Annotated in this window: 49 protein-coding genes and 1 rRNA gene (1 of these 50 running past the window's edge); 12 read left to right on the plus strand and 38 right to left on the minus strand. The window is 65.1% G+C overall.

What is annotated here, in order from left to right:
• Positions 1-374: 374 nt before the first annotated feature.
• The 3 genes from AC3WJM_RS03645 to AC3WJM_RS03655 all read right to left on the minus strand — a co-directional run bounded on the left by AC3WJM_RS03645 (position 375) and on the right by AC3WJM_RS03655 (position 6029).
• Positions 375-1897: ribosomal RNA gene (locus AC3WJM_RS03645) — 16S ribosomal RNA — on the minus strand.
• Between the two features lie 548 nt (positions 1898-2445).
• Positions 2446-3756 (minus strand): tyrosine--tRNA ligase, encoded by a 1311-nt coding sequence (gene tyrS / locus AC3WJM_RS03650; protein ID WP_307053474.1) that lies wholly within the window; start codon positions 3754-3756, stop codon positions 2446-2448.
• A gap of 44 nt (positions 3757-3800) precedes the next feature.
• Positions 3801-6029 (minus strand): helicase domain-containing protein, encoded by a 2229-nt coding sequence (locus tag AC3WJM_RS03655; protein WP_059387784.1) that lies wholly within the window; start codon positions 6027-6029, stop codon positions 3801-3803.
• Positions 6030-6187: 158 nt separating this feature from the next.
• Here AC3WJM_RS03655 and AC3WJM_RS03660 point away from each other — a divergent pair, with 158 nt between their 5' ends.
• Entirely contained in the window at positions 6188-6823 is a 636-nt protein-coding gene (locus AC3WJM_RS03660) for a GNAT family N-acetyltransferase (protein ID WP_084784356.1), read from the plus strand.
• A gap of 19 nt (positions 6824-6842) precedes the next feature.
• On the opposite strand, the gene AC3WJM_RS03665 is transcribed toward AC3WJM_RS03660, so the two are convergent.
• Positions 6843-7505 (minus strand): DNA-3-methyladenine glycosylase, encoded by a 663-nt coding sequence (locus AC3WJM_RS03665; RefSeq protein WP_284989295.1) that lies wholly within the window; start codon positions 7503-7505, stop codon positions 6843-6845.
• Between the two features lie 94 nt (positions 7506-7599).
• Here AC3WJM_RS03665 and AC3WJM_RS03670 point away from each other — a divergent pair, with 94 nt between their 5' ends.
• Positions 7600-9165, plus strand: a complete 1566-nt coding sequence (locus tag AC3WJM_RS03670) for an AlkA N-terminal domain-containing protein (RefSeq protein ID WP_306962910.1) — start codon at positions 7600-7602, stop codon at positions 9163-9165.
• On the opposite strand, the gene AC3WJM_RS03675 is transcribed toward AC3WJM_RS03670, so the two are convergent.
• The 9 genes from AC3WJM_RS03675 to argC all read right to left on the minus strand — a co-directional run bounded on the left by AC3WJM_RS03675 (position 9071) and on the right by argC (position 18683).
• Positions 9071-9808, minus strand: a complete 738-nt coding sequence (locus tag AC3WJM_RS03675) for a maleylpyruvate isomerase family mycothiol-dependent enzyme (RefSeq protein WP_059387785.1) — start codon at positions 9806-9808, stop codon at positions 9071-9073. The genes AC3WJM_RS03670 and AC3WJM_RS03675 overlap by 95 nt on opposite strands.
• Positions 9809-9934: 126 nt before the next feature.
• Positions 9935-11407: an argininosuccinate lyase gene (argH, locus tag AC3WJM_RS03680; RefSeq protein WP_492271216.1), complete on the minus strand. Its 1473-nt coding sequence runs from the start codon at positions 11405-11407 to the stop codon at positions 9935-9937.
• Complete coding sequence (locus tag AC3WJM_RS03685) at positions 11404-12609, minus strand: argininosuccinate synthase (RefSeq protein ID WP_236816785.1); 1206 nt, start codon at positions 12607-12609, stop codon at positions 11404-11406. The genes argH and AC3WJM_RS03685 overlap by 4 nt, the downstream gene beginning before the upstream one ends.
• Before the next feature lie 103 nt (positions 12610-12712).
• On the minus strand, positions 12713-13249 hold the full coding sequence (locus AC3WJM_RS03690; RefSeq protein ID WP_284989299.1) for an arginine repressor: 537 nt from the start codon (positions 13247-13249) through the stop codon (positions 12713-12715).
• Positions 13249-14247, minus strand: coding sequence for an ornithine carbamoyltransferase (gene argF, locus AC3WJM_RS03695; RefSeq protein ID WP_284989300.1), 999 nt, complete (start codon positions 14245-14247; stop codon positions 13249-13251). The genes AC3WJM_RS03690 and argF overlap by 1 nt, the downstream gene beginning before the upstream one ends.
• The gene (locus tag AC3WJM_RS03700) at positions 14244-15536 is read right to left on the minus strand and encodes an acetylornithine transaminase (protein WP_307053480.1); all 1293 of its coding nucleotides are present in this window, start codon (positions 15534-15536) and stop codon (positions 14244-14246) included. The genes argF and AC3WJM_RS03700 overlap by 4 nt, the downstream gene beginning before the upstream one ends.
• Positions 15533-16477 (minus strand): acetylglutamate kinase, encoded by a 945-nt coding sequence (argB, locus tag AC3WJM_RS03705; RefSeq protein ID WP_059387787.1) that lies wholly within the window; start codon positions 16475-16477, stop codon positions 15533-15535. The genes AC3WJM_RS03700 and argB overlap by 4 nt, the downstream gene beginning before the upstream one ends.
• Positions 16478-16488: 11 nt before the next feature.
• Positions 16489-17655 carry a bifunctional glutamate N-acetyltransferase/amino-acid acetyltransferase ArgJ gene (gene argJ, locus AC3WJM_RS03710; protein ID WP_284989303.1) on the minus strand — a complete coding sequence of 389 codons (1167 nt, stop codon included), beginning with the start codon at positions 17653-17655 and terminating at the stop codon, positions 16489-16491.
• Positions 17652-18683 carry an N-acetyl-gamma-glutamyl-phosphate reductase gene (gene argC / locus AC3WJM_RS03715; RefSeq protein ID WP_307053481.1) on the minus strand — a complete coding sequence of 344 codons (1032 nt, stop codon included), beginning with the start codon at positions 18681-18683 and terminating at the stop codon, positions 17652-17654. Before argC ends, argJ begins: the two co-directional genes overlap by 4 nt.
• Positions 18684-18868: 185 nt before the next feature.
• On the opposite strand from argC, the gene AC3WJM_RS03720 reads away from it, so the two are divergent.
• The 4 genes from AC3WJM_RS03720 (at position 18869) to AC3WJM_RS03735 (ending at position 26535) form a co-directional block, all read left to right on the plus strand.
• On the plus strand, positions 18869-19957 hold the full coding sequence (locus AC3WJM_RS03720; protein WP_059387786.1) for a fatty acid desaturase family protein: 1089 nt from the start codon (positions 18869-18871) through the stop codon (positions 19955-19957).
• 135 nt (positions 19958-20092) lie between these two features.
• Positions 20093-21058: a quinone oxidoreductase family protein gene (locus tag AC3WJM_RS03725; protein WP_284989305.1), complete on the plus strand. Its 966-nt coding sequence runs from the start codon at positions 20093-20095 to the stop codon at positions 21056-21058.
• Positions 21059-21123: 65 nt separating this feature from the next.
• The gene (locus AC3WJM_RS03730) at positions 21124-25056 is read left to right on the plus strand and encodes a Pls/PosA family non-ribosomal peptide synthetase (protein ID WP_492271217.1); all 3933 of its coding nucleotides are present in this window, start codon (positions 21124-21126) and stop codon (positions 25054-25056) included.
• Between the two features lie 81 nt (positions 25057-25137).
• Positions 25138-26535: a M1 family metallopeptidase gene (locus tag AC3WJM_RS03735; RefSeq protein ID WP_492271218.1), complete on the plus strand. Its 1398-nt coding sequence runs from the start codon at positions 25138-25140 to the stop codon at positions 26533-26535.
• Between the two features lie 26 nt (positions 26536-26561).
• Here the strand turns inward: AC3WJM_RS03735 and AC3WJM_RS03740 are convergent, their stop codons facing one another.
• From AC3WJM_RS03740 to pheS, 3 genes are all read right to left on the minus strand, one after another.
• Complete coding sequence (locus tag AC3WJM_RS03740) at positions 26562-27128, minus strand: 4'-phosphopantetheinyl transferase family protein (RefSeq protein WP_492271219.1); 567 nt, start codon at positions 27126-27128, stop codon at positions 26562-26564.
• A 128-nt stretch (positions 27129-27256) separates the two neighbouring features.
• A complete protein-coding gene (gene pheT / locus AC3WJM_RS03745) occupies positions 27257-29806 on the minus strand; it encodes a phenylalanine--tRNA ligase subunit beta (protein WP_306962888.1) in 2550 nt (849 codons plus the stop codon).
• Between the two features lie 2 nt (positions 29807-29808).
• The gene (gene pheS / locus AC3WJM_RS03750) at positions 29809-30870 is read right to left on the minus strand and encodes a phenylalanine--tRNA ligase subunit alpha (protein ID WP_078105647.1); all 1062 of its coding nucleotides are present in this window, start codon (positions 30868-30870) and stop codon (positions 29809-29811) included.
• A gap of 186 nt (positions 30871-31056) precedes the next feature.
• Here pheS and AC3WJM_RS03755 point away from each other — a divergent pair, with 186 nt between their 5' ends.
• Positions 31057-31707: an SIMPL domain-containing protein gene (locus AC3WJM_RS03755; protein WP_492271220.1), complete on the plus strand. Its 651-nt coding sequence runs from the start codon at positions 31057-31059 to the stop codon at positions 31705-31707.
• Between the two features lie 32 nt (positions 31708-31739).
• On the opposite strand, the gene pcp is transcribed toward AC3WJM_RS03755, so the two are convergent.
• A complete protein-coding gene (gene pcp, locus AC3WJM_RS03760; RefSeq protein ID WP_492271221.1) occupies positions 31740-32387 on the minus strand; it encodes a pyroglutamyl-peptidase I in 648 nt (215 codons plus the stop codon).
• Positions 32388-32498: 111 nt separating this feature from the next.
• On the opposite strand from pcp, the gene AC3WJM_RS03765 reads away from it, so the two are divergent.
• A complete protein-coding gene (locus AC3WJM_RS03765; protein ID WP_492271222.1) occupies positions 32499-33593 on the plus strand; it encodes an Rv2578c family radical SAM protein in 1095 nt (364 codons plus the stop codon).
• On the opposite strand, the gene AC3WJM_RS03770 is transcribed toward AC3WJM_RS03765, so the two are convergent.
• Entirely contained in the window at positions 33590-34030 is a 441-nt protein-coding gene (locus tag AC3WJM_RS03770) for a (deoxy)nucleoside triphosphate pyrophosphohydrolase (protein WP_059387790.1), read from the minus strand. The two genes, AC3WJM_RS03765 and AC3WJM_RS03770, sit on opposite strands and share 4 nt — an antisense overlap.
• A gap of 144 nt (positions 34031-34174) precedes the next feature.
• Here AC3WJM_RS03770 and AC3WJM_RS03775 point away from each other — a divergent pair, with 144 nt between their 5' ends.
• Entirely contained in the window at positions 34175-35383 is a 1209-nt protein-coding gene (locus AC3WJM_RS03775) for an MFS transporter (RefSeq protein ID WP_059387791.1), read from the plus strand.
• Here the strand turns inward: AC3WJM_RS03775 and AC3WJM_RS03780 are convergent.
• The 5 genes from AC3WJM_RS03780 to infC all read right to left on the minus strand — a co-directional run bounded on the left by AC3WJM_RS03780 (position 35380) and on the right by infC (position 39452).
• A complete protein-coding gene (locus tag AC3WJM_RS03780) occupies positions 35380-36297 on the minus strand; it encodes a cation diffusion facilitator family transporter (RefSeq protein ID WP_492271223.1) in 918 nt (305 codons plus the stop codon). The genes AC3WJM_RS03775 and AC3WJM_RS03780 overlap by 4 nt on opposite strands.
• 102 nt (positions 36298-36399) lie before the next feature.
• Complete coding sequence (locus tag AC3WJM_RS03785) at positions 36400-37296, minus strand: TrmH family RNA methyltransferase (protein ID WP_492271224.1); 897 nt, start codon at positions 37294-37296, stop codon at positions 36400-36402.
• A gap of 26 nt (positions 37297-37322) precedes the next feature.
• A complete protein-coding gene (gene rplT, locus AC3WJM_RS03790) occupies positions 37323-38003 on the minus strand; it encodes a 50S ribosomal protein L20, sunset domain variant (protein ID WP_284989316.1) in 681 nt (226 codons plus the stop codon).
• A gap of 117 nt (positions 38004-38120) precedes the next feature.
• On the minus strand, positions 38121-38315 hold the full coding sequence (rpmI, locus tag AC3WJM_RS03795) for a 50S ribosomal protein L35 (RefSeq protein WP_059387794.1): 195 nt from the start codon (positions 38313-38315) through the stop codon (positions 38121-38123).
• 117 nt (positions 38316-38432) lie between these two features.
• A complete protein-coding gene (gene infC, locus AC3WJM_RS03800) occupies positions 38433-39452 on the minus strand; it encodes a translation initiation factor IF-3 (protein WP_492271225.1) in 1020 nt (339 codons plus the stop codon).
• A gap of 378 nt (positions 39453-39830) precedes the next feature.
• On the opposite strand from infC, the gene AC3WJM_RS03805 reads away from it, so the two are divergent.
• Positions 39831-40217, plus strand: a complete 387-nt coding sequence (locus AC3WJM_RS03805) for a DUF1844 domain-containing protein (protein WP_284989317.1) — start codon at positions 39831-39833, stop codon at positions 40215-40217.
• Between the two features lie 81 nt (positions 40218-40298).
• Here AC3WJM_RS03805 and AC3WJM_RS03810 read toward each other — a convergent pair whose 3' ends face one another.
• The 8 genes from AC3WJM_RS03810 to AC3WJM_RS03845 form a co-directional block, all read right to left on the minus strand.
• The gene (locus tag AC3WJM_RS03810; RefSeq protein ID WP_492271226.1) at positions 40299-41633 is read right to left on the minus strand and encodes an MFS transporter; all 1335 of its coding nucleotides are present in this window, start codon (positions 41631-41633) and stop codon (positions 40299-40301) included.
• A 57-nt stretch (positions 41634-41690) separates the two neighbouring features.
• On the minus strand, positions 41691-42593 hold the full coding sequence (locus tag AC3WJM_RS03815; RefSeq protein WP_492271227.1) for an SseB family protein: 903 nt from the start codon (positions 42591-42593) through the stop codon (positions 41691-41693).
• Positions 42593-43339 (minus strand): bifunctional 1-(5-phosphoribosyl)-5-((5-phosphoribosylamino)methylideneamino)imidazole-4-carboxamide isomerase/phosphoribosylanthranilate isomerase PriA, encoded by a 747-nt coding sequence (gene priA, locus AC3WJM_RS03820; RefSeq protein ID WP_492271228.1) that lies wholly within the window; start codon positions 43337-43339, stop codon positions 42593-42595. Before priA ends, AC3WJM_RS03815 begins: the two co-directional genes overlap by 1 nt.
• Before the next feature lie 45 nt (positions 43340-43384).
• Positions 43385-43543: a hypothetical protein gene (locus AC3WJM_RS03825; protein WP_492271229.1), complete on the minus strand. Its 159-nt coding sequence runs from the start codon at positions 43541-43543 to the stop codon at positions 43385-43387.
• Between the two features lies 1 nt (position 43544).
• Complete coding sequence (gene hisH, locus AC3WJM_RS03830; RefSeq protein WP_492271230.1) at positions 43545-44300, minus strand: imidazole glycerol phosphate synthase subunit HisH; 756 nt, start codon at positions 44298-44300, stop codon at positions 43545-43547.
• Positions 44297-44923, minus strand: a complete 627-nt coding sequence (gene hisB, locus AC3WJM_RS03835; protein ID WP_492271231.1) for an imidazoleglycerol-phosphate dehydratase HisB — start codon at positions 44921-44923, stop codon at positions 44297-44299. The genes hisH and hisB overlap by 4 nt, the downstream gene beginning before the upstream one ends.
• 43 nt (positions 44924-44966) lie before the next feature.
• Positions 44967-46085 (minus strand): histidinol-phosphate transaminase, encoded by a 1119-nt coding sequence (locus tag AC3WJM_RS03840; protein WP_284989322.1) that lies wholly within the window; start codon positions 46083-46085, stop codon positions 44967-44969.
• Between the two features lie 90 nt (positions 46086-46175).
• On the minus strand, positions 46176-46535 hold the full coding sequence (locus tag AC3WJM_RS03845) for a LysM peptidoglycan-binding domain-containing protein (RefSeq protein ID WP_492271232.1): 360 nt from the start codon (positions 46533-46535) through the stop codon (positions 46176-46178).
• 367 nt (positions 46536-46902) lie between these two features.
• Between AC3WJM_RS03845 and lexA the strand changes: the two genes are divergently transcribed.
• On the plus strand, positions 46903-47652 hold the full coding sequence (gene lexA, locus AC3WJM_RS03850; protein WP_492271233.1) for a transcriptional repressor LexA: 750 nt from the start codon (positions 46903-46905) through the stop codon (positions 47650-47652).
• A gap of 41 nt (positions 47653-47693) precedes the next feature.
• Here the strand turns inward: lexA and AC3WJM_RS03855 are convergent, their stop codons facing one another.
• Both AC3WJM_RS03855 and hflX read right to left on the minus strand, forming a co-directional pair.
• Positions 47694-49757, minus strand: coding sequence for an ATP-dependent DNA helicase (locus AC3WJM_RS03855; RefSeq protein WP_476910571.1), 2064 nt, complete (start codon positions 49755-49757; stop codon positions 47694-47696).
• Entirely contained in the window at positions 49750-51312 is a 1563-nt protein-coding gene (hflX, locus tag AC3WJM_RS03860; RefSeq protein ID WP_492271234.1) for a GTPase HflX, read from the minus strand. Before hflX ends, AC3WJM_RS03855 begins: the two co-directional genes overlap by 8 nt.
• 402 nt (positions 51313-51714) lie before the next feature.
• Between hflX and AC3WJM_RS03865 the strand changes: the two genes are divergently transcribed.
• Entirely contained in the window at positions 51715-52329 is a 615-nt protein-coding gene (locus tag AC3WJM_RS03865; protein ID WP_059387802.1) for a class I SAM-dependent methyltransferase, read from the plus strand.
• Here the strand turns inward: AC3WJM_RS03865 and dapF are convergent.
• The 5 genes from dapF to AC3WJM_RS03890 all read right to left on the minus strand — a co-directional run.
• Entirely contained in the window at positions 52310-53278 is a 969-nt protein-coding gene (gene dapF / locus AC3WJM_RS03870) for a diaminopimelate epimerase (RefSeq protein ID WP_492271235.1), read from the minus strand. The two genes, AC3WJM_RS03865 and dapF, sit on opposite strands and share 20 nt — an antisense overlap.
• 31 nt (positions 53279-53309) lie before the next feature.
• Positions 53310-54251: a tRNA (adenosine(37)-N6)-dimethylallyltransferase MiaA gene (gene miaA / locus AC3WJM_RS03875; protein ID WP_492271236.1), complete on the minus strand. Its 942-nt coding sequence runs from the start codon at positions 54249-54251 to the stop codon at positions 53310-53312.
• 6 nt (positions 54252-54257) lie between these two features.
• Positions 54258-55853 carry a tRNA (N6-isopentenyl adenosine(37)-C2)-methylthiotransferase MiaB gene (gene miaB, locus AC3WJM_RS03880; protein WP_492271237.1) on the minus strand — a complete coding sequence of 532 codons (1596 nt, stop codon included), beginning with the start codon at positions 55851-55853 and terminating at the stop codon, positions 54258-54260.
• 22 nt (positions 55854-55875) lie between these two features.
• Complete coding sequence (locus AC3WJM_RS03885) at positions 55876-57117, minus strand: aggregation-promoting factor C-terminal-like domain-containing protein (RefSeq protein ID WP_306962858.1); 1242 nt, start codon at positions 57115-57117, stop codon at positions 55876-55878.
• 128 nt (positions 57118-57245) lie between these two features.
• On the minus strand, positions 57246-57671 hold the 3' portion of the coding sequence (locus AC3WJM_RS03890; protein ID WP_492271238.1) for a regulatory protein RecX. Its footprint extends 165 nt past the window's final position; 426 of the gene's 591 nt are visible here — the last part of the coding sequence; its start codon lies off the right edge, out of view — the gene reads right to left on this strand; it ends in the stop codon at positions 57246-57248.

The raw sequence follows: 57671 nt of genomic DNA on the forward strand, positions 1-57671 counted from the left end.
CCCAACAAAAGGAAAGGACAACCGGGAACACACGAAGAAATGCAGCCAGGAAACCAGAAACACACAAACCCGCCCGGAACCACGCAACCCACACAGGCCACGCACCCCCCGACGGCCCTGTTGCCTCAGGACCCAACAGTGTGCCAAACACGAAAACCGGACAACCCCCCACCCGCACCGTTCCACAACACCCCACCACAAAAATGACAGGACATCCGTACTGAACGCGGGAAAGAAACCACCCGGCCGCTATCTGCTGATATTCCACCCATGAGCACCCACCGCAGAACAGACGCCTGCGCAATGGGCTTTGCTTCCACACACCCCCCCACCAACCATGCGGAAGGAAGAAGGGCGATAATGGTGCTCCTTAGAAAGGAGGTGATCCAGCCGCACCTTCCGGTACGGCTACCTTGTTACGACTTAGTCCCAATCGCCGGTCCCACCTTCGACGGCTCCCCCCACAAGGGTTAGGCCACCGGCTTCGGGTGTTACCAACTTTCGTGACTTGACGGGCGGTGTGTACAAGGCCCGGGAACGTATTCACCGCAGCGTTGCTGATCTGCGATTACTAGCGACTCCGACTTCATGGGGTCGAGTTGCAGACCCCAATCCGAACTGAGACCGGCTTTTTGGGATTAGCTCCACCTCACAGTATCGCAACCCTTTGTACCGGCCATTGTAGCATGCGTGAAGCCCAAGACATAAGGGGCATGATGATTTGACGTCGTCCCCACCTTCCTCCGAGTTGACCCCGGCAGTCTCCCATGAGTCCCCACCACTACGTGCTGGCAACATGGAACGAGGGTTGCGCTCGTTGCGGGACTTAACCCAACATCTCACGACACGAGCTGACGACAACCATGCACCACCTGTAAACCGACCGCAAGCGGGGCACCTGTTTCCAGGCGTTACCGGTTCATGTCAAGCCTTGGTAAGGTTCTTCGCGTTGCATCGAATTAATCCGCATGCTCCGCCGCTTGTGCGGGCCCCCGTCAATTCCTTTGAGTTTTAGCCTTGCGGCCGTACTCCCCAGGCGGGGCACTTAATGCGTTAGCTACGGCGCGGAAAACGTGGAATGTCCCCCACACCTAGTGCCCAACGTTTACGGCATGGACTACCAGGGTATCTAATCCTGTTCGCTCCCCATGCTTTCGCTCCTCAGCGTCAGTTAATGCCCAGAGACCTGCCTTCGCCATCGGTGTTCCTCCTGATATCTGCGCATTTCACCGCTACACCAGGAATTCCAGTCTCCCCTACATCACTCTAGTCTGCCCGTACCCACTGCAGAACCGGAGTTGAGCCCCGGTCTTTCACAGCAGACGCGACAAACCGCCTACGAGCTCTTTACGCCCAATAATTCCGGATAACGCTTGCGCCCTACGTATTACCGCGGCTGCTGGCACGTAGTTAGCCGGCGCTTCTTCTGCAGGTACCGTCACTTACGCTTCTTCCCTACTGAAAGAGGTTTACAACCCGAAGGCCGTCATCCCTCACGCGGCGTCGCTGCATCAGGCTTCCGCCCATTGTGCAATATTCCCCACTGCTGCCTCCCGTAGGAGTCTGGGCCGTGTCTCAGTCCCAGTGTGGCCGGTCACCCTCTCAGGCCGGCTACCCGTCGTCGCCTTGGTAGGCCATTACCCCACCAACAAGCTGATAGGCCGCGAGTCCATCCAAAACCGCAAAAGCTTTCCACCACCACCACATGCGTGGAGCGGTCGTATCCGGTATTAGACCCAGTTTCCCAGGCTTATCCCAGAGTCAAGGGCAGGTTACTCACGTGTTACTCACCCGTTCGCCACTAATCCCCCCAGCAAGCTGGAGATCATCGTTCGACTTGCATGTGTTAAGCACGCCGCCAGCGTTCATCCTGAGCCAGGATCAAACTCTCCGTTGAAGTAAAACAAAAACAGACACAACCACAACCACCGGAAATAACGGCGACCAGGCTGCACAAAATTTGAAACCAGCTGAAAACCAGACCCCACCCACAGGGGCGGACAAGGCCCGGCAAAATCAACCAATTCATAAAACAAATCGGTATCAACAAACTTGGCACACTATTGAGTTCTCAAACAACAGACACAATCCGAATACTCCTCGGAACAAATTCGATGTTCCGCATTTCCTCGCTGCGATGTTTCTACTTTATTTCATTCATTTCAACTTTGCAAATCCAGGATTTCTCCAGAAATTTACCCAAGTGAATCGAATTTTCCCCACAGAGTCGATAAATTATCCGATTTCCAGACTTTTGGTCTAAACCGAATTATTCACATTCAATGGGATTTTGTTCGCAATTTATCCGCTTCAGCGGCAGCGACTCAGAAAACGATACACGCTCCCCCGGAGCCGCGCAAGTCGGCTTGGAGGAGCGTGCAATAGAACATGGAACAGCCCGTCTGGCGCGCCCACACAAGAACACACCGTGGAGCTAAGTAGGCGTCAGACGGTCACTTCGACGGTGGCCAGATTCTTCTTGCCGCGGCGCAGCAAAAGGTACCGGCCGTGTAGCAGTTCCGCCTGGTCGATGACGGCGTCGGGGTCGGTCACCTTGCTGTTGTTCACGTAGGCGCCGCCCTCCCCCACCGTGCGGCGGGCAGCGGACTTGCTCTCGGACAATCCAGACGCAACCAAGAGGTCGATGATCCCGAGGCCATCCGCGCCGATCGAGGCAGACGGCAGCTCTGCAGTTGCCGACGCCAAGGTCACTTCGTCCAGAACCGAGAGATCGCCATTTCCGAACAGTGCAGCCGAAGCAGCGATCACTTTCTCCGTCGCGTCCACTCCGTGCACCAGTGAAGTGACCTCGAAAGCGAGCCTGCGCTGGCCTTCGCGGGCGAACGGGCGCTCGGCAACAGCGGCTGCGAGTTCCTCAATCTCGGCGCGGCTAAGGAACGTGAAGACCTTGAGGCGGTCAACGACGTCGGCATCCGCAGTGTTGAGCCAGAACTGGTAGAAGGCGTACGGGCTGCACATGTGGGCGTCGAGCCAAATGGCGTTGCCTTCGCTCTTACCGAACTTGGTGCCGTCCGAGTTGGTGATGAGGGGCGTGCCCAGGGCGTGGACAATCTTGCCGTCGACCTTGCGGATGAGCTCCGTGCCACTCGTGAGGTTGCCCCACTGGTCCGAGCCACCCGTCTGCAGCACGCAACCGTAGTCGCGGTTGAGCTGGAGGTAGTCCATGCCCTGCAGGATCTGGTAGCTGAATTCGGTGTAGCTGATGCCCTCGTCGGAACTGAGACGGGAGGCAACTGCATCCTTGCGGAGCATGGTGCCCACGCGGAAGTGCTTGCCGATTTCGCGCAGGAAATCGATGGCGCTCAGGGGCGCGGTCCAGTCAAGGTTGTTCACCATGCGTGCGGCATTGTCGCCCTCGAAGCTGAGGAAGCGTCGGACCTGGGCCTGAAGGTAGCCGACCCACTCCGACACGGTGTCCTTGGTGTTCAAGGTGCGTTCCGCCGTCGGGCGCGGATCGCCGATCAGTCCGGTGGAGCCGCCCACCAGGCCGAGCGGCTTGTGGCCGGCCAACTGCAGGCGGCGCATGAGCAGGAGCTGGACAAGGTTGCCAAGGTGCAGTGACGGAGCCGTGGGGTCGAAGCCACAGTAATACGTGATCGGGTCCCCGGCGAGCAGCTTTTCCAGTTCCGTTTCATCAGTGGAAACGTGGATCAGGCCGCGCCATTTGAGCTCTTGCCAGATATTGGCAAAGCCCGGGTCGTTGTGCTGGGACTCGAGGTTGTTTACGTGTGACACGAGTTCTAAGTTAGCAGGATTGCCGTTCGGCTTGCTCGCATGGCTCAGCGCTCGATACCCGCCGGCAGTGGCGCCGCGGTAATGAGGCGCAGCCGCTGCGTCGGACGGGTCATGGCAACGTAGAGATCGCCCACCTTGCCATGCTCGTGATTGAGCATCGCGGCTGGCTCAAGAACAACCACGCCGTCGAACTCCAGGCCCTTGGCTTCCTTGGGGCTGATGACCACGATGTCCTGGGAGTAGCTGCCCGCTCCGGTGCCCACACGGTGACCGTAGACCCCACGGAGGGCGGCTGCAGCCCGAGGCAGGAGGGCGCCGTCGGCAATCACGGCCAGGAGGCCGCCGTCGATCGCTTCCAGTTCCTCCGGAAGGATTTCGACGAGCCGGTCTACCATCCCCGCTTCGTCGACGCGGTCCACGATCGGTGACCATTTGCCTTCGCGAACGGCCTTGGGAGCAGAAACAACCAGCCCAGCGCGGTTCGCCATGCGGACTGCCGCTTCGGCGATCTGCGAGGGAGTCCGGTAGTTGACGGTGAGTTCTTCGAGCTGCCAGCGGTCCCCGAACGACGGCGCGAGGGCACTTTGCCAGGAATTCGCACCGGCGGAGGAACTCGTCTGGGCGATGTCGCCGACGATCGTGAAGGACTTCAGCGGGCAGCGGCGGACCAAAAGCCGCCACTGCATGGGCGAGAGCTCCTGCGCTTCGTCAACCACGATGTGTCCGAACGCCCACGAACGGTCGCTCGTGGCCCGTTCTGCGGCGGTCAGCCGTGTTTCGCGTTCCTGGTTCTGGTCTGCCAGTTCTTCGGCCGTCATCAACACGTCGACGCCCATGGCCTCCATGTTGACCAGTGTCTGCTTGGCGTTGGCGATGTCGCGGGCACGGTCGTGTTCTTGCTGGGCCAGTCCCCTGCCCGCGGCAGGATCGAGCTCGCCGAGGAGTTCAGCGGCCTCGTCGAGCAGCGGAACATCGGCTTCCGTCCACGGTGCATCCGCGGGGCGAAGCAGGAGGGCACGCTGCGCCGGCGTGAGGTGCGGGGTGCAGGCCTCCAGGATGGCTGGCTTGCTGAAGAGCTCGGAAACGAGCTTCTCGGGAGTCATGGGCATCCAGCACAAGTTCAGGACGATCCTGACGTCGCGTGCCGAGCGGACGTCCTCAGCGAGGTAGGAACGGTCGGCATTGTTGCCGATGTTCGATTCCTCGACGATCTCCGTCAGCTGCTCCGTGAGTTCGCGCAGCAGGATCTTGACGAACGTCACGCGCGCTTCATTGTGCGGCTTGCCGGTGGCGCGTGCCCTGTCCCGGGCGCGGCGGACTTGCCGCACGGACAGCGTGAGCTTGCGCGAGTCAACCTCGAGGATGCGGTCCTCGGCGGGAGTCCGCTGGCGGTTGGCCACGGCATTCGCAATCACGTCGGCCATGTTCAGCTTGCCCTTGAGGGCTGCGACGTCGGGATCCTGTTCCGGGACGGCGTGGATACCGGGCATGAGGCGGCCCAGGCTCGCCATGACGACTCCGGTCTCGCCGAGGGACGGCAGGACCCGCTCGATGTAGTGCATGAACGACGACGAAGGTCCAACAAGCAGCACACCTGCCGACTTCAGGCGGTCACGGTGGGTGTACAACAGGTAGGCGGCGCGGTGGAGCGCGACCGCCGTCTTGCCGGTACCGGGGCCGCCTTGGACAACCAAGGCACCCGACATGGACGAACGGATAATCCGGTCCTGCTCGGACTGGATGGTGCCGACGATGTCCGACATGCGGCCGGTGCGCTTGGAATTCAGGGCGGCAAGGAGTGCGCCCTCGCCCTGGAGCGAGGCGTTGTCCGCCAGCATGCTGGCATCCAGGACATCGTCCTCGATCGCTTTGACCTCCCGGCCCTGCAGGATCAGGTGACGACGACGGCGGACGCCCTGCCGGTCGAAAGCGGTCGCCTGGTAGAAGTGGCCGGCTTCGGGGGCGCGCCAGTCGACCATAAGCCGCTGGAGATCCGCCGTGGACAGTCCGATGCGGCCGATGTACTGCGCCTCGCCGCTGTCCAGGTCAAGGCGTCCGAACACGAGACGGTCGTCGACGGCGTCCAGCTGGGCGAGCCGGTCCTCGTACAGTGCCGCGAAGGCGTCCCTTTCGGAAACGTTCTGCATGGTGCCCACCGCTCCGGCGCGCCGGACCTGCGCCAGCTGTTGGCGCTTTTCCTCCCGCAGCTCATCCAGGCGCGAGTAGAGACCGGCCACGTACTCCCGCTCGTGGATCAAATCAGCGTCGTGCATCGAAACGTTCCCCTATCGAAAAAGACGGACCGTCCATTCTACAGCGGTTTTGCTTGACGTGGGTGAAACTGCCCGCACGCCGGTGCGTCACACAATGTTCACCCGGCGCTAACCTCCTGAGCTTTTCCATCCGCACCAAGTGGTGCTTCAATGCTGCAATGCAGCACGACGTTGCCCTGACCCGACACGGCATCAGCCTGGTCCCGCTCTCCCCCGCACATGCCGGTCCGCTCTTCGATTTTGTGGACTCCGGGATGTGGTCCGGCATGGCCGCTGAGCAGCCCTTGAGTGCCGCGGAACTGGCCGAACTCTTCGCGGCCCGCCTCGAAGATCCGGCGACCATGCCGTTCGCCGTCGTCGAACAGCGGACGGGAGCGCTGCTCGGAACCACATCCCTGTGCGAGTACAGTCCGCGCCAGCAGCGCTTGGAAATCGGCGGCACTTTTTACGGGCGCCCATTCTGGGGCAGCCACGTCAATCCGGCCGCGAAGCAACTGCTGTTGGCGTACTCCTTCGATGTGCTGGACGTCCACCGGGTGGCCTTCCGCTGCGATGCCCGCAATACGCGCAGCGCCTCGGCCATTCAGCGGCTTGGTGCCAGCTACGAGGGCACGCTGCGGGGGCACCGCTTCGCTCCCGACGGGAGCCGTTGCGACACCGCCGTGTTCTCGATCCTGCGCGAAGAATGGCCCCACGTGCGCGAGTCCCTGCTTGGCCGCCTCGCGCCGTTCGAGCTGGCCGACAACCAGTGTGCATATGTCGCGGAGCCTGCCCGGACCGAACACGCCGCTTGAAGAATTCCTCCGTGGGCCCCTACAAACGCTTCCCGACGGTGCGGCTGCGGCCCGGCTTGTAGCGGGACACCGTGGGATCCCCGGAGAGCCAAAAGCGCCACGGGTAGTCGGCGGAACCGCCGTCGCCCGATACTCCGACCCGGAGCCCGCTCGCGACTGCCGATGGCGCCGCCGGAGTGACCGGAAGTTCGAGGCCGAAGGGCTCGGCCAAGGCATCCCGGCCGCTGTCCGCCGTCGTCAGCCCCATGGCGGACGCCAGCCGGGCGGGCCCGCTGGCAAGATCGGTCGGCGATTTCGACGCCGGACGGCGGGACTGTGCCAAGGCTTGGCCGGCCACCACCTCCCCTGCCCGCAACAGCAGCGCGGACGCAACGCCGTCGGGACCGCAGACAATGTTGGCGCAATAGTGCATGCCATACGTGAAGTAGACATAGAGGTGGCCTGCCGGACCGAACATGGGAGCGTTCCGGGCGGTGGGGCCGCCGAAGGTATGGGATCCAGGGTCGGGTTGGGCCGATCCCCGCGGGCCCAGATACGCTTCCACTTCGCTGAGCCGGACGGACACCGTGCCCTCGGGAGTCCGGTGGCTCAGCACGGCACCGAGGAGCAAGGGGGCAACGTGCCGCGGATCACCGGAAAGAATGGCCCTGATGGCCTCCGGTGACGCACCCTGCGTTGTCATGCCCAGACCCTAGCAAAAATCCGCCAACCGGGCCGTGGCCGGCAATGTCCGATTTCCGCTAGGACGCGCCTGCCGATGCTGAAAGGATGGAGTCATGGACTTTTGGCAACGCTACCGTGCGATCGATGCGCGGGATCCCCGGTTCGACGGCCAGTTCTTCACCGCCGTCCGCTCGACGGGCATCTATTGCCGGCCGTCGTGCCCGGCACGGACACCCAAGGCAGAAAACGTGACGTTCTACGAAACCTCGGCCGCCGCCCACGAGGCCGGGTACAGGGCCTGCAAACGCTGCCTGCCGGAGGCGGTTCCGGGCACGCCTGCGTGGAACCTGCGCTCGGACGTCGCCGGCAGGGCGATGCGGCTCATCAACGACGGCGCGATCTCCCGGGTGGGCGTCGAAGGACTCGCCGCCAGGCTGGGCTACTCCTCCCGCCAGCTCAACAGGATCCTCAGCCACGAACTCGGGGCCGGGCCGCTGTCCTTGGCGCGGGCCAGCCGGGCGCAGACGGCCAGGACGCTCCTGGTCTCCACCTCGATGAAACTTTCGGACGTGGCGTTCGCCGCCGGGTTCAACAGTGTCCGCCAGTTCAACGACACCATCAACGAAGTCTTCGCCCTGACTCCCACGGCACTCCGGGCCACCGCCAAGCCCCTAGGCCATCACGGCAAGCAGGGTGAGGCCACTTCCTTGACCCTCAAGCTCCCGTACCGGGAGCCTTTCGACACGGGGATTTTCGATTTCCTCGCGGCCCGTGCGATTCCCGGCGTCGAACTGGCGGGCCCCACCAGCTATACGCGGACCCTCCGCTTGCCCCTCGGCAACGCAGTGTTCGCAGTGGAGTACGACGCCGGGGCGCGCGGCGGCGCGCTGACCCTCGCCGTCAGCACCTTGGATCTCCACGATCTTCCCGTGCTCCTTAGCCGGGTGCGGCGATTGTTCGATCTCGACGCCGATCCCGTGGCCGTCGACGAGGCGTTGGCCTCCGATGCCAGGCTCTGCCCGTCAGTTCGCGATACGCCCGGGATCAGGGTTCCGGGTGCCGTGGATCCCCAGGAACTGCTGATCCGGGCGATGATCGGCCAGCAAATCACCGTAGCCGCCGCACGCACCGCTTTGAGCCAACTGTCCGACGCCGGGACCCGCTTGCCGGAAGGGCACCCGGGACACGCGCTGGGCCTGGACCGTCTCTTCCCCACGGCCGGGGAAATCGCCCGCTCGGGCCGGGAACTACTGAAAGGCCCCCAGCGCCGCATAGATTCCGTGCTTGCCGCGGCAGCAGCCATGGCCAGCGGGGAACTCGACTTCGACTACGGCGACGACCCCCAAACGCTCGCGGACAAACTATTGCCGTTGCCCGGCGTCGGACCATGGACCGTGGGCTACGTGGCGATGAGGGTCATCGGCGACCCGGACGTCTTCCTCGCCAACGACGCAGCCGTCCGGAACGGCCTCAAGAACCTGGCCGCCTCGGAGGGCCTGCCTACAGACTTCCGCAACGTGAGCCCGTGGCGTTCCTACGCCACGATGCATCTGTGGAGGGCAGCGGCAAGCAAACGCGGCAGCGCTATCGTGTCGCGGGAACGCTCGATGGCCACGGGAGAAGCTCCGGCAAGTCAACACCGTCCGCGTCGGCAGAGGCACGCAGGCTCCCCAGGGTAGGCGTGCGGCCGGCGAGCCAGGCGGCAATATCCGTGATCATGCCGTTGATGGCAACGGACTGCCGCCCCGAGCCGATGACCACCTGCGGCAGGCCCAGGGGCTGAAGCACGAATTTCTGGTCTGCGGGCACGCGGGCCGAGAGGAAATCGAAAAGGTGCTCGCAGAATTGCCGGCTCCAGGCTTCCGGTCCGCGACCGATTCCCAGGTCCGTGACGTGGATGACCAGTTCGCGCCAGAGCGCCAGGCCGCCGTCGAGCACTGTTCCGTTCCGGAAGCTGATCCGGGTGTTCCAGCCGGACTCCACAAGCCCATCGAAGGCCCGCAGGGCCCGCGAGAGGGCCGCTTCGGTGGCGTCACGGTGTTCGGCAAGGCTATGGCTAGCCGCCAGCTCAATCGCCTTCGTACGGCCCTCGTAGCCGCCGTCGTAGATGTCGATGGTCTCGCCGCGTGCGGCGTATTCCAGTTGCCTGGCCATGGCGTTCGAGATACCGGCAATGTGAGCCAGTACGTGGCCGCGGGTCCACCCGGGCAGCTCGGAGGGAGCTGCAACATCGGCGTCGTCGAGTTTGGCGACAACGTCGGTGACAGTGCCGGCTGCTTTGTGGAGCTCGGCAAGAAGCGCTGAGGTAGTGATCTCGGTCATAGCGCCATAGTATCCGACAGGGTTAATGACTGTTAACGAGGATTAACTGGCAGCGGCGGGCATTTCGCTGCAGCCTTTGCGAAAAAGACTGCCTCGAAATACCCGCCGGCGTTGGCCTTCTTTTCGTTACTCCGCGTACTTCCGCACCGCCGCGAGATCCGCTTCGAGGGCAAGCAGTTGGCGCTCGACGGCGGCCGGGGCCGTTCCGCCTTGGGAGTTGCGGCTGTTGAGTGAACCTTCGGTACTGAGCACGGTGCGGACCTCGGGAGTCAAGTGCTCCGAAATGCCCGCGTACTCTTCGTCCGTCAGGTCCCACAGCTCGACGCTGCGCCCTTCAGCCAGCTTCACCGCCGCACCGGAGAGCTCGTGCGCCTCGCGGAACGGCACTCCCTGGCGGACAAGCCACTCGGCGATGTCCGTGGCAAGCGCGAAGCCCTGCGGTGCCAGCGATGCCATGCGCTCGGTGTTGAAAGTGAGCGTGGCGATCATGCCGGAGACGGCCGGGAGCAGCACCTCCAAGGTGTCCGCGGCGTCGAATACCGGTTCCTTGTCTTCCTGCAGATCGCGGTTGTACGCGAGCGGCAGGCCCTTGAGCGTTGCCAACAGCCCGGTCAGGTTGCCGATGAGGCGCCCTGCCTTGCCGCGGGCGAGCTCGGCGACATCCGGGTTCTTCTTCTGCGGCATGATCGACGACCCCGTGGAGTAAGAATCATGGAGCGTGACGAAGGAGAACTCCTTGGTGGCCCACAGGATGACTTCCTCGGAGACCCGCGACAGGTCCACGCCGATCATCGAGCAGATCCACGCGAACTCGGCGAAGACATCGCGCGAGGCAGTGCCGTCGATCGAGTTGTGGACCGCCGAGAAGAAGCCGAGGTCCGCGGCGACGGCCTCGGGATCCAGGCCGAGCGAGGAGCCCGCCAATGCTCCGGAGCCGTAGGGCGAGACACCGGCGCGCTTGTCCCAGTCCTGGAACCGCTGCACGTCGCGCAACAGTGCCCAGGCGTGGGCCAGCAGGTGGTGGCTCAGCAGGACAGGCTGGGCATGCTGCAGGTGCGTCCGGCCGGGCATGGCAACGCCCTGGTGGGCCTTGGCCTGACCAACGAGGGCGTCGATCGTGGCGAGCACGCCGCGGGCGATGATGCGGGCGTGGTCGCGCAGGAACATGCGGCCCAACGTGGCCACCTGGTCGTTGCGCGAACGGCCTGCCCGGAGCTTGCCGCCCAGGTGGGTTCCCGCGCGCTCAATGAGCCCGCGTTCGAGGGAACCGTGGACGTCCTCATCGCTCTCGGCCGGCTGGTAGGCGCCGCTCGCGACGTCGTCATCCAGCTGGGTGAGCGCCGCGAGCATGCCTTCTAGTTCGGCGTCGTCCAGCAGCCCGGCCTTGTGCAGCACGCGGGCATGGGCCTTGGAGCCGGCGATGTCGTAGCGGGCCAGCCGCCAGTCGAAATGCGTGGACTTGCTCAGCGCCGCAAGCGCGTCCGCGGGACCGCCGGCGAACCGGCCGCCCCACAGCGCGCCTTCATTCGTCCCCGAACGCTCCCCAACCTCGCTGCGCTCGGCCGGGGACCCCGGCGTCCGTGGGCCCACCGACGTCATTTGCCCGACACCCGCAGGTCGCGGCCTGCGGCGACCTTGGAGGACATTCCCCACAGCTCGATGAAGCCCTTGGCCTGCGACTGGTCGAAGGTGTCGCCGGTGTCGTAGGTGGCGAGGTCGAAGTCGTAGAGCGAGGTGTCGGAGCGGCGGCCGTTGACGATGGCCTGGCCGCCGTGCAGGACCATGCGGATGTCGCCGGAGACGTACTTCTGGGTGTCCTCGATGAAGGCGTCCAGGGAGCGCTTGAGCGGGGAGAACCACTGGCCGTCGTAGACCAGTTCGGACCAGCGCTGGCCGACGGTGGCCTTGAAGCGGGCCTGCTCGCGCTCGATGGTGACGTCCTCGAGGTGCTTGTGGGCGGTGATGAGGGCCATCGCGCCCGGAGCTTCGTAGATTTCGCGGGACTTGATGCCCACCAGGCGGTCCTCGACGACGTCGATGCGGCCAACGCCTTGGGCACCGGCGCGGCGGTTCAGTTCCTGGATGACCTGGAGCGGAGTGTGCTTGACGCCGTCGATGGCCACGGGGACGCCGGCTTCGAAGGTGATGGTGACTTCGTCCGGTGCCGGCGGGAATTCCGGGGTGGCCGTGTAGTCGTAGATGTCCTTGGTGGGAGCGTTCCAGATGTCCTCGAGGTAGCCGGTTTCGACGGCGCGTCCCCAGACGTTCTGGTCGATCGAGTACGGGTTCTTCTTGGTGGTCTCGATCGGCAGTCCCTTTTCCTCGGCGAAGGCGATGGCCTTGTCGCGGGTCAGGGCGAGGTCGCGGACGGGTGCGATGCATTTCAAGTCCGGGCCCAGCGTCTGGATGCCGACCTCGAAGCGGACCTGGTCGTTGCCCTTGCCCGTGCAACCGTGCGCAACGGTGGTGGCACCGAATTCGCGGGCGGCCTTGACGAGGTGCTTGACGATCACGGGGCGCGAGATCGCCGAAACCAGCGGGTAGTGGCCCTGGTAGAGGGCGTTGGCCTTCAGCGTGGGCATGGCGTATTCGTTGGCGAATTCGTCGCGGGCGTCGGCCACGTAGGCCTCGACGGCGCCGCAGCCGAGGGCGCGCTGGCGGATGGTCTCCAGCGACTCGCCGCCCTGTCCGACGTCGACGGCCACGGCAATGACCTCGGCCCCGGTGGCTTCACCGATCCAGCCGATGGCTACGGAAGTATCAAGGCCACCGGAGTAGGCCAGAACAATGCGCTCAGTCACGAGAGTGCTCCTTTGTTGTTGCTTGGTTCTTTTGAGTCAAAGCTTGGTTCGGGCCGAAGGCCCGGGTGGAACAGCGCCGGAATGGTTCACTTGCCGGGCTGGACTAGTTCCCCGGTCCGGCTTCCTGGGCCAGCTGGAGGAAACGGGCTGCCAGCTCGGCGCCGCCGTCGGGATCCCTGGCAACCAAAAGCAAGGTGTCGTCGCCTGCGATCGTACCCAATACCGACGGCATCACCGAGTGGTCGATGGCCAAGGCGAGGAAGTTCGCGGCACCCGGCGGCGTCCGCAGCACCACGATATTGCCCGACGCCTCGGCGGTCACCAACAGCTCGCCGCAAAGGCGCGACAGGCGAGCGTCCAGGATTTCCTGGGTGACACCGCTTTTCGCATTGCGGTCGCCACCCTCGCCGGGCACTGCGTAGACCAGCGCGCCGTCCTTGCCGCGCACGCGGACCGCCCCAAGTTCCACGAGGTCCCGGGAGAGTGTCGCCTGCGTGACCTGCACGCCGTCGTCCGCCAGCAGTGCCGCGAGCTCGGCCTGCGAGCGCACGGACTCGCCCGTCAGGATCGCGGTGATCCGCGCTTGCCGGGCAGTCTTGGTGGCAGGGCTGGCGCCTTGCGACGCAGGATGGGTGGACACTAGAACGTGCTCTCCCCGGTGCCCTCAACGGGGGAAAGGCCGTCGACGAATGCGAGTCCCGACTTGTGCATCAGCCACGCCATGAGCGCTTTCTGGGCGTGCAAGCGGTTCTCGGCTTCGTCCCAGACGATGGACTGGGGCCCGTCGATGACGCCGGCGGAAATCTCATAGCCTCGGTACGCAGGCAGGCAGTGGAGCACGACGGCGTCCGGTGCGGCGTGTTCCATGGCCGCCTCGTCCACGGAGTACTCGCGGAAGAGCTGCATCCGGGCTTCTTTTTCGGCTTCCTGGCCCATGGACACCCACGTGTCGGTGGCGACGACGTCGGCGTCGTTCAGGGCTTCCTTGGCGTCGGTGGTGATGAGCACGGAACCGCCGGTCTCGGCAGCGCGCTCCTCCGCTGCCGCCACGATCTCGGCCGCGGGCAGGTAGCCTTCCGGGCCCGAGATCCTGACGTGCATGCCCGCCGTGACGCCTGCCAAGAGATACGAGTTGGCCATGTTGTTCGCAGCGTCGCCCAGGTAGGCCATGGTGAGGCCCTTGAGTTCGCCCTTGTGCTCCTTGACTGCCAGGAGGTCCGCGAGCAACTGGCAGGGGTGGTAGTCATCGCACAGGGCATTGATGACGGGAACCTTGGAGTTTTCGGCCATTGCTACGAGGCCGGAGTGCGCGGACGTACGCCAGACGATGGTGGAGACCATGCGTTCGAGGACCTTTGCGGTGTCCTCCACGGATTCCTTGTGGCCGATCTGCGCCTCGCCCGGGTTGATGATGAGCGCGTTCCCGCCCATGTCCGCGATTCCGGTAGCGAAGGACACACGGGTCCGGGTGGAGGTCTTGTCGAAGATGACAGCGACGGTCTTGCGCCCATTGCCGGCAGCTGCGAACGGTTGGACGCTGTACGGAGCGGCCTTCATTCGAACGGCGAGCTCAAGCACTTCGGCTTGCTCGGCCGGTGTGAGGTCCGTGTCCTTGAGGAAATGACGTGTGGTGTTCACTGTGCGTCCTTAGCGGTCAGGGGTGCAGCGGTCTGGGCTGCCGCCGCCTGGATAATGCCGGGCAGCGCGTCGAGGAAACGGTCGGCCTGCTCGGTGGTCAGGATGAGCGGCGGAGCCAGCCGGATGGTGCGCGGGCCCGGGCTGTTGATGATGAAGCCCGCGTCGAGCGCGGCAGTCACCATGGCAGGCGCAATGTCGGCGTCAAGGTCGAAACCGATCAGGAGGCCTTCGCCCCGCACTTCGGTGACTGCGTCGACGTCGGACAGTCCGGCCCGCAGGCGGGCGCCGACGCTGAGAACGTTCGCCAGCACGCCCTGGCTTTCGATGGCATGCAAGGTGGCGAGGGCGGCGGCAGTTGCCACCGGGTTCCCGCCGAAGGTGGTGCCGTGCTGGCCGGCGGTCAGGAGCGACGACGTCGGCTCCCCGAAGGTGATGAGCGCGCCGACCGGGAAGCCGCCGCCCAGGCCCTTGGCGAGGGTCACGGCGTCGGGCACGATTCCGGCGTCTTCGCTGGCCAGCCACTTGCCGGTGCGCCCGATGCCGGTCTGGACCTCGTCCAGGATCAGCAGCGCGCCGGCGGCGGTGGTGGCTTCGCGGGCAGCCCGCAGGTACTCGACGCTGAGCGGGCGGACGCCCGCTTCGCCTTGGATGGGCTCAAGGAACACGGCCGCTGTGCTTTCGTCGACGGCGGCACGGAGCGCCTCGATGTCGCCGAACGGGATGTGGACCACGCCTCCGGGCAACGGCTCGAACGGTGCCCGGTAGGCTTCCTTGGCGGTCAGGGCCAGGGCGCCCATGGTGCGGCCATGGAAGGCACCTTCCAGGGCGATGATCTTGGTGCGCGTCGCAGAACTGTTGCGCCGAGCCAGCTTGAACGCGGCCTCGTTGGCCTCGGTGCCGGAGTTGGCGAAGAACACCTTGGAGCCGGCAGGAGCCTTGGTGATGGCCAGGAGCTTCTCGGCGAGCGCGATCTGCGTGGGGCTCGTGAAGAAATTGGAGACGTGCCCCAGCGTGGCCAGCTGGCTGGAGATGACAGAGGTGACGAACGGGTGGGCATGGCCCAGCGCGTTCACGGCAATCCCGCCGAGGAGGTCCAGGTATTCCTTGCCGTCGGCGTCCCACACGAGGGCTCCCGCACCACGGACCAGGACCCGCTGCGGGGTGCCGAAGACGCCCATGAGCGAAGAAGAGTAACGGGCAAGCCAGTCGCTTCCCGTGCTCTGGGAAACGAGCGTGGTTGCGGCGGCCTCCGCAGCGCCGGTCGGGCTCAAACCAACAGTTTCGTTCATGCGTTCACTTCCTCGTCGGGGACAACTTGGGTTCCGATGCCCGCGGTCGTAAAGGTTTCCAGGAGCATGGAGTGCGGCAGGCGGCCATCCACGATGTGCGCCCGCTCGACTCCTTCATCGATGGCCTTCAGGCAGGCCGTCATTTTCGGGATCATGCCGGACTCCAGGCGCGGCAGCATCTCCCGCAATTCCGTGGCCGTCAGCGAGGAAATGAGCGAGGACTTGTCCGGCCAGTTGGCGTAGAGGCCCTCGACGTCGGTCAGGATGACGAGCTTGGATGCGCCCAGTGCCGAGGCAACCGCCGCTGCTGCCGTGTCCGCGTTGACATTAAGCACTTGTCCGGTAGTGGAGCCGGTGCCATCCCCTTCGTCAAGGATCTCGGGGGCGACCGTCGAAATCACCGGGATGCGGCCGGCGTCGAGGATGTCCTCGATACCCCTGGGATCAACGCCCACCACTTCGCCCACCAAGCCGAGGTCCACTTCCTCGCCGTCCACCACGGTGCCGGTGCGCACGGCACGCAGGAGTCCGCCGTCTTCACCGGACATCCCGACCGCATAGGGTCCGTGGGAGTTGATGAGGCCCACGAGCTCGCGGCCCACTTGTCCGGTAAGCACCATACGGACCACGTCCATGGCCTCGGGAGTGGTGACGCGCAGGCCGCCCTTGAATTCGGATTCGATGCCCAGGCGGCCAAGCATCGAGTTGATCTGCGGGCCTCCCCCGTGCACGACGACCGGGTGGATACCCACGTGGTGCAGGAAGACGATATCCTCGGCGAAGGCGCGTCGGAGTTCCTCGTTGACCATGGCGTTGCCGCCGTACTTGATCACCATGGTGGTACCGGCGAAGCGTTGGATCCACGGCAGTGCCTCGATCAGCGTCGCGGCCTTGTCCTGGGCATCGCTCATGGAGGTATTTTCGCGGGTGTGCGCAGTCATGGTCATCCCGTCTAGCTCGAGTAGGCGCTGTTCTCGTGCACGTACTCGTGCGTGAGGTCGTTGGTCCAGATGGTGGCCTCGGCGTCGCCGGCCTGCAGGTCGATTTCCACGAGCACCTCGCGGGGCTCGAGATCCACCAGGTTTCGGTCGTCGCCGATGCTGCCGTTGCGGCAGATCTGGATGCCGTTCATGGAGACGTTGAGCTGGTCCGGTTCGAAGACGGCGTCCGTGGTGCCCACCGAGGACAGGACGCGGCCCCAGTTGGGGTCCTTGCCGAAGATGGCGGTCTTGAAGAGGTTGGAGCGGGCCACTGAACGGCTGACGATTTCGGCGTCGCGCTCGCTCGCCGCGTTGAATGTGCGGATGGCGATGTCGTGGCTGGCACCTTCTGCGTCGCCGATCAACTTGCGGGCAAGCTCGGCACACACCTGGGTGATTCCTGCGCCAAGCTGCTCGGCGGACGGGATGGCCTCGGAGGCCCCGGAGGCCAACAGGACGACCGTGTCGTTGGTGGACATGCAGCCGTCCGAGTCGGTGCGGTCGAAGGTGACGCGCGTGGCGTCGCGGAGGACTACGTCGAGCTCTTCCGCCGGGACCTGGGCATCAGTGGTGAGCACCACGAGCATGGTTGCGAGGCCTGGCGCCAGCATGCCGGCGCCCTTCGCGATGCCCCCGACGGTGAACGAGTTGCCTTCGGAGTCGGTGCCGCTGAAGACTGCTTCCTTCGCCACGCTGTCCGTGGTCATGATCGCCGTAGCGGCGGCAGGACCGCCGTTCTCGGAGAGTTCCGCGAACGCCGCTTCGATGCCCGGGATGATCTTGTCCATGGGCAGCTGCTCACCGATCAGTCCGGTGGAGCAGACCACGACGTCGGAGGCGGAGATCCCGAGCACGGCCGCCACTTTCTCTGCGGTTGCGTGCGTATTTTGGAATCCCTGCGGACCGGTGCAGGCGTTGGCGCCGCCGGAATTCAGCACCACTGCGTCAACGCGCCCGTCGGAGAGGACCTGCCGTGACCAGTGCACGGGTGCCGCGGCCACGCGGTTCGAGGTGAAAACGGCTGCCGCGGCTTTCAGGGGGCCGTCGTTGACAACCAGGGCAAGGTCCGGATTCCCGGACGCCTTGATGCCGGCTTTGACACCTGCGGCCCGGAATCCCTGGGGGGCGGTGATGGTCACGGGGCAACTCCTTGGACGTTGAGGCCGGCGGATTCGTCCAGGCCGAGGGCAATATTCATGGACTGCACGGCGCCGCCGGCGGTCCCTTTGGTCAGGTTATCGATGGCGCACGTGACAACCACGCGGCCGGAATGCTCGTCGAAGGCCAACTGCATGACTGCGTGGTTGGAACCCTGCACCGATTTAGTGGTGGGCCACTGCCCTTCGGGCAACAGGTGGACGAACGGTTCGTCGTCGTAGGCTTCGGCCCAGGCACTGCGCAGTTCGGCGGCCGTGACCCCGGCCTTGACCTTTGCTGTCGCCGTGCTCAGGATGCCGCGGCTCATGGGCGCGAGGGTGGGAGTGAAGGACACGGTGACTGGTTCACCGGCCGCGTTGGAAAGTCCTTGTTCGATCTCGGGGGTGTGGCGGTGTCCGCCGCCCACGCCATAAGGACTCATGGACCCCATGACCTCGGAACCGATGAGGTTCACCTTGGCTGCCTTGCCGGCACCCGAGGTGCCGGAAGCAGACACAATCACGACGTCGTCCGGCTGGAGAAGCTTGTTGGCGAAGCCGGGCGTGAGGGCGAGAAGGGCCGACGTCGGGTAGCAACCGGGCACCGCAATCCGCTTCGACCCCTTGAGTGCGTCGCGCTGGCCGGGAAGTTCCGGAAGCCCGTAGGGCCAGGTCCCCGCGTGGGCGGAGCCGTAGAACTTTTCCCACGCCGCGGGGTCTTCGAGCCGGTGGTCAGCGCCGGCGTCGATCACCAGTGTGCCTTCGGGCAGCTGCGCCGCGATCTCAGCCGAGGCTCCGTGCGGGAGGGCCAGGAACACGACGTCGTGGCCAGCGAGGTTTTCCACGCTGGTGTCCTCGAGAATCCGGCTGGCCAAACCGTGGAGATGCGGCTGCAACTCCCCTAGTCTGGAACCGGCATTGCTGTGCGCGGTGATGGCGCCGATGGTGACGTCCGGATGGCCCGCCAGGAGGCGCAGCACCTCTCCCCCGGCATAGCCGCTAGCACCGGAGACGGCAACAGAAATAGTCATGCCACGACTATACAGCAAAACTATTCATAGTTGCCGATATTTATGCACGACCTTTTCAGGGCTTTCTGGGGCAGCCCGGCTCGGCGCGCCGATTTGGGAGCGTATGCTGAATAGAGGGTGATCTAGACCGTGCAGCCGATCGTCGGTTGCAGCGTTGCCCGTTATGTATTACGGGGCAACTGCATATGTCACAGACCTCCACGACTGAACGTCCTAGCAAGGTCGTCCGGCCACCCAACGCCGTCGTGCTCAGCTATTCCGAGCTTCTCAAGACGGTCCGCGCGGAGGGGCTTTTGAAGCGCCGCGTCGGCTTTTATATCAGCGTTTTCGCTTCCCTGGTCCTCCTGCTGACCGGCACCTGGTTCGGCTTCGCGCTGATCGGCCCCAGCTGGTACCAACTACTCATCGCCGCAGCCCTGGGCATCCTTTGTACCCAGTTGAGCTTCCTGGCACATGAGGCCGGCCACCGCCAGATTTTTGCCTCGCGCAGGGCCAACGACTGGTCCGCGCGTATCCTGGCCACGTCGGTTGCCGGCATCAGTTACTCCTGGTGGGAACAGAAGCACGGCGCGCACCACAACAGCCCGAACGTTATTTCCAAGGACCCGGACATCAAGACCGGCGCCCTGGCCTTCCACGTTGAAGCCGCTGCCGGCAGGCAGGGACGCTTCGCGTTCCTCACGCGCAGGCAGGGCTGGTTCTTCTTCCCGCTCCTCCTCCTGCTGGGTATCAGCCTGCAGTGGGAGTCCTTGATGTACATCTGCCGGCCCGGAGCCATCAAGCACCGCTGGGTGGAGACGCCCATCCTCCTGGCACGGCTTCTCGCCCTGCCGGTCCTCGCCTTTACCTTCCTGCCGCTGGGCATGGCATTTGCCTTCCTGGGCGTCCAGATCATGGTGTTCGGCTTCTACATGGGTGCTTCCTTCGCCCCGAACCATAAGGGCATGCCGGTTCTGCCGGAAGACTCCCGCGTCGATTTCCTGCGTCGCCAGATCCTGACTGCCAGGAACATCTCCGGCGGCCCCTTCATGAACATCCTCCTGGGCGGCCTCAACCACCAGGCCGAACACCACCTCTTCCCGGACATGGCCCGCCCCCACTTGCGCCGCGCCTCGGAGATCGTCCGAAGCTACTGCGAAAAGCACTCGATTGCCTACACCGAAACCACGTTGATGCAGTCATACGCCATCGTCGTGCGTTACCTCAATGAGGTCGGACTCGCCGCGGGCCGCGGCTTTGACTGCCCCGTCGCTTCCGCGCACGGCAGGGGCTGACACGCCCGGAAGTCATCCGGACACATTACGGCGAACCACCGCCCCGAGCCGCTGACTGGACACTCGACGGACTCCGCTCCCTAGGATGGTTGTGTGAATGCGGGCACGAAAGTGCCTCGACGGAGAAGGAGACCCATGACGCACGCAATCATTGCCCGGAAAGCCGGAGGACCCGAAGTCCTCGAACTCACCGAGGCAGAGGTCCCGGTTCCGGGTCCGCGCCAGCTCCTTGTCAAAGTTGCAGCCGCCGGAGTGAACTTCATCGACACATATCAGCGCAGCGGCATCTACAAGGTTGAGTATCCATTCACCCCCGGCTCCGAGTCGGCAGGCACCGTGGTTGCCATCGGCGCGGACGTGGTGGATTTCACCGTCGGCGACAGGATCGCTACCGCTGAAGGATCCCGCAGCTACGCGGAGTACACCCTGGTGGACGCCGACAAAGCGCTTCCGGTACCGGACGGCGTCGACGACCACACCGCGGCAGCCCTGCCGCTGCAAGGAATGACCGCGCATTACCTGATCAACTCGTCTTTCCGCGTGGAGCCGGGCCACACCGTCCTGACCCATGCCGGCGCCGGTGGCGTGGGACTCATCCTGACGCAGTTGCTCAAGGCCCGGGGTGCCCGCGTCATCACCACAGTATCCTCGGACGAGAAGGAAGCCCTGGCCCGGGAAGCCGGCGCGGACGAGGTCCTGCGCTACAGCGGATTTGCGGACAAGGTCCGCGAGCTCACCGACGGCGAAGGCGTCAACGTGGTGTACGACGGCGTCGGCAAGGATACTTTCGACGGATCCCTCGCGAGCCTTCGCATCCGCGGCGCACTCGTCTTGTTCGGGGCGGCGTCCGGACCCGTGCCCCCGTTCGACCCGCAGCGACTGAACGCAGGCGGATCGTTGTCCCTGACACGCCCGACGCTTGGCCATTTCCTCCAAAACCCGCAGGAACGGCACTGGCGTTCGGCCGAAGTCTTCCGCGCTGCCGCCAGCGGCGCCCTCAAAGTCCGGGTTGGCGGAACCTACCCGCTCGCCGAGGCCGCCCAGGCCCATCGCGACCTGGAAGCGCGCAACACCACAGGCAAACTACTGTTGGTCCCATAAATCGAAGCAAATGCCACGCGGCCGCTGACACTTTTTGTTCACCTCAATCCGAGAAACTTGGGAACGTGACCCAGGAACATGAAATCCCGGCGGACAGCCTGGAACTCAAAGTCGTGCATCTCCCCCAGCTGCAAGGCTCGGCAGCCGCACCTCCAGCGCGCACACTCGTCGAGATCCTCCAGGACACGGCCCGGACATTCCCGGAGGCGTCTGCCCTCGATGACGGGCACAAGTCGCTGAGTTACTCCGAACTCATGGCTCAGGTGCGCGGTTTTGCGGCGACGCTCAACGCAGCCGGACTGGGGCCGGGAGACAAGATCGGCGTGCGGGTCCCTTCCGGATCCAACGATCTGTACATTGCCATCCTGGCGATCCTCTCGATTGCGGCCGCCTACGTGCCCGTGGACGCGGACGATCCCGAGGAACGGGCACGGCTGGTTTTCGGAGAAGCCAAGGTATCTGCCGTTGTCACCAAGGGCCGCAAGATCGAAGTGTCCGGGGAGCGCGCGGCACCGCACCCGGCTCCGCGCACCCCAGGGCTGGACGACGATTCGTGGGTCATCTTCACCTCAGGTTCCACCGGCACGCCCAAGGGCGTGGCGGTGCAGCACCGTTCCTCCGCTGCTTTTGTTGACGCCGAAGCCCGGATCCTCCTCCAGGAAGATCCGATCGGTCCGCAGGACCGGGTCCTCGCCGGCCTTTCAGTGGCCTTCGACGCTTCCTGCGAAGAGATGTGGCTTGCATGGCGGCACGGTGCCTGCCTGGTCCCGGCACCGCGCGCCCTCGTGCGTTCCGGCATGGACCTCGGCCCATGGCTCATCAACCACGGCATCACAGTGGTGTCCACCGTTCCGACGCTCGCGGCCCTGTGGCCGGCCGAAGCCCTTGAGAACGTGCGCCTGCTTATTTTCGGCGGCGAGGCCTGCCCGCCCGAACTCGCCGAGCGCCTCGCGGTGGAAGGCCGCGAAGTGTGGAACACCTACGGCCCCACCGAAGCGACCGTCGTGGCGTGCGCGGCTCCCCTCGGCGGGCACGGCCCCGTCCGGATCGGACTGCCGCTGGACGGCTGGGACCTCGCCGTCGTCGACGCCGCCGGGGTTCCGGTAGCGGAAGGCGGGACGGGCGAACTGATCATCGGCGGCGTCGGACTGGCCCGCTACCTGGATCCGGCCAAGGACGCCGAAAAGTACGCCCCCATGCCATCCCTTGGATGGGAACGGGCGTATCGCTCGGGCGACCTCGTCCGCTACGAGGAAGCCGGCCTCATCTTCCAAGGCCGCGCGGACGAACAGGTCAAGCTTGGCGGCAGGCGCATCGAACTCGGCGAGATCGACGCCGCCCTCCAGGCCCTCCCGGGAGTCGCCGGTGCCGCGGCCGCAGTCCGCACGACGGCGGCGGGGAACCAGATACTGGTCGGCTACCTGGCTCCAGCCGGACCTGAGGACATCGACCTCGCAGCTTCCCGCGAGCTCCTGACGGAAAGCCTGCCCGCGGCGCTGATCCCCCTGCTCACGGTCGTGGATTCGCTTCCAACGAAGACCAGCGGCAAAGTAGACCGGCATTCCCTTCCGTGGCCGTTGGCGGGCGCAGGCGCCGCGGATGCCGACAAGGCACCACTCAACCTTCCCGAAGACGCCCAATGGGTGGTTGAGCAATGGGAAAGCGTCCTCGGCTCCAGCGTCACCTCGCTCGACGCCGACTTCTTCGCCTACGGTGGCGGCTCCCTCGCCGCCGCCCAACTGGTCTCGGCGCTGCGCGTGCGCTACCCCACCATCACGGTGGCCGAAATCTACGCGACACCCCGCGTCGGCGCCCTGGTCGACGCCGCGCGGCAGTCTTTGCCCGAAGGCGGCATACAGGGGCCGGCGGCGGAACGCACGGTTCGCCCCACCTCCCGGAAATCGCAGGTCTTCCAGACCCTGATGGGGATCTTCCTCAACATCCTGGTTGGCATGCGCTGGCTCACGTATCTCATGGCCGCGAACCATTTGCTGGCCGACCTCGCCGGTTTCACAGCCGCTCCGGTGGTGTCCTGGTGGTGGATCCTGGCGTCTTGGCTGGTGTTCGTGAGCCCGCCCGGACGCATGGGCATCTCGATCCTGGCCGCGCGAACCCTCTTGCGTGGGGTCCAACCCGGAACCTACCCGCGATCGGGCAAAGTCCACTTGAAGCTGTGGCTGGCCGAACAGATCCAGGACCTTTCGAGCGCCATCAGCCTTGCCAGCGCTCCGTGGGTTCCCTACTACGCCAGGGCACTGGGGGCGAAGATAGGGAACAACGTCCATTTGCACTCCCTTCCTCCCGTCACAGGACTGCTGTCCTTGGGCAGCGGCTGCAACATCGAACCCGAAGTGGACCTCTCCGCCTGGTGGATCGACGGTGACTTTGTCCACATCGGCGCCATCCATGTAGGTGCCGGTGCCACAGTCGGCTCCCGCAGCACGCTGATGCCAGGAACCAGCATCGGCGCGGGCGCGCGGGTGGAGCCCGGTTCCGCGGTGTTGGGCAAGGTCAAGGCCGGGCACCTCGTTGCCGGATCCCCCGCCGAACGCCGTGGCAAAGCCAAGAATGGATGGCCCGAGACCCCCTCGTCGCACCACCTGATCGGCCGGCTCTGGTTTGCGGCGTTCGCTGCCGCCTCGGCGCTGCTCGCCTTGATTCCGTACATTTCGGCATTCGTCGCCGCGATCGTCATCCTGGTCTTCATCCAAGGCCGGAGCTCGCTGCAGGATGCCTTCCCTGAACTCCTGCTTGCCATTCCCCTGGCTGCACTCGCCTGGTTCCTGTGCAATCTCCTGCTGATCCTGGCGACTACCCGGATGCTCGGCGTCGGTCTCAAGGAGGGATACTATCGCGTCCGCAGCCGCGTCGGTTGGCAGGTTTGGGCCACTGAACGGGTCTTGGACATGGCCCGGGATCTGCTCTTCCCCATCTACGCCAGCCTCTTCACGCCCGTGTGGCTGCGCCTGCTGGGCGCCAAAGTAGGCCGCAATGTGGAGGCTTCCACGGTGCTGCTGCTGCCACGCATGACGACCATCGGCGACGGCGCGTTCCTCGCCGACGACACCATGGTGGCCTCCTACGAGCTCGGCGGCGGCTGGATGAAGATCGGACCGGCCAAGATCGGCAAACGCTCGTTCCTCGGCAACTCCGGCATGACCGCCGCAGGACGCAGCGTGCCCAAGAACTCACTCGTCGCGGTCCTGTCGGCCACTCCGGCCAAGGCCAAATCGGGCACCTCCTGGCTGGGCAGTCCGCCCGTCAGGCTGCGCCGGACCGCCGTCAACGCAGATCTGAGCCTCACCTTCAACCCGCCGCTGGCCCTCAAGACCAAACGGGCCCTGTGGGAACTATGCCGGCTGGTGCCGGTCATCCTGACCGTGGGGATCGCCGTCGGCATCATGCTGGCCCTCGACTGGATCGCCACCGAGACCTCCTACTGGCTTGCCGCCGTCCTCGGAGGCGTCGTGGTCCTCGCGGCCGGCGCGGTGGCCGCGGCAAGTTCGGTCGCCGCGAAATGGATACTGGTGGGGCGCATCAAAGAGGGCGAGCACCCCCTGTGGAGCTCATTCATCTGGCGCAACGAAGTGGTGGACACCTTCATCGAGATGGTCAGTGCTCCATGGTTCGCACGTTCGGCATCCGGCACGCCTGCGTTGGTGTGGTGGCTCCGTGCCCTCGGGGCGAAAATCGGCCGGGGTACCTGGTGCGAGAGCTACTGGCTCCCCGAAGCCGACCTCGTCACGCTCGGCGAAAGCTCCACGGTCAACCGTGGCTGTGTGGTCCAGACACACCTCTTCCATGACCGCATCATGAGCATCGATACCGTGGTCCTCGGGGATGGCGCCACGATGGGTCCGCACGGCGTCATCCTGCCGCGCGCAAGTATCGGGGCCGGCGGAACGGTGGGACCGGCGTCGCTGGTTATGCGTGGCGAGACGGTTCCCGCGGGCACATACTGGATGGGCAACCCGGTCAGCCCGTGGTCCGGACCGTAGCGTAGATTGGCAAGAGGGCGTGAAATACCGGCCCGTGACACGACCGCAGCACAACAAGCTACACGGAGGCAGCCAGCGCACATGAGCCGCAGCGAACCCGGAACAACCCAAGCGCAGGAAACAACCGCGACTGCCGCCGATCCCTACACCCTGCACCACGGGAGCACGGCATTCCAGGTGCTAAGGTACAAGCTGGACCTGGACTATAGCCTGGGCAGCAACCGGCTCAACGGCCGCGCCATGCTCCGTTGCATAACCCTCGAAGACACGGACTCCGTAGTCTTGGACCTGGTGGGCCTGAGGGCTTCCAAAATCCTGGTTGACGGCAAGAAAGTGCCGAAGTTCAGCCCGCGCGGCGAACACCTCGTGATCACCGTCAAAGACCGCTTGCGGGCAGGCCAGCACTTCACGGTTGAACTCCGCTACGACGGCAACCCGAAGCCGCGCCGGGGCCTGTGGGGCGAAGTCGGGTGGGAAGAGCTCGAGGACGGAGTGCTGGTTGCCGGGCAGCCGAACGGCGCCGCGTCCTGGTTCCCGTGCAACGACCATCCGCGGCACAAGTCCAGCTACTTGATCAGCATCACTACCGACGACAACTACCGTGCCATCTGCAACGGCCGCCTCGTCTCCCACAGCAGGAAATCAAGCCGCGAAACCTGGGTCTACGAACAAGCCGAGCCGATGGCAAGCTATCTCGCCACGGTGCAAATCGGACGCTACCGGCTTCACCAGCTCAGCCCCGCCCCCGACGGCGTCCGCGCCGGGACTGCCCATCACGCCGAAGCCCTGCGGCAGGCTCCGGTGCCCCAGTTCGTCGCGGTCTCCCCCGGTTTATTGACCGAGGCCCGTGAAGGCCTGGCACGGCAGGCCGACATGATGCGCACCTTCGTGGAGTGTTTCGGTCCGTATCCCTTTGCCGAATACACGGCCGTGGTGACCGAGGACGAACTGGAAATCCCGCTTGAGGCCCAGACGCTCTCGATCTTCGGCCGGAACCACATGGAGCAATCGTGGGACGCGCAGCGCCTCATCGCCCACGAGCTGTCCCATCAGTGGTTCGGCAACTCGCTCACGGTGAGCAGCTGGAGGGACATCTGGCTGCACGAGGGCTTCGCCTGCTACGCGGAGTGGATCTGGTCCGAGGAAGCCGGCGTCATGTCCCTCGCCAACCGCGCAAAGACGGCGTGGCGCAAGCTCGACATGGGCGCCCAGGACTTGGTGATCGGGGACCCCGGGCCGGAGCACATGTTCGATGACCGCGTCTACAAGCGCGGAGCCCTTGCCCTCCATGCCGTCCGTCGTGCATGCGGAGACGCAGCGTTTTTCGGGTTGCTGCGGCATTGGACCGAGGCCAAGCGCCACAGCTCGGTCTCCACGGAGGAATTCATCGCTGCGGCCAACGCTTACGTCCCGGGACTCGACGCGGCCAGTGTCCTGGAACCGTGGCTGTACCAAGCAGGGCTGCCCGCTTTCAGCTGACCCTGGAATTCAGCTAAGCCAAGGACTCAGCGGGACGTTACCGCGAGCGCGGCGAGGAGTCCGGCCGGAAGATCCCGGCCGTCAGCGCTGGCCGGGAGCTGCAGGTCCCACAGCCCCGGCCGTTCAAGCACCTCGAGGGAATCCGGCGCCACCCTGAGCCCTTCGCCTGTCATCTTCAACCAGGCTTCCTTGCGCGCCCACAATCTTGCCCGCTCTTGGGCGGCCCGACGTCCGGGTTCCAGCGCGTCGAGATGGCGCCGCTCCCGTGCGGTCAGGGCAACGTCGTCGAAGCCGACGAACTCCGTGTCCGCCGCATTTTCCAGGTCGACGCCCACGCGCAGCCCGGGTCCGGGATACGCGACGGCGGCAAACAGCACCCAGCCCGACGACCGTGAGGCGCTGAGCGCCAGGGGTGCGGGGCCGCCGTCGAGCACGTATCCGGGCCGGCCATGCGCGATGTCCGGACCAGAACCGCAGTCCGGGCACTCATAGGCCGCCTTGAGCTTCGAGGCGGGAACACCCAGAAGGGTGGCGGCGAAGTCTTGCTGCGCCAGCCTGGATGCCAGGAACTCCAGGCGCAGGGTCGCAGCCATGGCGTCTCCCCTTAGGGTTTCGGCCGGAGACAGCAATTCCGCCGCTATCTTTTCGATGGCGGCGGAATCGGCAAGATCCAGGGACTGGATGTGAACAGCCAGCCCCTGGATGCCCGGGTTGATACTCGTCAGCGCTGGACTGCTCCGAACCGCTCTGCGGCGACGGCGACGGCGGCCTCGCGTGCCTCCGAGGCCTCGTCGGCGGTCAAAGTGCGGTCCGTGGCACGGAACCGCAGCCCGAAGGCAAGCGATTTCTTGCCGTCTTCGATCCCTTGGCCTGCGTAGACATCGAACAGGGCAACGTCTTCGAGGAGATCGCCGGCGCCTTCCCGCAGGGCAGCCAGTACGGCGTCCGCCGGAACGTCCTGCGGCACCACGAGGGCAACGTCCTGCGTGGCGACCGGGAAGCCCGAGATGTGCTTGGCAACAATGACGTCCGGAGCAGCATCGAACAGTGCGTCCGCGTTGAGCTCAAGGGCCACGGAGCGCGCCGGCATGTCATGTGCTGCGAGCAGCTTGGGGTGCAATTCGCCCGCGTAGCCCACGACGTCGCCCGAGCGAAGCGCCAACTGGGCGGCACGGCCCGGGTGGAACGCCTGGTGGCTGCCTTGGCTGACCACGAGTTCCACGCCGAGGACGTCGCCGACGAGCCGCGCAACGTCCAGGGCGTCGGCCCAGTCCCAGGCACGCGGGGTGTGGGCCGCGGCTGCCGGGGAATCATGGCCGGTCAAAACAGCGGCGATGTGCAGCGGCTGGTCCGGGACGCCGTCGTACAGTCCATCAAGGACCTCGTCGGTTGGCTTGACTCCCAGCGGCGGGATGGATGCCGTGCCCAGCTGACCGTCGGGGAGGAACACCGAGCCTGCCTCGAAGAGGGCGAGGTCCCGGAAACCGCGGGAGTGGTTGCGGCGGGCCACCTCGATCAGGCCGGGAAGCACGGAGGTACGCAGGTAACCGTGTTCCTCGCTGATCGGGTTGGCCAATTTGAGGGCGGTGCGCGCCGCGCCCTCTTCCGCCACGCCGAAGGTGTCGTTGGCCGACTTGGAGACGAACGGGTAAGAGAGGACCTCGGTGAGCCCGGCGTCGGCGAGGGCCTGGACCACGCGGCGCTTTTGCTGCTGGGTCCGGGTCAGGCCGCGCCCTGGAGGTGCCACGGGTAGGGTCGCCGGGATGTTGTCGTAGCCCACCAGCCTCGCGATTTCCTCGGAAAGGTCTTCCTTGGTTTCCAGGTCATTGCGCCAACTCGGTGCCGTGACCACATAGGAGCCGCCCACTTCGTCCTTCAGGACGATGGCGCCCAGGTCCTTGAGGGAACCCGTGATCTGTTCTTCCGTGAAGTCGATGCCGATCCGGGAGGCCGCGTAGCCGGCAGGCAGCTCGATGGTCACGGCGTCAGGTGCCGTCCCGACGTCGGTACCGGCTTCGTCCGCCGTCCCGCCGGCGAGTTCCACCAGGAGGTCGACGACGCGCTGGGCGGCAACGTTGGCAACCTGCCAATCCACTCCGCGTTCGAAGCGCTTGGACGCCTCTGACGGCAGCTTGTGCCTGCGGCGCGAGCGCCCGATCGAGACCTCGTCGAAGTGCGCGGCCTCGACCAGGACGTTGGTGGTCGAATCGGAAACCTCGGTATTGGCTCCGCCCATGACGCCCGCGATGCCGATTGCGCCGGAGTCGTCGGTGATCAGGAGGTCTTCGACGTCGAGCGAACGCACTTTGTCGTCGAGGGTGGTGATCTTCTCCCCCGCGACGGCGCGGCGGACCACGATATCGCCCGAAAGCTTGTCGAGGTCGTAGCAGTGGTTCGGCTGGCCGAGTTCGAGCATCACGTAGTTGGAGATGTCCACAGGCAGCGAAATGGAGCGGATGCCGGCCAGGCGCAGCCGGGAGACCATCCACGGCGGGGTGGGGCGGGTGGCGTCCACGCCGCGAACCGTGCGGGCCACGAAGCGGTCGCAACCGGGCTTCCCGTAGATGGGGGCGTCGTCGTTGAGCTTGACGCCGTAGCCGCCGGAGAGCGCGGCGGGGGCATTGACCTTGGCAGCCGGGTCCGTGAAGACGGTTCCGGTGGCGTGGGCGTACTCGCGGGCCACGCCGCGGATCGAGAACGCGTAGCCGCGGTCCGGAGTGACATTGATTTCGGCGGCTTCGTCGTAGAGGCCAAGGAGGGACATGGCGTCGGTGCCGATTTCGGGATCCAGGCCGATGCGGGAAAGCACCAGGATGCCGTCGTGGTCCTCGCCGATGCCGAGTTCACGGACGGAGGCGATCATGCCCGCGGACAGGTGCCCGTAGGTCTTGCGCGCGGAAATGTGGAAGTCACCCGGGAGCACAGCGCCCGGGAGGGTCACTACAACCTTGTCTCCCTCGACGAAGTTGTGGGCACCGCAAATGATGCCCTGCACGCCGGAGGGATCGATGCCCTTGCCGGTCAGGGTCTGCTCCTGGCCTTCGGGGACCACGCGGACCTGGCACCAGTTGATGGTCTTGCCGTTGCTCTGCGGTTCCTTGACGAGGCTCAGGACCTGGCCCACCACGATGGGACCCTTGAGTTCGTCCGTGGGGCGGTGGACAGCTTCTTCTTCAAAGCCGACCTTGACCAGTTCCGCCATGACGTCTTCGGCCGTGGCGTCGGCCGGAACCTGCGCGAATTCACGCAGCCATGAAAGTGGGATACGCACTGTTAGATCTCCATCCCGAAGTGCTCGCTGAAACGTACATCGCCTTCGATCATGTCGCGCATGTCGCCGACCTCGTTGCGGAACATGAGCGTGCGCTCGATGCCCATGCCGAAGGCAAAACCTGAATACTCGTCCGGGTCGATGCCGGCAGCGCGCAGGACGTTGGGATTGACCATGCCGCAGCCGCCCCATTCGATCCAGCGGGGGCCGCCCTTGGCACCGGGGTGCCAAATGTCCAACTCCGCGGACGGCTCGGTGAACGGGAAGTAGTTGGGACGCAGGCGGATCTGTGCCTCGTCACCGAACATCTGGCGGGCGAAGTGCTCCAAGGTGCCGCGCAGGTCGGCCATGCTCAGCTTCTTGTCAATGGCCAGGCCCTCGAACTGGTGGAACACGGGTGTGTGCGTGGCATCGAGTTCATCGGTGCGGAATACCTTGCCCGGGCACAGCACATAGATGGGTACTTCGCGCTCCAACATGGACCGGACCTGTACCGGGGACGTGTGCGTGCGCATGAGCAGGTGCGCCTCGGGAGGTTCCACGAAGAAGGTGTCCTGCATTTCGCGCGCCGGGTGGTCCGGCTTGAAGTTGAGGGCGTCGAAGTTGAACCACTCGGACTCGACCTCCGGTCCTTCGGCGATTTCCCAGCCCATGCCGACGAAGATGTCCGCCACGCGGTCCTGCAGCGTGGAGAGCGGGTGGCGGGCACCGGCGCGGCGCCGCCGCGGCGCTGCCGTGACATCGACGGTTTCCTCGACAAGGATGCGGGCGTCGTTTTCGGCTTCGAGCACAGCGGTCCGTGCTGCGAGCGCCTGGTTGACGCGGCCACGGGAGGAACCCATGAGCTTGCCTGCGGCGGCCTTCTGCTCCTTGGGCAGGCCGCCGATTTCACGGTTGGCAAGGCTCAAGGGCGACTTCTCGCCGGTGTGCGCCAAGCGGACGGCTTTGAGTTCTTCGAGGGAGGATGCAGCGGCAATCGCGGCGACGGCTTCCTCAACGGCAGCGGTGATGGCGGCTTCATCCAGAGGGTTCGGGATGGCAGCGCCCGGCAAAGTGTCAGTCATCTACTGTTCTTAGCTACGAGTCGGAAATGGTCTTCACCAGGCAGGGCCATGGCAAAAGCAGGAGCGATGCTCGCTGGACGCGTCCGGCGGGCACTAACAACCAGTCTAGTAGAAGGGTCCCGCGGGGATTTAACCCGTGACCCTGCCTCATCGATTCATCGGCGCGCCCGGGGCTAGCATGGCCTCATGACACCGGTCCGCACCATCACTGTCACCGGAGAGGGAACCGCGGAAGCCGTTCCCGACCTGCTCACGCTCACGCTCGCCGTCGAGGTCAGGCGCGACGCCGCCGAAGCGGCCTATGGCGATGCGGGAGCGATCGTCTCGGCGGTGACCGACGCGTTACGAGGGCACGGCGTGGCCGGTCCCGACTTGCGGACCAGCGGCCTCAATCTTCGCGCCGACCTTGTGTGGGCTGAGAACCAGGGGCAAAAGGTCAGCGGTTATGTTGCGTCAACCACCCTGGTTGCCAGGGTCGGCCCGCCGTCGGCGGCCCCCGCGGCCATCTCCGCCGCGGTGGCGGCGGGCGGCGACAACCTTCGCATCCACGGGATCGAACAGGGATTCACGGATGCCTCGGCCGTTGCGGCACGGGCACAGGAGGCTGCCTGGCGGGAGGCCGAAGCGAAGGCGGCCCGCTTCGCCGCGCTTGCCGGCGGCCGCTTGGGGCTCGTCCTCTCCATCGATCAGCGGCCGGAGCATGGATCTCCGGTGCCCATGATGGCCGGTATGCAGCGTGCTTCAACGAGCGAAGGCGTGCCCATCGAAGCGGGATCGGTGGCGGTTTCCGCGAGCGTGGTGGTGCAGTGGGAGCTGGATTCGACGGCGCCAGCCTAGTGAACAGCGCCAGCCAAGTGAACGGCGCCGGCCTAGTGAACCGCCCCTGCGGACAGCTTGGTGTCCACCGGAGTCTCAAGCGCAGCGCGAACGACGACGGCGATCCCCCGCCCCATGTCCCGCGTCGCCATCCCAGGCGTCGCACTACCCTGCGGAAGTCGGGCTTCGTCATAGGGAACGTGGATGAAGCCGCCCCGCGCGCGGGGCGGAACGGCTCCGGCGAGTTCGTGCATCAGGGCATAGAACACGTGGTTGCACACGTAGGTCCCGGCGGTCTGCGAGACCTCGGCACGGATTCCGGCGATCTGGAGCGCCCGGAGCGCGGACTTCACCGGGAGTGTGCTGAAGTACGCCGCGGGACCTTCGGGGATTACCGGCTCGTCGATGGGCCTGTTTCCGGCGTTGTCCGGAATCCTGGCGTCATCGCAGTTGATGGCCACGCGTTCCAACGAGAGCCGGTCCCGGCCGCCGGCGAGCCCGACGCAGATGACCAGCTCCGGGCGCAGCCTCTCCACGGCCTCGCGCAGGACCGCGGCGGATTCACCGAAAACGCACGGCAGTTCGAGCGCTACCACGTCATGGCCTTCGGAGCGCAAGATCTCCTGTGCTTCGAGGACGGCAGCCCACGAGGGATTGCTGGAATCGCCGCCAAAAGGCTCGAATCCCGTCAGCAGAATCATGCATCCACCCTAGCAACGGCTGAGCGATTTCCAGGTGGCTCGTTCGATCCTTAACCGGCCTTCTTTCAACCGGCCTTGACAAGCGTTCGAACATATATTCGAATGGAGGCCATGAGATGGGACGCACAGGCACTTTCACCACAACGTGGTCCGGCACCCGGAGACAACAGCAGCAGCGGTCCGTCCGGAGCCGCCCCAGCAACGGACGCACTGCTGCCGCTGGCCGGGCTTGTGCGTTCCGTCTCAACCCCCGAATTCTCCGGAGTCACCTTTCATGAGGTCACCGCCAAATCGGTGCTCAACAAGGTGGCGTCCGGTTCCCAGATGCCCTTCGAATGGACGGTCAACCCGTACCGCGGATGCAGCCATGCCTGTGTCTACTGTTTTGCGCGCAAGAGCCACACCTATCTGGAGTTCGACGCCGGACACGATTTCGATTCCCAGGTGATCGTGAAGATCAACGCGGCAGAGGTCTTGCGCAAGGAACTGTCCAAGCCGTCGTGGGGCCACCATCATGTGGCCCTCGGCACCAACACGGATCCGTATCAGCGGGCAGAAGGCCGCTACCAGCTGATGCCTGGGATCATCCGGGCCCTGGCGGATTCCGGTACTCCGTTCTCCATCCTCACCAAGGGAACCCTCCTGGGCCGCGACATCCCCCTCCTCAAGCACGCCGCCAGCCACGTGCCCGTGGACCTGGGCATCTCCCTGGCCATGACTGACGAAGCCCTGGCCTCGGCAGTGGAGCCCGGCACACCCGCGCCGCGCGCCAGGCTCAAGCTCATCCGGCGGCTGCGCGAGGCCGGGCTGCCGTGCGGTGTCATGGCCATGCCCATCCTGCCGTGGCTGACGGACAGTGATGATGCACTGGAGTCGCTCTTTACGGCACTCTCCGGGGCCGGCGCCACTGGCGTCACGGCCGGGGCGTTGTACCTGAAGCCGGGCACGCGGGAATGGTTCATGCAATGGCTGGCGGCGAACCACCCCGAGCTCGTTGGCAAGTACCGCCGCCTCTATGGCCAAGGCTCGTATGCCTCGAAGGAATACAGGACCTGGCTAAGCGGCCGTATCAACTACTTCAAGGCCCGTCACGGTTTCTCCGGGAGCAGCGGTTTCAGCCACAGGAACGCGACGGCGGGCAAGGAGACGCCTGGTTCGCTTCCGCTTGCTTCCTTTCCAACAACGGGCCAGTCCACGCTTTTCTAGTTGAGCAGGCCGGAGGCCACCCGTTCCAGCAGTGCACGGACAATCGGCAGGTCGGCAGGAATCCACGGCAAGGTCAACGCCTCGTCGCCATTGCCAAGCGGAACCCACCGGAGTTCATCGTGGTCCTGGAGCGGACGCGGCTCGCCGTCGAGCAGTTCGGCGAACCATACCCTCATGACGGCGCGCTCGTTCAGCGGCCAAGCGGCGCCCGCGTCAGGCTCCACCTCAGACCCGAGCCGGACAGTGATCCCGAGTTCCTCAAGCAACTCGCGGTGCAGCGCGTCTTCGAAGGATTCCCCGGCCTCCAGCTTGCCGCCCGGGAACTCCCACATTCCCGCGAATTGCGGTGGGGCGCTGCGCCTCGCGGCGAGCAGCCGTTTCGGATTTTCTAGGGAATCGACGACGGCGGCGCCCGCCACGCTTATCAGTCCAGTCACCGCAACAGTCTATTGGCCCTCCGGTCATCACCCCCGCTATGGAAGTTGTCACATTCAGGGCTATTCACCCAGGACTCGCACTAAGCTTGAAAGTCGGCTTTATTCCCTTCGAGTGGCCTCCCGCTCGCCCCAAGAAACAGGACGATGACCACTACTGCTGTCACCAAGACCTCCCAAAAGACCCGAAGCCGTCACGTGGCGCTGGCGATCTTCGCCCTTGCCATGGGTGGATTTGCCATCGGGACAACGGAGTTCACCATGATGGGCTTGCTCAAGGAGATCGAGCAGGGACTCCACATCAGCACTCCCGAGGCCGGGAACCTGATTTCGGCCTACGCCTTGGGTGTCGTGGTAGGGGCGCCCATCTTCGCGGCACTTGGTGCCCGGCTCCCCCGCAAGCAACTTGCCCTGGGGCTCATGCTGTTCCTGTCGATAGCGAACCTGACGTCCTTTATCGCACCGGACTACGGAACCATGGTGATCACGAGGTTTGCCTCGGGACTGCCCCATGGCGCCTTCTTCGGAATCGCCGCGGTCATCGCCGCGAGCCTGGTTGCTCCCACCAAGCGCGGCTGGGCGATTTCGATGGTCATGGGCGGACTGACCGTCTCCAACGTCATCGGTGTTCCCGCGGCGACGTGGCTCGGCCAGACTTTCGGGTGGCGCCTTCTCTTCGTGGTGGTGGGCATCATCGGCCTGGCCACGAGTGTGTTGCTCTGGAAGTTCGTCCCCTTCGAGCCAGCCCACCCGGAGGCAAGCATCCGCCGGGAACTTGGTGCCCTCAAACGCATCCAGGTGTGGTTGGCATTGCTGATCGGAATCATCGGTTTTGGCGGCTTCTTCGCCACCTACACGTACATCTCCCACACCATGACGTCCGTGGCCGGCATCCCGGAGGCGCTGATACCCCTCGTGGTGGCCCTGTACGGACTGGGCATGGTGGCAGGCAACATCCTGGGCGGCCGCATCGCCGATAAGTCGGTCATGGGAACCATCTACCGGGTGCTGCCCCTCATCGCCTTGGCGCTGGTGGCCTACGCGGTCGCGGCCCACTGGGCGTGGTCGGCGTTCGTCATGGTCTTCATCGTGGGCGGCATCGGCTCCATGCTCATCCCGCCCTTGCAAACGCGCCTGCTCGACGCTTCGCCGGACGCGCCGTCCTTGGCCTCTTCGCTCAACCACTCCGCGCTCAACATCGCCAACGCCCTTGGCGCATTCCTCGGCGGGGTGGTCATCGCCTGGGGCTGGGGATACGTTGCCCCTGCCCTCGTCGGGGCCGTCCTGGCGATCCTGGGGCTCGGCGTCGCGGGCATCAGCGGCTGGTTGGAACGCAAGAAGCCGCTGGCTGCCTAGACCTGGACACGCTCTACGTCGGGCTCGAGGTAGATGACCCGGGCGATCGGTACCGCGGTGCGGATCCTGAGTTCGGCGGCGTCGATCGCTGTCGCAATCGCCTGCCCCGTATCTGCCGCGCCCACGCTGATCTTCGCAGCGACCAGCAACTCTTCCGGGCCCAAATGCATGGTCTTGAGGTGGATAATGCGCGTGCCATCCGACTCAATGGCTTCCGTGATCCGCGCATTGTCCTCTCTGGTGGCAGATTCGCCGAGCAGCAAGGACTTGGTTTCCACCGCGAGCACCACGGCGATTCCCACAAGGAGCAGGCCGATCATTCCGGTGCCCGCGGCGTCCCACAAGCCGTTGCCCGTGATGAGGGTCAGGCTCACGCCGAACAGCGCGAAAACGAGGCCCAGAAGGGCTCCGAAATCCTCCAGGAGGATCACGGGCAGTTCCGGTTGCTTGGCGTTGCGGATGAACTTGATCCAGCTTTGTTTGCCGCGCAAGGGATTGGATTCGTGGATGGCGGTCCGGAACGAGAAGGATTCCGCCACAATAGCGCCGAGCAGCACGGCCAGGGGTACCCACCAGAAATCGCCTTCAATGGCATGGGGGTGCTGGAACTTCTCCCAGGATTCATAGAGCGCAAAGAGTCCGCCAACACTGAACAGCACGATCGAGACGATGAAGGCGTAAATGTAGCGCTCACGGCCATAGCCGAACGGGTGCTCGGGACTCGCTGCGCGCTGTGCCCGCTTCCCGCCAAGCAGCAGGAGCAACTGGTTGCCGGAGTCGGCGACGGAGTGGATTGCCTCGGCCAACATGGACGACGACATCGTCAGGACGAATGCGACGAACTTGAGCACAGCGATCGCCAGGTTGGCACTCAATGCCGCCACGATTGCCTTGGTACCGCCATTTGCAGCCACGGAGGCTCCACCTCTTCTTCAATTCAGGGGATGTGAGTGAAAGGCACGAACAGACCGCGAGGTCGCGTTCCTGCAAGCAATACCGTACCTGCAGCGGGAGTGTCAGGAGGCTTGCTGCGAGCGTGCGCTGGCGTAGAGGCAAACCGTGGCTGCTGTGCCAAGGTTCAGGCTTTCCGCCGAACCGTAGACGGGCACTGCGACACGATGGTCGGCAAGGGCAAGCTCGGAGTCTGAAAGTCCTTGCGCCTCGTTGCCGAACAGCCAGGCGGTCGGGGCTTCGAGGGCGTAGGCGGAAGTCGCTGCTGACGCACCCAGGCGGCGCGCCGCGTTCTCGTCCTGAAGTTTGTCCAGGTTGAGGGTGCCGTAACCGTCCGCTGCGAGGATCCCGATGCCGCGCTCCTTGCATCCGGCCACGAGTTCCCCGACGTCCGCACCCAACACAACCGGTAGGTGGAAGAGCGAACCTGCCGTGGACCGCACAGCCTTCGGGTTGTAAATGTCAACGCTGGAGGCCGTCAGGACCACGGCGTCCGCCCCGGCGGCATCAGCGGCCCGAAGCACCGTGCCGGCGTTGCCGGGGTCGCGCACCTGGCACATGACGGCGATCAGCCGCGGCCCGGCGTCGAGCACTGATTCAAGGCTGACGTCCACAAAGCTGCAGACGGCCACAATCCCTTGGGGATTGACGGTGTCCGCCATGGCGGCCAGGACATCGTCGTTCGCCAGCCGCAAGGCAACGCCGTCGGCGAGTTCGGCGAGTTCAGGGAGCCGGTCAAGGCAGCTTTCGCTCGCGAACACTTCGTGTACGACGCCGGGCTCCCCCGCCGCGGTCCGCTCCCGGTGCAGGACCAGCGCCTCGCGAACGGCCTGGGGGCCTTCCGCGAGGAACCGCCCGCGCTTTAAACGGGCCGGGCGCCCTGCAAGCTTTGCGACATCCCTGACCCGATCGGCTCGGGGGTTGGACATCGGAAGTTCTTGCGGGCGCCCGGTTTCGTTCATATAAAGAACTTTAGTGGCAGTTGCGACTAGTTCTTGATCTGCTGGCGGGCTTCGCCACCGGCAGGCTCAAAGCCTGCAGCCTTTGCGGCCTCAACGGTGGAGAACCAGTACTCGGCAACAGTCACGTCGTACCAGGTGGAACCCGGAACGTGGTACTTGTTGGACTCGGCGTTGCCCTTGATGGCGTGGCCTTCCGGTGCGGCTTCGCCCTCAACGGCGACAACAGCGCCTTCGATGGCCGGCTTCTCGGAAGCAGAGGCCTTGACGGCGGTAGCGGTCTTCGCAGCCGGAGCAGCCTTGGCGGCAGCCTTCGGAGCGGCCTCGGCCTTGGCGGCCGGAGCGGAAGTGTCGGCAGGCAGGGAGTCCTTGGCAACCTTGACCAGCGCGGCGAAAGCGTTGGCGTCGGAAACGGCCAGCTCTGCCAGCATGCGGCGGTCAACCTCGACCTCAGCGGCCTTCAGGCCCTGGATCAGACGGTTGTAGGTCAGGCCGTTGGCGCGGGATGCAGCGTTGATGCGCTGGATCCAGAGGCGACGGAAGTCACCCTTCTTCTTGCGGCGGTCGCCGTAGCTATACACAAACGAGTGCAGCAGCTGCTCTTTTGCCTTGCGGTACAGGCGAGACCGCTGACCGCGGTAACCCTTGGCCCGTTCAAGGACAACCCGACGCTTCTTGTGGGCGTTTACCGCCCGCTTCACACGTGCCACGTGCGTACTCCTTCAAAATTCTTATCCCAAGCTGCTACTGCCGGAAACCCGGCCGGCCTGAGAAGGCTTTGGTGTAGTCGGCGGCTACCGGATGGCAGCAACCAGAAAACTTGGAACTTAGACGCCGAGCATCTTCTTGATGACCTTGGCATCGCCCTTGAAGACGATCTTGTCGCCGGCAAGGCGACGGGTCAGGGTGGAGGACTTGTGCTCCAGGTAGTGGCGGCGGTTGGCCTGCTGACGCTTCAGCTTGCCGGTGCCGGTCAGCTTGAAGCGCTTCTTAGCACCACTGTGGGTCTTCATCTTCGGCATGGGAACCGATCTCCTTACGTGTCCGCAGACTGGGTCTGCAGTTCTTTCGTGCAGCCACCCCATAGGGGGCGGCTGCTGCTTTCGTGCCGGGCGGAGGGAATGCCTCCTGCGGCGTGACTAGTTGGTCTTGCGTGCCGCTGGCTTCGGAGCGGCCTTGGGGGCTGCCGGCCGAGCTGCAGGCTTCGGAACCGCGGGCTTCGCCATCGGTTTCGGTACTGGTGTGGCAGCAGGCTTGGGGGCAGCCGGCACAACAGGCTTCGAAGCTGCCTGCTCAGGTGCCTTTGCCGGTGCCTTTGCGGGCGCCGGCGCGGCAACGGGAGCTGCTTCAACCACGGGAGCCTTTTCGACAACCGGGGCTGCTTCAACCACAGGAGCCTTCTCGACCACCGGAGCTGCTTCAACCACGGGAGCCTCTTCGACAACCGTTTCCTCAGCGACCGGAGTCTCTTCGACTTCAGCGGCCTCCGCCTCAACGGCTTCCGATACGGTCTCCTCGGCCTGGGTTTCCTCGGCCTGGGCCAGGAGTTCCGCCGGCAGCAAGTCCGCGAGTGACTGGGTCAGGGGAGCATCCTCGCCTGAAACGTCAATCCGGCCTGCGGCCTTGGCTTCATTCTGGGCCTTGGCTTCTGCACGCTGCGCCGCGCGGCGGGCCTCGGCCTTGGCCTCTGCCTTGTTTTTCAGCGGACCGATCACCATGACCATGTTGCGGCCATCGATGCGCGGGCTGGACTCAATCACGCCGACTTCGGCAACGTCCTCAGCGAAGCGCTGCAACAGGCGGATGCCCATTTCAGGGCGCTGCTGCTCACGTCCGCGGAACTGGATCATGGCTTTCACCTTGTCACCGGCACCCAGGAAGCGAAGCGCGTGGCCGCGCTTGGTCTCGTAGTCGTGGGTATCGATCTTCAGGCGGAAGCGGATTTCCTTGAGGACCGTGTTGGTCTGGTTCTTGCGGGCCTCACGGGCTTTAACAGCGGCTTCGTACTTGTACTTGCCGAAGTCCATCAGCTTGCACACCGGAGGCTTCGCCTGCGGTGCAACTTCAACGAGATCCAGGTCAGCCTCGGCAGCCAGACGCAGGGCGTCCTCAATACGGACGATTCCAACCTGTTCGCCGGCAGGGCCGACCAAACGCACCTCGGGGACGCGGATACGCTCATTGATTCTTGGCTCGCTAATGTCAAAGCTCCTGTTGTTGTGATGAGTATTCCACCGGCAAATAGAGAAGGCCCCCAATTGCTGGCGCAATCGAAGGCCTCGAAGATCGGAAACGGCCCCTCAAGGGAGGCGTTCGCACCATCCAAGGCTGACCTTGAACGGTGTCCGACCAGGTACCCGGCAACTTACATCCCCGAAGGGAAACGGCTGACGCGGGTGGGAGAGAACTCCGCTTGCAAACTGAAAATCAATTCTACAGAAATCGGCAACCAACCGCACATTAACGGTGGGTGGCCGAGCGCTGCGTGAGCCATGGAAAATGGCAACTTCCAGTCGGTCTGTGACAAGCTTACCAGCATGAGCACTTCAGACAGCAATTCCCTCGACCACGAGCCCGCCGGCACTGGTGCCGGAGTAAGCCAGCAGATCCGCGACATTTCGGAAGTTCCGGCTGTTGAGGTCATCACCACCGGCGCCGTTCACCTCATGAGCGCGGCAGCCGTCAAAGTGGGCTTGGCCGACGACCCCGAGGCCGAAGAGCTCAAGGACCTGGACGAGGCCCGCAAGCTGATCACCGCCTTGGCCGGACTCGTCACCGCCGCAGCACCGGAAATCGGTTCGCAGCACGCCGGCCCCTTGCGCGACGGCCTCCGCTCCCTACAGCTTGCGTTCCGCGAGGCGTCCCTGATCCCGGACGAGCCGGGCAAGGGCCCGGGCGAAAAGTTCACCGGCCCGGTCAACTGATCCGGACTATCTGTACGACCGCGACGGCGGGCTGGCCCCTTTGGCCGGCCCGCCGTCGTCGTTTGGCGGCTTAGGCGCGACTCAGGTGGCGGGGTCTCCCGCGCCCGCCTGGGTGATTGTCATGCTCCGGCGCCGACGCAGCTGGAGGAACAACCCGGCAAGGCACAACACCACTCCCGCCGTCCCGATGGCGACGAAGCCAGCCCACGGCCCCACGCCGTCGATGAAGAGGCCCGCGACGGGCGAACCGAAAGCCACGCCTGCAGTGAGGGCCGAGCCGTACCAGCCCATGGCCTCGCCGCGCCGCTCCTCATCCACGATGTCGGCGACCTTTTCCGACGCCGCGGACAGCACCGGCGCGCAGAGCAGGCCGGGAAGCAGAGACAACAACGCAAGGGTCCACGTGTCCCCGGCGAAGCCCATCGGGATGGTCAATGCCGCCATTCCCAGCAGGAGCAGGATGGGCGAGACGGGCCGGTGCATGGCGCCGTAGATGAGCCCGCCGACTACCGATGAGGCGCACCAGAAGAAGAAGACAATTCCGATCTCGCTCTCGTGCCCGGCGCGCTGCAACACCGCGACGATTCCGACGTCGGTGCCGCTCAGGACCATTCCGGATCCTGCGGCGACGGCGAACACGGCGGCTACCGCCGCGGTGAACCATGTGAAGTTCCGGGCCATCTTTCCCCGCAACCCGGAAGGTTGCGACACTGTCGGAGCCATCTCCGAAGCCGCCTCCTGAAGATGGGCCGGAGCCGATGCCACCACCGCGGCTTCGGCCGCATGAAGCTCATCGGCATCCCGGTCGGCCGTCTGGCCGGCGTCCAGGACGCCCTCGCTGCGGGTGGGCGGGTTGAACCAGAGAAGGAAGAGCCCGGCGGCCGAAGTGCACACACCCACGATGGTCAGGCCGAGGACCGTGAACCCGCTGGTAGCCACGACCGCGCCCACCGCGGGGCCGATCATGAAGACCACTTCGGTGCCAATGGAGTCCAGCGCATAGGCCGAACGCCGCTGCTCGCCGTCAACCAGCACCCCCAGGGACTGGCGGATGACGCTGAAGATGGGCAGCGTCAACAGGCCCCCGACGAAGACAAGTGGGAGGATCCATTCGTAACTGACGTGCGGCACCACGGACCAAATCACCAACTCAGACACAACGGAAGGAATAAGCGCCTTGCGCAGGCCGACAGTGTCCACGCGCCGCCCCCGCCACGGAGCGCCGATCGCGATGCCGATGGTGAATACCGCCGCGGCAGCACCGGCGGCGGCATATCCCTTGCCCAAAGTCAGGACGATGTGCAGGGTGAGCAGGACTCCCGCTGCCGAGTGCGGTATGCGGGCCACCATGCCCACCAGCAGGAGACGCCGCACGGACGTGATGGACAGCATCTCCCGGTAGAGAGAGAAATTCACGAGCTCATCCTCTGTTCTGCCGAGGGCAGGACAAGGACGTTCCCCCTGTGCCTTCGGCTACTGTGCCGCCCGCTGCAAGCTGACCTCGATCGAGTCAACCCGCTCGGCGAACAATTCGTTCTGCGCCCAACGCCCGTTCAGTCCGGAGACGAGATCCTGCACCGCGGCGGCGTCCAGGCCGTCTTCGAGGTACAGCACCACGCGCAATTCGGGGCCGGGTCCCCCGCCGGCCATGGCCGATCCGTCAGCCGTGCGCGAAGCCATTCCAGATCCCGGCCGCACCTCCAGGCGCCGCACGGCCGGGTACATCCCTGCCAGGGAATTGAGAGCAGACTCCAGTTCATCATCAAGGTACGACGGCGTCCAGTCGCGCTGCTGTGCCAGTGACCACATGGCAGGCCGGCGGACGACGAAGGTGACATCCGAACCGGGATCCAGGACGAGCAACTGGGCCCCTTCGGAGACGGCAGACAGGGCCGCCCGGGCCGCATAAACAGCGACGGGACGGGCCTGCGGATGCCAGGCTTCAAGGGCGGCCGCCGACGTGAACACAGGCATGGCCGTGCGGCCATCCGGCGCCTTCAATGTCACGAGCGCCATGTCGGCCTGCTTGTCCGCATGGAGTCCGTCCACGCCCTCGGCTTCCTCAGCGAGCTGGGCCACCACCGGGACGAACACCCTCGCCGTTGCCAACGAAGCCACCACACCGGCCTCGCTGCCGGTTCCTGAGAGCAATGCCGCGACGGCGGCGAGGTATCCGGCGTCGGCCGTTCCGTCGTCGTCCTCGAAATTATGGATCTTGGCGGCGTCGCCGCTCAGGTCGCGGCCTGCCCAGGGCTGGCCGGCGGAATCGCCTGCGCCGCCGGCACCTGCCAGGGCCGCAGCGATGTGCCCGGGCAACTGCCGGGGTGCCGGAGTCGAAGCCTGGTCAGCTGCCGGGAACTGTGGATCGTGAGACATCAGCGGCGGCCGGCGACGTCCAGGGCTTCCGGGAGCGTAAAGGCACCGGCATACAGCGCCTTGCCGACGATCACTCCTTCGACCCCAAGCGGTACGAGCTCCCGCAGGACGCGCAGGTCCCCAAGGCTGGAGATGCCGCCCGACGCGACAACGGGCTTGCCGGTCTTTTCGACCATCTGGCGCAACAGCTCGACGTTGGGTCCCTGCAGTGTCCCGTCCTTCGTGACGTCGGTGACCACGTAACGGGCGCAGCCGGCATCCTCAAGGCGGGCCAGCACCTCCCAGAGGTCCCCGCCTTCCTTGGTCCAGCCCCGGCCTGCGAGCGTCGTTCCACGGACGTCGAGCCCGACGGCGATCTTGTCACCGAAGCGGTCGATGGCCCGGCGGGTCCATTCCGGATTCTCCAGCGCGGCGGTTCCGAGGTTCACGCGGGCGACGCCGAGCTCAAGCGCGCGCTCAAGGGATTCGTCGTCGCGCAGTCCGCCGGACAGCTCCACCTTGACGTTCAGCTGCGAGACGACCTCGCTGATGAGGCCGGCGTTGTTGCCGCGTCCGAACGCCGCGTCAAGGTCCACCATGTGCACCCACTCGGCTCCGGCGTTCTGCCAGTTCAGCGCCGCTTCCAGCGGGGTGCCGTAACTGGTCTCGGAGCCGGCTTCTCCCTGAAGGAGACGAACGGCCTGGCCGTCCACGATGTCGACGGCGGGCAGGAGTTCCAGAACGGGCAGTTCGGAGGCGGTGGTCATTGAAGTCCTCGGTGTTGTGGGGACGGGCGTCAGTTGCCCGGCAACTTATTTTGCAGGCAAAGTGAAGAGGTAGGCGGCTAGCAGAGCCAAGCCAGCGAGTACGTAGAACGAAATGGAGACCCAGGCGGGGCGTTTCTGCTGGCGGAAGGAGATTCCGCCGCCAACCAGCAGCCCGGCCGCGCCCATGAAGATAACGGACCACATATCAGGCAGCGCCTCCGGCCCCGGTCGGCTGCGGCTGGGTTTTTGCTTGCGGGCGCAAACCCTCAACCCAGTTGCGCAGGAGCCGGGCTCCGGCGTCGCCCGACTTCTCGGGATGGAATTGCGTGGCACACAACGGTCCGTTTTCCACGGCGGCGATGAAGGGGGCGCCGTGTTCGGACCACGTCACCTTCGGCGGAGCCATGCGGGGCTGGACAACGTCGAATTCCCACTTCTGTACGCCATACGAGTGCACAAAATAGAAGCGTTCGTGCTCCACGCCGGCGAACAGCTTCGAGCCTTCCGGCACGTCAACAGTGTTCCAGCCCATGTGCGGCACAACGGGGGCAGGCAGGAGTTCCACTTTGCCGGGCCACTCGCCCATGCCTTCGGCCTCGGTACCGTGCTCCACTCCGGCCTCGAACAGGACCTGGAGCCCTACGCAGATACCCAGGACTGGCCGGCCTCCGGCAACGCGACGGCCGATCATCCGGATCGCGTCCACTGCCTTGAGTTCGCGCATCACCGTTTCGAAGGCGCCGACGCCGGGGACCAGGAGACCGTCGGCGTTCAGGACGTCTTCGGGTTTGGCGCTCAACGTGACTGCCGCTCCGGCACGCTCAAGCGCGCGGACCGCTGAGCGGACGTTGCCCGAGCCGTAGTCAAGGACCGTTACGGTCGGCTTTCCCTCGGGCGAGACGATGCGGCTGGCAGCCTTCGGATCGACCACAGCGCCGTCCTTGAGGATCTGCCCACTCACAAGGCACCCTTGGTGGACGGAATGCCTTCGACACGTGGGTCGGACTCGACGGCGGAACGGAGTGCACGGGCAAAGGCCTTGAACTGGGCCTCCACGATGTGGTGCGGATCCCGGCCGGCCAGGACATTCATGTGGAGGCAGATACCGGCGTGCAAGGTGATGGCCTCAAAGACGTGGCGGGTCAGCGAACCGGTGAAGTGTCCACCGATCAGGTGGTATTCCTGCCCTGCGGGCTCACCGCCGTGGACCAGGTAAGGACGTCCGGAGACGTCGACGACGGCGTGGGCCAACGCTTCATCCAACGGGACCGTGGCCTCGCCGAACCGACGGATCCCTGCTTTGTTACCCAAGGCGGTGCGCAGGACCTCGCCGAAGGTAATGGCAACGTCCTCCACGGTGTGGTGGGCGTCGATGCGGGTGTCTCCGCTCGCCTTGACGGTCATGTCGATAAGCGAATGCTTGCAGAGCGCCGTCAGCATGTGGTCATAGAACGGCACCGAGGTGCTGATATCCGAGACGCCCGTGCCGTCGAGGTTGATTTCAACCAGGACGGAGGATTCGCTGGTGGTGCGTTCCATGCGTGCTGTCCGGGCGGCCGCCGTGCTGGCGCCGTTTTCGCTCATCGATATGTCCTTAGGAGGAAGGAGTGGTGGGACTTGTTCAAGTCTAGGCCGGTGCGGAGACCTGGCCGTCCAGCAAGGCTTCGAGCGCCTTGAGGAATGCAGTGGTTTCAGGCTCCGTGCCGGCGGTGACGCGGAGGTGGCCCGGGATGCCGACGTCGCGGATCAGGACTCCGCGCTCCAGCAGGCCTTGCCACAGGGCGTGGGGATTCTCGATTCCGCCGAAAAATACGTAGTTCGAATCGGAGGCGGCCGGCTTGAAGCCCATGCGGGTCAACTCGCTGACAATGCGATCGCGCTGGACCTTGATGTCCTCGACGTCCGCCATGAGGGCTTCGCGGTGACGGAGGGCCGCCAGGGCGGTCGCCTGCGTGATGGCGGAGAGGTGGTACGGAAGGCGTACCAGACGGATCGCGTCGGCGACCTCGGGGGCAGCTGCCATGTAGCCGATGCGCGCACCGGCGAGGGCGAACGCCTTGCTCATGGTCCGGGACACAATAAGGCGCTCCCGGCCGGGGAGGAGCGTCAACGCGCTTGGCGTGTTGTCGTGGGCGAACTCGTGGTAGGCCTCGTCCACGATCACCACGGTCCGGCTCGCCTCGCCGGCGTCGTACACGGCTTCGACAACGTCCAGGCCAAGTCCCGTGCCGGTGGGGTTGTTCGGGGAGCAAAGGAACACGACATTCGGCTTGAGTTCACGGACCTGCGCGGCCGCCGAGGCCGCATCGAGGCCATAGTCTTCAGCGCGAACACCAGCGATGTATGCAGTGTCGGTTCCGCTCGCGAGCAAAGGGTACATGGAGTACGTCGGCGGGAAACCGAGCGCGGACCTGCCCGGGCCGCCGAAGACCTGGAGGATCTGCTGGAGTACTTCATTGGAGCCGTTGGCTGCCCAGATGTTCTCGGCCGAAAGGTCGTGGCCAAGGTATTCCGCAAGGGCTTCGCGCAATTCGGTGAACTCGCGGTCCGGATAGCGGTTCAGTCCGGTGGCGGCTGCCGCGACCGCTTCGGTGATGGCCGCCTGGACGTCCGCTGGGACGCCATGCGTGTTTTCGTTGACGTTGAGCAAAATCGGAACATCAAGCTGCGGCGCGCCATAGGGGCTCAGGCCGCGAAGGTTGGTCCGGAGGGGAAGTCGGTCAAGTCGCTCAAGCTGGTCACTCACCATGACAGTTTAAGGTGCCGCGGCGGATGCCCTGAAACTGTGACGGCACGGAGACCGTCCAGGGGCCGGGCAACCCGGTCCAAGTTGCCGCTAAGTCGAAGGAATGAACAGCTGCTGGCCGGGCACGATGTGGCCGTCCTGGAGGTTGTTCAGCTGGATGATCTCCGCAACGACGTCGCGTGGATCCCGGGACGGTGCGGCGCTTCCCGCAATCTCCCACAAGGACTGGCCCACTTGTACCGTGACGCTCGTGCTGGAGGTGGGCTGCAGTTCAGCGGCGGAATCAGCAGCCTTGGCCGGCGAATTCAGGAATCCCGCCAGGCTAAGGAGCGCTGCAACCAGGAGCATGGCCGGGACGCCGAAGATGACCATGCGGCCCCTGCGGGTCAGGCGGAGCCGGCCCGCCGGCGCACTGTGGCCGGGTGTGTGGGTGATGGTGATTGCGGACATGAGCTGAGCCCTTCTGAACAATGCCGCGTTCCGGAATCTCTGGTTGCGGCTGCCAATTCTTGCCTTCATTCAGTGCTTGCAGGACGGTTGTTCGTTGTTGTCTTCGAACGATTCGGGCGAACACCCGGACCCCGCACCACTTTTATAGAACACATATTCGAACCTTGCTATGACATTTTTAGCACTTATCAACGAACGATGTCGAGACTCGCTAGAACAAATGTTTGATAAACGCCTGCGCCTGCCCTACGTTTGAGTGAAGGAACGAGCACTGAATCAGTGCAACAGGAGGGTCTGACATTTCAGGCCGACAGTCCCGGCAAGCCCCTCAGGGCCGCGCGGACGGAACGGAAGGGTGTTGGCGAACATGGCAGCGAAAGCCACTGGCAGCGGGTCGGCCTCAGCGCGGAGCCCGCAGCCGCAGAAGGCCCCCAAGAGCCTGACCGTCCGCCAGAAGAAAATCCTGGAGACCATCCAACGTTCAGTGAACGATCACGGGTATCCGCCGTCGATGCGCGAAATCGGAGACACGGTCGGCTTGGCCAGCTTGTCCAGCGTCACCCACCAGTTGTCGCAGCTCGAGAAGCTCGGTTATCTTCGCCGCGATCCCAAGCGTCCACGCGCCATGGAAGTCCTCATGCCGTTGACCCTGGACGGTGGCTCCGTCATCCCCGGCGTTGAAGCGCCGGCGAAACTCCGCAGCGCCGGCGGCCTGGCCGTCACGGAACTCGCGAGTGCCAGTGACACGGCCATGGTTCCCCTCGTCGGGCGCATTGCTGCCGGTGGGCCCATCCTGGCCGACCAGACCGTTGAGGACGTCCTGCCTCTGCCCCGGCAATTGGTAGGCCATGGCGAGCTCTTCATGCTCAAGGTCGCCGGTGATTCCATGATCGACGCCGCTATCTGCGATGGAGACTGGGTGGTAGTGCGGCGTCAAAACGACGCACTCAACGGCGACATCGTGGCCGCACTCCTGGACGACGAAGCCACCGTCAAGACCTTCCGGCAGCGCGACGGCCACACGTGGCTGCTCCCGCAGAACACGCAGTACGAACCCATCCTGGGCGACCATGCCACCATCATGGGCAAAGTCGTCTCGGTCCTGCGCTCACTCTAGGACGCGCTCGCTCTAAGGCACCCTCACCCAGGGCCCCTGCCTTAGGCCGTGGCCGACTCGGCGTAAAGACGTTCGAGGGCACCGCGCACCACTGAACGGTCCGTGGTGGGCCAGAAGGGCGGCAACGCTGCCCTGAGGAAGTTGCCGTAGCGCTCCGTCGAAAGCCGTGAATCCAGTACTGCCACGACGCCCTTGTCCCCCGTTGAACGGATGAGGCGGCCGGCCCCTTGTGCCAGCCGAATGGCCGCGTGCGTTGCAGACACTGCCATGAAACCGTTGCCCCCGGCCTGGGCGACCGCGCGGGACCGTGCCGTCATCAGGGGATCGTCCGGGCGAGGGAACGGGATCCGGTCAATCACGACCAGCCGGCATGAACCGCCGGGAACGTCGACGCCCTGCCAGAGGGACATGGTGCCGAACAGGCAGGTGTCCTCCTCCTCGGCAAACTGCCTGACCAGCGCGGCCATGGTCGATTCTCCCTGGCACAGGATGTCCACATCCAGGCGCGACCGCATCGCTTCCGCGGCGTCCTCAGCCGCACGACGGGAAGAGAACAGGCACAAAGCTCCGCCGTGCGAGGCCTTGATGAGCTCTTCAAGTTCGTCCAACGCTTCGGGCGAGGTGCCGCGACCCGGCTTGGGCAGGTGCTTGGCGACGTACAGCATGCCCTGCTTCGGGTAGTCGAAGGGCGAGCCGACATCCACGCCCGTCCAGCTGGGGGCGCCCTGGCCAGTCAAGCCCAGCCCTCCGGCTGTGGCCTCGAATGCAGACCCGATAGCCAAAGTGGCAGAGGTCAACACCACGGTATGGCCCGCGAAGAGCCCTTCGCGGAGGCGTCCGGCGACGCTGAGCGGCGCGATGTTGATGAGCGCCGGCGAGTCCTCGTCGGGGGCGGTGTAGCCCTGCTGGGGATCGAAGCTGCTGTTCCGGGAGAGCCACACGACTTCCCTGTTTTCCCGGGCGGAGAGCAGCCGTTCGCACAACTCGAGGATCAGCATGAGCCGTGAGCGCGCGAGCTGACGTCCGCCGTCGACCGCGTTGGACGAATCCCCCTTCGAATCGGAAAGCGCCGCACGGCACGCTTCCCGGAGCTGGTCCACGCCATCAAGTTGTTCGTCATTGAGCCCGTTGGGCAAGAGGCCGGACGGCGCTCCCATGATCGCGAGTTCCAAGCGATCCGCGGCGGCGTTCAGCGCGTCCACGGTGATGGCCGTGTGTTTGCGGGCGCTGGAGGCCGCGGCATGGATCATCGCCACGGACAGCTGCCCGGACACGGCACCGGTCACACGGTCCTGGAGCTCGTGTGCTTCGTCCACCACCACGACGTCGTATTCGGGCAGGACGGCCAGCCCTTCAAAGGCGCTGACGGCGAGCATCGCGTGGTTGGTGACCACGACGTCGGACTCCGCGGCGCGGTGGCGGGCGAGCTCGCTGAAGCACTCCTCGGCCATCGGACACTTTTGCGCTCCGAGGCACTCCATGGACGTGACGGATACCTGGCGCCAGGCCCGGTCCGTCACGCCCGGCATGAGTTCGTCGCGGTCCCCCGTCGTGGTCTTCGCCGCCCATTCACGCAGCCGCACGACTTCCTTGCCAAGCTGCGAGGCAGGCCCGCCGATGGCTGCGGCCAGATGCGGAACGCTGGTGTCCTCGCCAAGGGAGAACAGCTGCCCCTCAGCCGGTTCCTCGCTGGGGAACCCGCCCTCCAGCTTGTGCCGGCAGACATAGTTGGCCCGGCCTTTGACCAGGGCGATGCTGACCGGGCGCTCCAGCTCCGGATTGATGGTTTCCAGGAGCCGGGGCAGATCCCGGCCCACGATCTGCGTCTGCAGGGCCAAGGTGGCCGTGGACACGAGCGTGGGCTTGTTGCTCTCCATCGAGTGCGCAATCAACGGAATCAGGTACGCAAGGGACTTGCCAGTGCCAGTGCCCGCCTGGACCAGGAGGTGTTCGCCGGTCTCGATCGCCCGCGCCACCTGCCTGGCCATCTGGTGCTGGCCCGTGCGGTTTTGGCCTCCCATGCCGGCAACGGCTTTGTCCAGGAGTTCGAGGGCGGTCCGTTCCCCCACGGTTTCGCCGCGCTCCCCCGCCTCTGGATCAACCATTGCTGACGAACGACTCCAACTCGGCTGCCAGGTTCTCGTGGACCATGGCCACCACGCGGGTGCCTTCCTCCTCATGCTCAAGGCTGAGGATTTCGGCGTCGGTGTTGTGCAGCTTGTTGATGAGCTCGCCGCGGTTGTACGGAATCAGGACTTCAAGGCGCACGCCAGGGCGCGGAATAGCCTCGCCGATAGCCCCGAGGAGCTCGGCAATGCCCTGCCCGGTGCGGGTGGACACGACGACGTGGCGTGGCTCTTTTTGCTTGAGCCGCTCAATGACGAACGGATCAGCGGCGTCCGCCTTGTTCAGGACGATGATTTCCGGGATCTTCCGGGCATCTACTTCGCTGAACACCGTGCGGACGGCCGCGATCTGGCCTTCCGGATCGGGATGCGAAACGTCCACCACGTGGAGGATCAGGTCGGCGTCGGCCACTTCTTCCAGCGTGGAGCGGAAAGCCTCCACGAGCTGGGTGGGCAGCGAACGCACGAAGCCGACGGTGTCCGAGAGCGTGTAGCCGATTCCGTCAGGGGTCTGGGCCTTGCGCACCGTCGGATCCAGGGTGGCGAACAACGCGTTCTCCACGAGGACACCGGCATCCGTCAGGCGGTTGAGCAGTGACGACTTTCCGGCGTTCGTGTAACCGGCGATGGCAACCGAAGGAACGGCATTACGACGGCGGTTGGCCCGCTTGGTCTCGCGCGATGGCTTCATGGCGGCGATTTCGCGCCGTAGCTTGGCCATGCGTGTGCGGATTCGGCGGCGGTCCAGTTCGATCTTGGTTTCACCAGGACCACGGGAACCCATGCCGGCACCGGCGCCACCCACCTGGCCACCGGCCTGGCGGGACATGGAATCGCCCCAACCACGCAGGCGCGGCAACAGGTATTCCAACTGTGCGAGCTCAACCTGGGCCTTGCCCTCGCGGCTCTTGGCATGCTGCGCGAAGATGTCGAGGATCAACGTGGTGCGGTCCACCACCTTGACCTTGACGATGTCTTCAAGGCCGCGCCGCTGGGATGGCGCCAGTTCGGCGTCGACCACCACGGTATCGGCTCCTGTGGACATCACGATGTCCTTGAGCTCCATGGCTTTGCCTGAGCCAAGGAAGGTGCCGGGGTCCGGTTTCATGCGGCGCTGGACGATGCCGTCCAAGACTTCCGAGCCGGCGGTTTCGGCCAAGGCGGCGAGCTCCCTCAGGGAATTCTCGGCGTCGGCCAGGGTGCCTTCGGTCCAGAGGCCTGCCAGCACGACGCGCTCAAGGCGCAGCTGCCGGTATTCGACCTCGGTAACATCTTCAAGTTCCGTGGACAGCCCGGCGGTACGGCGCAGGGCCCGGCGTTCGGCCAGGTCCTCTTGATCGCCGTCGTAGATGCTGTGTTCTTCGTCCAGGCGGGAAATTGCCTGGGCTTTGCCAAACACGCCCCGGGGTTCGTCGCGGTCCTGAACTATGGCAGGTGCGTCCTTGGAGAGAATCCGGTCGATGACAGCCTGGATTTCTTCAGGACTCATGTCCTGGGCGTCGGAATCGGGTCCGGTGTTCTTCTGCGTGGTCATGGTCTCCTTTTAGGGGGTTCGGCACTTCCAGAATAGTGCCGATTCGTCTCTTGTGGCGCGGAATTCGCGCAGGGCTGATGCCTGGCAAGCCTCTGCCGATGGCCTGGGGTCTCCAACCGGACGGGCTGCGCGGATTGCGAGCACAGATCCCAGGGGCGGGAGGGGACGATCTGCTGAGTGTCCAGGCGTCAAGAACGGCGTCCGGAACGGACATGCCAAGGCGGAATGGCGCTGCACTTAATGCAGGCCTGCGTCGCGGGCGGTGCCGGCTACACGGAGTCGGTTACTCGGAGATCAAGAACATGCGAACCACGCTATCAGACCTCGTCAAGCCCGGGCCGGGGCAGTTTGGAGCAGGGCGCGGTTTCCCTTGCCCGCTGCTGGCAACTAATCTGGCAAGCTATGGAGTCTGCTCACTATTTCAGCGCACAGCCCGCGGGGCCGTTCACCCGCAAGCCCCTCACGGTGGAACTGGCCGGCGCGACCCGCCGGCTCCAGACATCGGGCGGTATCTTCAGCCCCGACGGGATCGACAAGGGAACCGCGATCCTTCTCTCCGAGGTTCCACCGCCGGCGCCGCAGGGAAACCTGTTGGACATCGGCTGCGGCTGGGGTCCCATTGCGTTGACCATGGGGCTCATGGCGCCGCACGCTCAGGTCCACGCCGTCGACGTCAACGAACGCTGCGTCACCTTGACCAACGAGAACGCCGCACTCCTGGAGCTCGGGAATGTCACCGCGAGCCTGCCCGACGAGGTCGATCCCGCTGTGACGTTCGACACTATCTGGTCAAACCCGCCCATCCGTATCGGCAAGGATGAACTCCACAGCCTGCTGCTCACCTGGCTGCCGCGGCTCGCTCCGGGTGGAAACGCCTGGCTCGTGGTGCAGAAGAACCTTGGCGCGGACTCGCTTCAGCGCTGGCTGGCCGATACCCTCGATGGTTCCTTCGCGGTGTCCCGGGAAAGCACGTCGAAATCCTTCCGCGTCCTGCGGGTCAGGAAAGCGTCCCGCTAGCGACAATCACGGCGGGGCCGCTGAGCTCCACGTGTTCGCGGCCGCTTTCTCCGGGGAAGAACCGCACGCCGACGACGCCGCCCGGCACGTTGACGCGCCACGTGTCGGGAGCACCTTCCCCGGCCCAGTGCCGGATGGCGACGGCGGCCGCGCAGGCGCCGGTGCCGCACGATTGGGTCTCGCCGACGCCGCGTTCGTGCACTCGCATCGTGATGTTGCCTACGCCTTCGTGGACGAGGGGCTCAGCGGGAACCACGAATTCGACGTTGGTGCCGTTTGCCGGCTTGGGATCGACGACGGGCGCCTTGAAGAGCTGCGTGGATTTGAGTTCTGAAAGTTCGGCCAACGCCACCACAGTGTGCGGATTGCCCATGCTGACAGAGAGGGCAGGCCGGGCCACTTCGAGTCCGTCGGCGCTGACGAGGGAGTCCATGGCCTTGGTAGTGGCATCCTTGGGGAAAATGAACTCCCACGGACCCATGTCCACCGCATATCCCTCAGCGGTCCGGACAATCTTCTTGATGCCGCCGCGCGTTCCGATGGTCAGGGATTCACCGGCGTTGAGGGTGACAAGTCCTTGCTCGATCAGGAATTGGACGAAGACGCGGACTCCGTTGCCGCACATCTCGGACAACGAGCCGTCGCCGTTGCGGTAGTCCATGAACCACTCGGCAGCGGAATCCGCCTCGAGCAGCTGGAGGCCTTCGGGCAGGAATCGTGAAGGGACTGCCCGGATGAGCCCGTCCCCGCCAATGCCCAGGTGGCGGTTGCAGAGCGCTGCGACCTGCTCCGGAGAGATCTGGTGCGCGTCTTCGGGGTCCGCAATGAGGACGAAGTCGTTGCCCGTACCGTGCCCCTTGGAGAAGGCCAGCCCGTGAAGACCGGAGGCGGGTACGGAACCGCCGGCAGCGGCAGGCTGCGGGGCGGAAAATGCAAGGGTTTCATCCATGGCTCAAGGCTACCTGTACTGGGGGTTGCGCCTAAATCACCGACGCCGGACTCGCGCAGATTTCTGCGGCTTTGGCCACCAAATCCGTATCCTGCCAGTCCAGCCAGTGGATCCGGGGGTCCGCCCGGAACCACGTGAGCTGGCGCCGGGCGAATTGCCGGGTGGCCACGATGGTTTCTTCGGCCGCGGCAGCTGTGTCGGATTCGCCGTCGAGGACCTTCAGGAACTGCGCGTATCCGAGCGCCCGCGATGCCGTCTTGCCTTGCCGCAGTCCGACGGCGTCCAGCCGCGCGACCTCTTCAAGAAGTCCCGCGTCGACCATCTTCAGCACGCGCTCGGCCAAACGCTCGCGCAGCAATCCGCGGTCGACGTCGAGCCCTATCTGCACGGCTGGCTGGAAATACTCGCGCTGCGGCATGAAGGAGCTGAACGGGCGGCCGGTGAGCTCGAAGACTTCCAGCGCGCGGATGACGCGGCGGGCGTCGCCGAGCCTGCCGGCGGACACGGGGTCGATGCGTTGGAGGCGTTCCTGGAGGCTTGGAAGACCGGAGGTTTCGTGCTCCTGCTCCAGCCGCTGCCGCACGCCGGGGTCCGTGCCGGGAAATTCCAGGACATCCAAGGCTGCGCGGACGTAGAGTCCGGAGCCGCCCACCAGGATGGCGCGCTTGCCTCGGCCATGGATATCACGGATGGCGGCGCGGCAGTCGGCCTGGAAAGCGGAGACGCTGGCTTCCTCGGTGACATCCATCGTGTCCAGGAGGTGGTGGGGCACTCCCCTGCGTTCGGCGACGGTGATCTTGGCCGTGCCGATGTCCATTCCACGGTAGAACTGCATGGCATCGGCGTTGATGACCTCGCCGTCGAGCGCGAGGGCGAGGTGGACGGCGAGATCGGACTTGCCGGAACCGGTGGGGCCGACGACGGCGATCACGGGCGGATTCGGATCAGCTGACCCGGCCGGTACTGCTGCCATGCCGGGCTAACCGCGTCGTACGGGGAGCGACGGCATACCGAGGGAGACGGCCCTTGAACCTGAAGACCCGATGCCGCCGGACCGTGCGCCCGAGGCACTCGGGGCTGGAGCGCCGCAGGAATCGGCCTGCGAGCGGTCCCACGCGTCGCCGGCACGGGAGCGCCTCAAGCTGTAGTCCGCCGTCGTCTCCGGATCGGAGACGAGGTGGAAGGCAGCGGCCTCGGTGATGGTCACGGTGACGAAATCGCCGGGCCGCGGAGTCTCTGCGCCTTCCGGCACGGAGAAGTGGACCAGGCGCTGGTCCTGGGAACGACCCGAAAGGCGATGCGTTTCCTCGGCCTTGCGGCCGGATTGGGCCGTGACAAGGAGCTCGACCCGGCGTCCGAGCTGTTTCGCGTTCTCCTCGGCTGCGATGCGGTCCTGGAGGGCCGTCAGCCGCTCGTAGCGTTCCTGGACAACGGCCTTGGGCAGCTGGTCCGGAAGGTCCGCGGCCGGGGTGCCCGGGCGCTTGGAGTACTGGAAGGTGAAGGCTGAGGCGAAGCGTGACTTCTCGACGACGTCGAGCGTGGCTTGGAAGTCCTCTTCCGTCTCGCCGGGGAAGCCCACGATGATATCGGTGGTGATCGCGGCGTGGGGAATCTTGTCGCGGACTTTGTCCAGGATCCCCAGGAACTTGGTCGAACGGTAGGAGCGGCGCATGTCCTTGAGGACCTTGTCCGAACCGGACTGGAGGGGCATGTGCAACTGCGGCATGACATTGGCGGTCTCGGCCATCGCGTCGATGACGTCGTCGGTGAAGGCAGCCGGGTGCGGGCTCGTGAAACGGACACGCTCGAGGCCTTCGATATCACCGCAGGCGCGGAGCAGTTTGGAGAAAGCCAAACGGTCCCCGAATTCCACGCCGTAGGAGTTCACGTTCTGCCCGAGCAGCGTCACCTCGACGGCGCCGTCGTCCACCAACGCCTGGATTTCAGCGAGGATCTCGCCGGGACGTCGGTCCTTCTCCTTGCCGCGGAGCGACGGCACGATGCAGAAGGTGCAGGTGTTGTTGCACCCGACGGAGATGGAAACCCAGCCCGAGTACACGGAGTCGCGCTTGGTCGGCAAGGTGGAGGGGAAGACGTCCAGCGACTCCAGGATTTCCAGCTGTGCCTCGTTGTTGTGGCGGGCCCTGTCCAGCAACGCCGGGAGCGCCCCTACATTGTGGGTCCCGAACACTGCGTCCACCCACGGCGCCTTGCGCACGATGGTTTCGCGGTCCTTTTGCGCAAGGCATCCGCCGACGGCAATCTGCATTCCAGGATGGGCGGCCTTGACCTGTTTGAGTTCCCCGAGGTTGCCATAAAGCTTGTTGTCGGCGTTCTCACGGACGGCACAGGTGTTGAAAACCACGACGTCGGCGACGCCGCCGTCGAACGGCACGTACCCTGCATCCTCGAGCAGCCCTGCCATGCGCTCGGAATCATGGACATTCATTTGGCAACCGAAGGTGCGGACCTGGTAGGTGCGCTTCGCCGCGTGCTCGGGTGCCGGATCGACGACAGGGCCCGGAGCGGGCTGCTGAACGGGGGCTGGTGCTGGTGCTGCAGAAGGGGAACTCACCAATCTAGGGTAGCCCCTCGGACTAGTACCAGTTGAAGCCCATCTCATGCTGCCAAGCGTTGCAGGGCGAACCGTAACGGTCGCGGATATAGCCGAGGCCCCAATCGATCTGGGTCCGGTAGTTGCTAAGCCAGTCGCTGCCTGCCGAATAGTACTTGTCCGGCGGCAGCGCCTGCGCTACACCGTAAGCGCCGCTGCTGGGATTGGTGGCGTCCGTCATCCAGCTTGATTCCTGGGTCCACAGCAAGGACAGGCACTGCATTTGGTCCTGGCCCCAACCATAGGCGCCGAGCCGGGAGGACGCGTATTGCCGTGCGCCGGCGGGGTCGTTGACGACGTTTCCCCCCCCACCGCCACCCCCGCCTACGAAGCCGCCGCCTCCTCCACTGCTGATGGGCGGCTGGACCGCTTGCTGGTTGTTGGCGGCGGCCGCTGCGGCTGCCGCTGCGTCGGCTATCGCCTTGCGCTGCGCCGCCTCCCTCTTGGCCTCCTGGGCGGCCTGGTACGCGGCAAGCGCAACCTGGCCTTCTTGATATTTCTGTGCGACAGCGGCAGAAGTGGAGGTCAAGGACGCGAGTTGGGCCACCATGGTCTTTCGCTGGCCGTCCGTGGCGGCCACGCTGTCTTCGGCTGCCCGCCTTGCAGACTCTGCGGCCTGGGCCTTTGCCGCGGCGTCGCTGTCCAACTGGGCCAGCACATCGCGGGCGGCTTGTTCCTGGGCGGTTGCGGCGGCAGATGCCCGGGACGCGCTCAGGGCATCATCGTGCAGCTTCGCCGTACGATCCAGGACTCTGTTCAGCAAGGCGAAATTTTGAATGTTGTCCGGCGCGATGGCGGCATTCGCAAGGGACCAGGGACCGGGATCGAAGCCGCCCGACTCGTATGCCTGGACCACCAGGGAGGACGTGGCCTTTCTCAAGGAATCCGCTTTTGCCTTGGCCTGTTGGGACGCCTCGGCCAGTTTCTGGGTGACTGCCTGCTGGTGCAGCAGTGCGTCATGGGCCTTGGCGTACTCAGTTCCGGCCTTGATGGCCGCCGCGCCGAGCTCTCCGGATTTCTGCTGAAGTCCAGCCAATAACTGGTTGATGCGGTCTACTTCGGCGCTTGCGGCAGCTTCGTTCCCTTGGGCTTGCTGTACTTCTGCCCAGCTGGGATAGCCCGACGGCGGGGCATCGTCGTCCGCCGAAGCCGGGCCTGCTTGGAGAAGCGACGCGACAAGCAAGGGCACAATGATTGCCGAAAGCCGTAGCGACAACGGATTCATTGGATCTGACCTGCCTCCCGACTCGGAACACTAGTCCAGAACCTTAGCCGACAGGCACCCAGAAGCCACCCAACCCCGCCGCCGGGGACAATACTCACAGGCAGCTCTCAGTTTCTCCGAGACACCGTTTAGCCGATGTCCTCTGCTTCAGGACCGCGTGCTTCAGGACCGTGTGCTTCAGGACCGCCGTACTCTCCTGCGCCATAGGAGCCAGGCTCCTGCGCCAAGGTTTCGTCCAAGACCTCGCCGACAATCCGGAATGCCGTGGATGGCTGGTAACCCTTGCGGGCAAGCATCGACGCGAGCCGCCGGGTTTGCTTGTCCCGCTCGGCCCTGTCGGAAAGGTCCGTCCCGGCCCGCAAGCGGCGTGCGACCAGATCCCTGGCCGCGTTCCGCTCGTCGTCGTCACTCACTTGCGCGAGCGCCTGCTCCGCGGTTTCCGTGTCGATGCCTTTGTCCGCCAATTCGCGCCTCAAGGCACCCCGGGCGAGTTTCCTCGACTGGGAACGGCTGCGGACCCACATCTCGGCGAAATCGGCGTCATCAATGAGCCG

The sequence above is a fragment of the Arthrobacter sp. FW306-1B-G06A genome (assembly GCF_058781765.1).

Bases quoted from the DNA above. Each gene is read 5' to 3' on its own strand.
- argB (WP_059387787.1), bottom strand. From the start codon at position 16,477: ATGACTGCGCACACCCGCGAAAATACCTCCATGAGCGATGCCCAGGAC.
- AC3WJM_RS03655 (WP_059387784.1), bottom strand. From the start codon at position 6,029: ATGCACGACGCTGATTTGATCCACGAGCGGGAGTACGTGGCCGGTCTC.
- hisB (WP_492271231.1), bottom strand. From the start codon at position 44,923: ATGAGCGAAAACGGCGCCAGCACGGCGGCCGCCCGGACAGCACGCATG.
- hflX (WP_492271234.1), bottom strand. From the start codon at position 51,312: ATGACCACGCAGAAGAACACCGGACCCGATTCCGACGCCCAGGACATG.
- rpmI (WP_059387794.1), bottom strand. From the start codon at position 38,315: ATGCCGAAGATGAAGACCCACAGTGGTGCTAAGAAGCGCTTCAAGCTG.
- AC3WJM_RS03660 (WP_084784356.1), top strand. From the start codon at position 6,188: ATGCAGCACGACGTTGCCCTGACCCGACACGGCATCAGCCTGGTCCCG.
- AC3WJM_RS03805 (WP_284989317.1), top strand. From the start codon at position 39,831: ATGAGCACTTCAGACAGCAATTCCCTCGACCACGAGCCCGCCGGCACT.
- argH (WP_492271216.1), bottom strand. From the start codon at position 11,407: ATGACGTCGGTGGGCCCACGGACGCCGGGGTCCCCGGCCGAGCGCAGC.
- AC3WJM_RS03865 (WP_059387802.1), top strand. From the start codon at position 51,715: ATGGAGTCTGCTCACTATTTCAGCGCACAGCCCGCGGGGCCGTTCACC.
- argC (WP_307053481.1), bottom strand. From the start codon at position 18,683: ATGACTATTTCTGTTGCCGTCTCCGGTGCTAGCGGCTATGCCGGGGGA.
- AC3WJM_RS03855 (WP_476910571.1), bottom strand. From the start codon at position 49,757: ATGGTTGATCCAGAGGCGGGGGAGCGCGGCGAAACCGTGGGGGAACGG.
- AC3WJM_RS03765 (WP_492271222.1), top strand. From the start codon at position 32,499: ATGAGATGGGACGCACAGGCACTTTCACCACAACGTGGTCCGGCACCC.
- AC3WJM_RS03815 (WP_492271227.1), bottom strand. From the start codon at position 42,593: ATGTCTCACGATCCACAGTTCCCGGCAGCTGACCAGGCTTCGACTCCG.
- lexA (WP_492271233.1), top strand. From the start codon at position 46,903: ATGGCAGCGAAAGCCACTGGCAGCGGGTCGGCCTCAGCGCGGAGCCCG.
- AC3WJM_RS03845 (WP_492271232.1), bottom strand. From the start codon at position 46,535: ATGTCCGCAATCACCATCACCCACACACCCGGCCACAGTGCGCCGGCG.
- AC3WJM_RS03720 (WP_059387786.1), top strand. From the start codon at position 18,869: ATGTCACAGACCTCCACGACTGAACGTCCTAGCAAGGTCGTCCGGCCA.
- AC3WJM_RS03785 (WP_492271224.1), bottom strand. From the start codon at position 37,296: ATGAACGAAACCGGGCGCCCGCAAGAACTTCCGATGTCCAACCCCCGA.
- AC3WJM_RS03775 (WP_059387791.1), top strand. From the start codon at position 34,175: ATGACCACTACTGCTGTCACCAAGACCTCCCAAAAGACCCGAAGCCGT.
- AC3WJM_RS03825 (WP_492271229.1), bottom strand. From the start codon at position 43,543: ATGTGGTCCGTTATCTTCATGGGCGCGGCCGGGCTGCTGGTTGGCGGC.
- miaA (WP_492271236.1), bottom strand. From the start codon at position 54,251: ATGGCAGCAGTACCGGCCGGGTCAGCTGATCCGAATCCGCCCGTGATC.
- AC3WJM_RS03755 (WP_492271220.1), top strand. From the start codon at position 31,057: ATGACACCGGTCCGCACCATCACTGTCACCGGAGAGGGAACCGCGGAA.
- AC3WJM_RS03675 (WP_059387785.1), bottom strand. From the start codon at position 9,808: ATGACCGAGATCACTACCTCAGCGCTTCTTGCCGAGCTCCACAAAGCA.
- priA (WP_492271228.1), bottom strand. From the start codon at position 43,339: ATGACCACCGCCTCCGAACTGCCCGTTCTGGAACTCCTGCCCGCCGTC.
- AC3WJM_RS03700 (WP_307053480.1), bottom strand. From the start codon at position 15,536: ATGAACGAAACTGTTGGTTTGAGCCCGACCGGCGCTGCGGAGGCCGCC.
- AC3WJM_RS03725 (WP_284989305.1), top strand. From the start codon at position 20,093: ATGACGCACGCAATCATTGCCCGGAAAGCCGGAGGACCCGAAGTCCTC.
- AC3WJM_RS03670 (WP_306962910.1), top strand. From the start codon at position 7,600: ATGGACTTTTGGCAACGCTACCGTGCGATCGATGCGCGGGATCCCCGG.
- dapF (WP_492271235.1), bottom strand. From the start codon at position 53,278: ATGGATGAAACCCTTGCATTTTCCGCCCCGCAGCCTGCCGCTGCCGGC.
- AC3WJM_RS03740 (WP_492271219.1), bottom strand. From the start codon at position 27,128: ATGGCTGCGACCCTGCGCCTGGAGTTCCTGGCATCCAGGCTGGCGCAG.
- AC3WJM_RS03665 (WP_284989295.1), bottom strand. From the start codon at position 7,505: ATGACAACGCAGGGTGCGTCACCGGAGGCCATCAGGGCCATTCTTTCC.
- AC3WJM_RS03885 (WP_306962858.1), bottom strand. From the start codon at position 57,117: ATGAATCCGTTGTCGCTACGGCTTTCGGCAATCATTGTGCCCTTGCTT.
- AC3WJM_RS03735 (WP_492271218.1), top strand. From the start codon at position 25,138: ATGAGCCGCAGCGAACCCGGAACAACCCAAGCGCAGGAAACAACCGCG.
- pcp (WP_492271221.1), bottom strand. From the start codon at position 32,387: ATGATTCTGCTGACGGGATTCGAGCCTTTTGGCGGCGATTCCAGCAAT.
- pheS (WP_078105647.1), bottom strand. From the start codon at position 30,870: ATGACTGACACTTTGCCGGGCGCTGCCATCCCGAACCCTCTGGATGAA.